Below are 55,494 nucleotides of genomic sequence, written 5' to 3'. Positions count from 1 at the left end.
TGCCCCAGGTCTGCATCTCTGCGTCTCCGGTAAGGGGGGTTCTAGTGTTACTTCCCAGAACCCGCAAGCAGATTTTTCACCTATTTTCATTTTTTTCTCGTTTTTCCTATTTTTATGTAAATTCAACGATTTAGCCTAATGTGATTGCGCTAGAATGGTGTTTTGCGCAGCTTTGTTGCGCCTCCCTTAGGTCAACTATTGGCACCCCATATCCACATCTGGTGTTATCCACAGATTTACCCACAACCCGGTCTCCGATTCAGGGCAAATCAGATGCTCTTCCCCGTCTATTCGCGTGAATCACTGTCAGGAATCGGGGAATCATCGATATGGTCGCTCTCATTCCGTGCTGTTCACATCCAACAGGCCTTTGAACACGATCGAGGCACAGACAAACTCCAACGATCTGCACCACCCCTACAACATCGGCACTTTGCGCGGTTGCCACAGACCGTAATGCCCCCAGCCCTATCACAGCACCGAACCCTACAAACACATGCCCACCGATCAAGTAGGCCAGCGACACGCTACCAGCTTGGTCAGCGGCTTTCCCCACCCCGCCTCTTGCGCATAACAATGCTTCCAAAAGACCAGCATGCCCAGCGCCAACTGCCGCATCGGCCCAGCCCCTACGATGCGCGGCGTTACAGACATCCCTACCCCCCAACAAATGGGCACGCTGCCAAAGCGCGCGTTGGGCTTAACAAGGACAAGTATTGTGTAACTGCATGGGATAGCCCTCCGGATACCGAAGGCCTATCGCGGGATGTTACTTCAGCAGTCGTTTATACCGCAGCGCAATCAAGCCGAGGATCACAGCCATATAGATGATCGGCTCGAACTGGATGCCTTTGACCAACCAGAGGTAATGTATCCCCCCCAGTATCACGGCCACATAGGTCAGCTTGTGCAGCTTGCGCCATGCAGCGGCACCCATCTTGCGAATAGACATATTGTTCGAGGTAATCGCCAAGGGCAGCAGCGCCACAAAACCCGCCATGCCAATGGTGATATAAGGACGCTTCCAGATATCCGCCCACATCTGCCCCCAGAGCAGGCTCATATCCAACACAACCCAGACCAGCAGATGCAGCGCCACATAGGTAAAGGCCAACAGACCAAAAGTGCGGCGGAATTTTAGCAGGTTCAGCCCGAGATACTGGCGCAGCGGTGTGATGCACAGCCCAATGATAAGCAATTGCAGAGCAATCTCGCCCAACTCATGCTCCAACGCCTTGATAGGCTCACGCCCAAGGCCGCCCGTCTGCGCGAGATACAGCAGCCACGGCACAGGCAATAGAGACAGTATATAGACAACCCAAGTCGGCACGCGGCGCGCAGCACCATTAATCTTGTCTACATAACCACTCATGCGCACGTCCCTACTGCCTTACAAACAAAAGGCCGGAGCATCTCACGCTCCGGCCTTCTCTCTATATACTACTCTTATATGTCTTTGCTCAGGTCCATACCCGCATACAGACTGCCGACCTCGGCCTCGTATCCGTTCATCATCAACGTGGGAATCCGCTTGGAGAACAACCCGCCGCCGATGACCCGCTCGGACGCTTGTGACCAGCGTGGGTGATTAACCTCTGGGTTCACATTACTATAGAACCCGTACTCACGCGCATTTGCCTTGTTCCAACTTGTGGGCGGCTGCTTGTCGGTCAGCGTGATCCGCACGACCGACTTGATGGATTTAAATCCGTATTTCCACGGCACCACCAGTCGCAGCGGGGCGCCATTCTGGTTGGGGATGTCTTTGCCGTAGATACCTGTCGCCATCATCGTCAACGGATGCACCGCCTCATCCAGCCGCAGACCCTCTACATAGGGCCAGTCCAGCACAGGGTACTTCACGCCCGGCATCTCGTCAGGACGCAGGGCCGTCTCGAAGGCCACGTATTTTGCACCCGATTGAACCCCCGCCATATCCAGCAGATCAGCCAGCTCAAACCCGTTCCACGGGATCACCATCGACCATGCCTCGACGCAGCGGAAGCGGTAGATGCGTTCCTCAATCGTCATGGCGGCCATAATATCGTCAAAGGCGTAGTCACCGGGTTTGTCTACCAGACCGTCAATCTTTATCGTCCAGGGCGCAGTGGTCAGCTGGTGCGCGTAACGGGCTGGATCATCCTTGCCTGTACCGAACTCGTAATAGTTGTTGTACTGGGTGATGTCGTCATAGCTGCTTGGCGTCAGCCCCTCGGCCGCCGCAACGCCGCCGCCTATGCTCGCCAGCCCCAAACCAGCAGCAGCACCGCCCATTAACTGACGACGGTTGAGGAATGTAGCTTCGTCCGTCACATCGGACTCTTTCAGCGTATTGGTCCAGCGCATGGCCATGGGGCAATCTCCTTGCTTGTTGCACTATACCTAAGCCTGCATCCCCCCGGCACCAAATCCTTTCAGGCTACATTTCATTCGGCACACCGGATTGTCAGCACACCGTAGCAATTGAGCGACGCAGCAAACCACTGCCACAGAGGCCTCGCCAACAAGGCAAGGCAGATGTCGAAATTGTCGCAGCTCGCAACCAATAATTGGCGATTTCTTGCCAATAAACCAATGCCTTGGCCGAATACCGCCACCAAATGCATGGTTAGTTCAACCGCCCATTGGGTCAAGAAAATATATCCCTCAAATTTTGTGAACCAAACCGTCAACGGCGCGTATCCCTTCCGATGTCACAAACGCATCACCAATGATAATCTAGGAGATCACCATGTTTCGTAAGACAATCCTCTCTCTGACAGCCGCCGCCGCTCTGACAACTTCCGCATTTGCCGCAGGCCACGCAAAAGACATCGTAGATACCGCAGCAGCCGCTGGTGACTTCGGCACACTGCTGGCCGCAGCCGAAGCCGCCGGTCTGGTCGACACACTGAAAAGCGAAGGCCCCTTCACAGTATTCGCCCCAACCGACGCAGCGTTCGCAGCATTGCCCGAAGGCACCGTCGCAGACCTGCTCAAGCCAGAGAACAAAGAGCAGCTGGCAGCCATCCTGACCTACCACGTGGTAGCAGGCAAAGTCATGTCCACCGACCTGACCGATGACATGGAAGCAGCCACCGTAAACGGCGATACTGTCATGATCGACCTCGACAATGGCGTAATGGTAGATGACGCGAACGTAACCGCCGCCGACATCGAAGCCACAAATGGCGTAATCCACGTCATCGACAAAGTGATCATGCCCGGTACCTAACTCTCCCCCAGAGTTTCAGGCATGAGGGAGCCCGCCAACAGTTTCAGTCGGCGGGCTTTCTTCTTTCAGGAATCAGTAAGTGAACCAGAACGGTGGCTCACTCAGCGGCATAACTTCTGCCAAGCTTCGCCAGCAGTGTCGCGACCTGCCTTTCGATCTCGCGCATGTCCCTTTGAAACAACTCTTCGGTATATTGAGGCTCCTCTTCATCACCCTCGACTGCCACAGGCTCTTCTGGTACATCGGCCACCTGCCTGCGCAGCTCTTGAATGATACGAATTGCATCGGCGTTATCTTTGCAGAAGGTGCCTGCTTGGGTTGCGACGCAGCTACCGATCCGTAAATCCTGCTTATGCTCTTTGTTCAGCACGTCATAGCGAACGTCATCTTCCTCTATCAGCCCTGCAAGGAAGTCGCGCGTATCCTGCAATCCCTGATCCTCGTCTGCGCGATACAGCACGTCAAAGTCAAAAATGGATGCCCGTTTCAGCCGCGCGGCCCGTACCAAAGCTCCGAAATGTTCAGTCTTCGCTCTCGGTGACATCTGCGCCACTTTGGCCAGCAATTCCTCATCGGATGGCGGCAGATAGCGGGTGTTTTTCAGACGGTCTTCCAACACATCAGACACAAAAAGATCTAGCGTATCAAACCCGCCGAAGGGAACTGGGACTACCATCGCCCGCAACAGATCCAGATCCATCTCAGCCAACTGGGCCTTAACCTCCTCAAGCGGCGCATTGGTCATCATATCCAGCGTCAGCTTGCCATCCCCCTCCAGTGTCGCCCTGAGGAAATACGCGCCGTTGCCGCCGTGGTTCTCCATGCGCTCAAGGTTAAATCCGTTCCAAGGCTCCAGCGTGACCCATTCGGTCTCCAGATAATCTGCAATCGCAAAGTCGGGATTGAGCAGGGTCCAGCGCCGCTTGGGGAACCGCGCCTTGATTGTTTTCTCATCCCCTCTGTCAAATCCGCGAAACAGCTTTTTACGGTAATATTGGGGCTGCACAAAAAGCCTGTAGTCGCCTTTTACAAACACCTCCGCATCATGCTTTCTGATGATAAATTTGCAGGTGTCGTATGGCACGGTCATACACTCAGCCAGATCAGGGCGCAGGGCGAAACCGTCCTCCTTTGTGTTGTACCGCAGCTGCCAGCCATCCGTGCCGACGCCCAAAGCACGAGACAGCTGTAGCGATAGCACTGCGCGTTCATTCAACACGATGGGTCGCGACAGATCGCTGTCCACACTCAGCTCGGGCAACACGACAGGCGTGCCCGCGATCTCTTTTACTTCTTTTCGGGGCGCAACATAGGCACCCTCGTTCATCATGGACTGGATGACGGCGACCATGCCCAGACCGATAATCGCGTTCACTAAGAACCCGCCCACCACGACGCCTACAATTATTTTCAGTACATTTCCGCGCATAGCGTCACCTCATTCCCAGAGGCGCTTCCGCCGCCCCCTGCCAGTGGTGTTGAATTTTCAACAAAACCTTGCGGTGAATGAGGCCAGAACACGGTATTATTCCGGACACGAAACGAAAAAGGCCGAAGCAAACGCTCCGGCCTTTCCTATCTTATCAATGCACCGTTTTAGTGCACCGTTGCCTCGTCAGGCTTGGGCTTGTTGCTCGGCGATATGCGGTCGCCGATGATCAAACCATCAGCGCCTGCACTCACAGGGATCGTATCCCCATCGTTCAAATCCCCCGCAAGCAGCATTTCCGCCAGCGGGTTTTGCAACGCTGACTGGATCACCCGCTTCAGTGGCCTTGCACCGAACACAGGGTCATACCCCTCATCCGCCAGCCATTTACGCGCGCTGTCATCCAGCGACAGATCAATCTTGCGCGCCGCCAGACGTTTCAGCAGGCGTGCCATCTGGATCGTGACGATACCGTCCATGTTTTCGCGGTTGAGGCGGTCAAAAATGATCGTCTCGTCCAGACGGTTCAGGAACTCGGGGCGGAAGTGCGCCCGCACCGCGTCCATCACATCACGTTTGGCCTGCGCCATGTCGCTGCCGTCAGGTGCATTGCTCAGTGCCTGCGCCCCAAGGTTGGAGGTAAGGATAATCAGCGTCTGCTTAAAATCCACCGTCCGGCCCTGCCCGTCGGTCAGCACACCATCGTCCAGCACCTGCAACAGCACGTTGAACACATCCGGATGCGCCTTCTCGACCTCGTCGAACAGCACCACCTGATAGGGGCGGCGGCGCACGGCCTCGGTCAACGCACCGCCCTCGTCATAGCCGACATAGCCGGGAGGCGCGCCGATCAGACGGGCAACCGCGTGCTTCTCCATGTACTCCGACATGTCGATCCGCACCATTGCGCTGTCATCATCAAACATGAACTCGGCCACCGCCTTGGTAAGCTCGGTTTTACCCACACCTGTCGGCCCAAGGAACAGGAAGCTCCCCAGCGGGCGGTCCTCGTCATTCAGACCCGCGCGTGAACGGCGCACAGCGTTGGCCACGGCCTTCACGGCGGCATCCTGCCCGATCACGCGGCCATGCAGCTGCTCTTCCATGCGCAGCAGCTTGTCACGCTCGCCTTCCAGCATCTTGCCTGCGGGGATACCCGTCCACCGCTCGACCACAGATGCGATCTGGTCGGGGCGCACGGCCTCTTCCACCATCATACCGTCATCGCGGCTTTCGGCCTCGACCAGCTGCCGTTCCAGATCGGGGATCACGCCATAAGACAGCTCACCAGCCTTGGCCAGATTGCCGTCCCGCTTGGCGATATCCAGATCGGCACGCGCGCGGTCAAGCTGCTCTTTGATGCCACGCGCACCTTCCAGCTTGTCACGCTCGGCCTGCCACGCTGCTGTCATTCCGGCACTGCGCTCCTGCAATTCCGCCAGATCCTTCTGCAACGTCTCCAGACGGTCCTTGCTGGCTTGGTCGTCTTCCAGCTTCAGCGCCTCTTCCTCGATCTGAAGCTGCAAGACCTGACGGTCCAGCGCATCCAGCTCTTCGGGCTTGCTGTCGACTTCCATACGCAGACGGCTTGCCGCCTCGTCCATCAGGTCGATTGCCTTGTCAGGCAGGAAACGGTCGGTGATATAGCGATGGCTCAACGTGGCCGCCGCCACCAAGGCGCTGTCGGTGATCCGCACACCATGGTGCAGCTCGTACTTCTCCTTGATGCCGCGCAGGATGCTGACCGTATCCTCTACAGTCGGCTCCAAAACCATCACCGGCTGGAACCGCCGCGCAAGGGCCGCGTCTTTCTCGACGTATTTGCGGTATTCGTCCAGCGTCGTCGCCCCAATGCAGTGCAATTCACCGCGCGCCAGCGCAGGCTTGATCAGATTGGCCGCGTCCATCGCGCCATCTGCCTTACCCGCACCCACCAGCGTGTGCATCTCGTCGATGAACAACACGATCTCGCCTGCGGCCTGTGTAACCTCGGTCAACACAGCCTTGAGACGCTCTTCAAACTCACCACGATACTTCGCGCCCGCGATCAATGCGCCCATGTCCAGCGCCAACAGCTTTTTGTTGCGCAGGCTTTCAGGCACATCACCGTTGACGATCCGCAAGGCGAGGCCTTCGGCAATTGCTGTCTTACCCACACCAGGCTCACCGATCAGAACGGGGTTGTTCTTGGTGCGGCGGGACAACACCTGCATGGCGCGACGAATTTCCTCATCGCGGCCGATGATCGGGTCAATCTTGCCCTCCTGCGCGCGCGCGGTCAGGTCTTGGGCGTATTTCTTCAACGCGTCATAACCGTCTTCGGCGCTGGCACTGTCTGCCGTACGCCCCTTGCGCAGATCATTCACAGCCGAGTTCAGCGACTGCGCGCTTACCTTGCCTGCCTCAAGTGCAGTCTTGGCGCCCGATTTGACCATGCACAGCGCCATCAAGATACGCTCTACAGGGACAAAGCTGTCTCCCGCTTTCTTGGCCAGGGCTTCTGCTTCGGCCAGTACCCGCGTGGTTGCACCGTCCAGATAAGTCTGTGCTGCATCACCTGTGACTTTGGGCATTTTACCCAATGCGATATCGACAGCCTGCTTGACCGCCGCAGCATCACCGCCGCTTGCGCTAATCAGGTTGGAGGCCAACCCTTCCTCGTCATCCAGTAATGCTTTTAGCAGATGCTCTGGCGCCAGCCGCTGGTGGCTTTCGCGTGTGGCGATCGTCTGCGCCGCTTGTACAAAGCCGCGCGACCGCTCCGTGAACTTGCTCAAGTCCATGGTATTCTCCTTTATATCAAAGCGTTCGCGTCTTCGGGGTACCCGCCCGGCGGCATACCTCTGTTGCGAACCTCACAATGATTATTTGGGGAGGGCAGCGCCCCCAATCAAGAGCCTGAAAGCATCAAATCCAGCAAAAAGATATCTGCTTTGGCCGAATTGTTTCACGCGATCACGGTCTGTTTTTCAAAAGCCAGCGAAATCCCGCCACACATAACCAATTGTTTTAAAGTGTATTTATAGTTTTTTACCATATTTTATGGCTGCGCGGGGAAACTAAGTCGCAAGTTAACAGTTAAATAAGCAATCGAAGTAACCATTTTGATTTTAGCGGTAAAACAAACCCTGCAAAAATAATGGGGTACATGAGGTGACGAGAATGACACAACAACTGAACACACAGCCCAAAGTCCAGATCAACGATGTGATCTACAATGCTGCCAGCCAATGCTTTGAGGCGCTGGTCATCGTAGATACGGGGTCACGCACAGCGAAATACCCCTGCGCCATCCAAGCGCCCATCACGATGGAGTTTGACGAAGCGGCCGCAGGTCTGACGACGCAAGCCTTGCGCCGCCACACACAGCGGTTTGGTCTTAAATCGCAGATGCGCAGCCATGCGCCTGCACCGCGCGCTGGCCGTCAGCGGTTTGATCCGCGCAAATGGCTGGCACAGCTTGGCTTCGGCTCTGCGCACAAGGCTGCCTGAAACCACGACATTCCCTTTTGCGCGCACCGCCACAGCATGCTCCTGTCCCTGCATGCCAAGGCCGCGCGCAAACACACAGACGTCTGCCTGCCTGCACTGTCTGTGATACTTGGTCCGGCTTGCCCCTGTGCAGCCGGACCTTTTTTCTGTACATCTCCCCCGTGCTGACATAGGGCCTCGGACGTTTGTCAATTCTTGCCCCGATGGAGAACGCCCCAATGACCGTAGCACATACCGATGACCGCCTGATCGTTGCCCTTGATGTCCCCAATGCCATTGCAGGGTTAGAGATGGCCGAGCGGATCGGTGATGCGGTCGGTTTTTACAAGATCGGTCTAGGCATGCTGACAGGCGGCGGTCTGGCACTGGCCAACGAGCTTAAACAAGAGCACGGCAAACGCATCTTTCTGGATATGAAGCTGTTCGATATCGGTGCCACCGTTGAGGCCGCAGTGCGCGGCCTTGCTCAATTCGATCTGGATTTTCTCACAGTACACGGCGATCCCCATGTTGTCCGCGCAGCCAAAGAAGGGGCTGCAGGCAGTGATATGAAAATTCTCGGCGTCACCATCCTGACTTCGCTGGACCGCAGCGATCTGGACGCCAGCCTGATCCGCGCAGGCGATGTGCCTGATCTGGTGGTCGAACGCGCCATACATGCGTTCGAGGCAGGCGCAGACGGCGTTATCGCCTCCCCGCAAGAGGCCGCCATGATCCGCGCACAGCCCGAGGCCGCAGGCAAGCTGATCGTCACTCCCGGTGTGCGCCCCGCAGGGGCCGATCTGGGTGATCAAATGAGGGTCACGACGCCCGCACAAGCCATCCGGAACGGCGCAAATCACGTGGTGGTAGGACGCCCGATCCACCGTGCGGACGATCCCGCAGCAGCCGCACGCGCAGTATTGGCCGAAATCAACGGCGTGGCCGCAACAACCTAACCGTGTGCTAATTCAGACACAGGCGGCGATTTTGCCGCAAAAGTCAGGTATCCCTGACTATGTGAAAGACCGTTTTCGTGCTACCTTATTGATGGTGATACTCCCCGACGAACTGGATCTTCCTGATGTTCGTCACCTTCCCCCCGCTAAAAGCAGCGGGGGGGTTTTTGAAAATTTATCAAACAATATCAGATATTTCCGCTCTGCGTCTGTTTCCAGATCGACAGCCGCTCCTGAAATACCGGCACCGCCTTGGGGTGGTGCAGGAACCGGTCTTCTTCCATCAATGTCCATCCCTGCCCCTCATCGCCGAACGCGACATCTTGCATGAACTGCTGTGGTAGCTGCGCCACATAAAACCACTTGGCTGCCACTCCCTCATAAAACTTCGCCCCCCACACGACATTGCCTTCGGGTACTATCAGCCCCAGTTCTTCGCGGCACTCCCGCAAGGCGCAGACCAGAGGGGTTTCGCCCCCCTCGCGCCCGCCCCCTGGCAGATCCCAATGATCGGCAAAGATCAGACCAGGTGTCGCATCGCGCAGGATCACTGCCAGTCGCGCACCAAGATACAGCGCCAGCTTTGCCCCCTCAAAGGGTTGTCCGTCATAGGGTGTGATGTCGAATTGCATGGGATTCTCCGTGCGGCGGGTCTATGGTCGGGCATCCTTCAACAGATCACAATCCCCGCCATGCCCGCACTCTGCCGCGATTGCTTACACCAATTCGACGATACCCGCCGTTGCCCCGCCTGCGGCAGCCCGCGCGTGACGCGGCACCCCGAGCTATGGGATCTGAGTATTGCGCATATGGATTGTGATGCGTTTTACGCTTCTGTCGAAAAACGTGACGACCCGACACTAGACGGAAAACCCGTTATCATCGGCGGCGGGCGGCGCGGTGTTGTCTCGACAGCGTGCTACGTCGCGCGCATCCGCGGTGTCCGCTCGGCCATGCCCATGTTTCAGGCGCTCAAGCTGTGCCCCGAGGCCGTCGTCATCCGTCCGCGCATGGAGGAATACGTCAAAGCCTCCCGCGCCATCCGCGAGATGATGGAGGAACTGACACCCGCAATCGAGCCACTGTCGCTGGACGAGGCCTTCCTTGATATGAGCGGCACCACCAAACTGCACGGCGCGCCGCCCGCTGTCATGCTGGCGCGGTTGGTGCGGCGCATGAAGACAGAGCTTGGCCTGACAGGCTCTATCGGGCTAAGCCACAACAAATTTCTGGCCAAGGTTGCCTCGGATCTCGACAAACCCCACGGATTTTCGGTCATCGGACAGGCCGAGACAATGGATTTTCTGCGCGACAAACCCGTGCGCATGATCTGGGGCGTGGGCGCTGCGGCCCAGGCCTCGTTGGACAAGGCGGGCATCCGCACCTTCTCGGACCTGCTGCGATGGGAACAACGGGACCTGATTGCGCGCTTTGGCGGCATGGGCGAGCGGTTGTACCATCTGGCGCGAGGGCAAGACCGCAGGCGCGTCTCGGCTCATGCGCCTATGAAATCCATCTCGAACGAGACAACCTTTGGCGAGGACACGTCTGACCCCGATCTGCTGGACGGCCATATCTGGCGGATGGCCGAGAAAGTCGCTGACCGCGCAAAGGCAAAAAACCTTGCAGGGCGGGTCGTAACCCTGAAACTCAAACGTGCAGACCATACGCTGCTGTCGCGCAGGGTCGCACTCAGCGATCCGACACAATTGGCTGATCGCATCTACCGTACGGCGCGTGGTTTATTCGATCAGGTCGGCGCACAGGGACCATACCGCCTGTTGGGCTGTGGCATATCCGACCTCAGCGATGGGACAGGAGCAGACAAGCTGGGCGACCTGCTGGACCCCGATGCCGCACGCCGTTCGGAGGCCGAGCGCGCCACGGATGCGATCCGCGACCGCTTCGGTGCCCGCGCCATTGTCAAAGGACGCACATTGCGGTGAGCAGGTATGGGGCCAGCCCCATCATCCCCAAAGGGATGATTCCCCGGAGGATTTAAGGCCAAGAAAAATAGGCGCCTCGTCTGATGATGCTATTCAGCAGCCAGCGGAATGCGGCTTTGACCGATCAGCGCCACTTCTTTGATGACTTCGCGCAGTGCCTTCTGAACAGCCTCGAAGTCCCCATTCGGGCGGATCAACTGTTCGTTCATATAAAGCGAGCGGTCGATTTCGACCTGCACCGCATGCTGGCCGATCTTCGGCTTGCCGTAGGCTTGCGTGATATAAGCCCCAGCAAAAGGCGAATTACGGGTAACGATGAACCCCGCATCACCAAAAGCTGCCTCGATCCTGTCGACCACATCACCGCTGGCAGCCGCGCCGAAACGGTCCCCCAGCACAACATCGGGCCTGCGGACGCCTGCGCGTGCGACACCGTCCATCGCCTCATGTGGCATTGAATGGCAATCGATCAGAACCGTTTGGCCGTGGCGCGTGTGTGCAGTGTCCAGCAAGGCTTGCAGGCGGTCATGGTACGGCTCCCAATATTGGGAAATACGTTCTTGGGCCTCATGCAGGGTCATCTTACCGCGGTATATTGCGCGGCCATTGGCCACCACGCGAGGAATCACGCCAAGGCCCGATGCCACACGCGGATTATGCCCCACGCGCCGCACCCCTTCGATCAAGGCAGGGTCCAACTCGTCCCGAGCGCGGTTCAGATCAACGTAGGCGCGCGGCGCACCCGCTTTTATGAACGCAGCGCCGTACTGTGGCGCACATTCAAACAGCTCATCCACAAAGGCATCTTCGGACGAGCGGATCGCGTGTTCGTTCAAAACCGTTTTGCGCATGAACGACCAGGTATAGTCCCGCCCCGAATGGGGGGATGCAAAAACAACGCATGAAGATGCAGTTGCAGGCAGAGATACATCGAAGGCGGCAGCGGGCATAAACGTCTCCTTGGTCAGAAAAGACATAGCGCAGTTTATAACAAAGCCAAAAGCCCTTGATCACGCAGCCGACTCCTTTTATAGCACGCGGACGGCGCGGTGTATTCGCGCCCCATTTTTGTTTGGGGCAAGGTCACTTCGTTCATATAAGTGGGTGATTAGCTCAGCGGTAGAGCACTTCGTTGACATCGAAGGGGTCACTGGTTCGATCCCAGTATCGCCCACCATGTATTCACTGGCGCATTTGTGCAACAAATGTGTCGCCCGTAACCCGGCGCTGGCCCGCGCCCAGACAACTGGAAGGAAGAATTCGATGAAAGTTCGCAATTCGCTCCGCTCGCTGAAGAACCGGCACCGTGATTGCCGCGTCGTGCGCCGCAAAGGCCGCGTTTACGTGATCAACAAAACACAAAAGCGTTTCAAAGCCCGTCAGGGTTAATTCGCTTTGACACAGATTTGAAAGAGGCTGCTTCCCCGTGATGCAGCCTCTTTTCTGTTGTGCCGTTGGCTTTGTAGAAATCAGGACGGTGCTCAGGACGGGGCAACGGCAATCCGACCGCGCGTCTCTAACCTGCTGACCGGTGGCACCAGTTGACCGCGCAAAGGAAGCCGCAGCGCCAACTCTCCTACCGACGAATTCGTCAAATCGATCAAATGTCCCCTCTTGGTTCGCAAACCTTTCACCTCAAAGGTCAGCAGTTCGGGCATCTCTATGATTCTCGTCTGTCCGGCACGGCCAAACATGGTATCCGCGCCTTGCCATGTCACACCTGCGGCAAACCGCACCCGAAACGTACCCGGTGGCACCAACACACGAAAAAACCGGCCCCCTACAATAAATGCAGCCAGCACATCGGCCCCCGTTTGCGGATCCGACAGTAACAGCACATAGTCCTCGCCAATGGTGGTTTTGACTTGCAGTGGAAAGACCGCAGGCAGGCCTGTTCTATTCCACATCAGGCCTTGCCGTGGTTTGTCATCGTCCCAAGGGACGGTTTGCGCCATTAACAGCACCGGCGCCAGAAAAAGACTTACCAATGCGCCGCAGCACCACAGTTTAAATCTGGCATATCCCATTCGCCTTCTCCCGCTATTCACGTTGTCAGACTATACAAGCCAGTCAGCGTAACCAGCCTTCACAAACAATTGGGCCGTGCGCACTGGTACTTGTCCCTGTCAACGCGCAGTATATCTGCAACAGACACCACATGACAAAGGACACCGCCATGACCGAGTACACTCCGCCCAAAGTATGGACATGGGAGGCCGAAAGCGGCGGCAAGTTCGCCTCTATTAACCGCCCCATCGCAGGTCCGACACATGACAAAGAGCTAGAGATCGGCAAGCACCCGTTCCAACTCTATTCCCTCGCAACGCCAAACGGCGTCAAAGTGACCATCATGCTCGAAGAGCTGCTGGCCGCAGGACACAAGGGTGCTGAATATGACGCCTGGCTGGTCAACATCGGTGAAGGTGTGCAATTCGGCTCTGGCTTTGTCGACGTGAACCCCAACTCCAAAATCCCCGCACTGATGGATCATTCCACCACGCCGCCCCAGCGCGTCTTCGAGAGCGGTGCAATCCTGCTCTACCTCGCCGAAAAATTCGGTGCCTTCACGCCCAAAGACCCCGCACAGCGCACCGAAATGATGAGCTGGCTGTTCTGGCAGATGGGCTCGGCCCCGTATCTGGGTGGCGGCTTCGGCCATTTTTACGCCTATGCCCCTGAAAAGTTCCAATATCCCATCGACCGCTTCACGATGGAGACCAAACGCCAGCTTGACGTAATGGACCGCCACCTTGCCGATAACGAATGGTTTGCAGGCGAATACTCCATCGCCGACATCGCGATTTGGTCATGGTACGGCCAGTTGGTGCTCGGCCGCCTCTATTCGGCGGCAGAATTCCTTGACGTGGCCTCTTACAAGAATGTCATGCGCTGGGCTGAAACAATTGATGCACGCCCTGCCGTCACCCGCGGTCGCATGGTCAACCGCGCCTTTGGCGATGATCTGTCCATGCAACTGCATGAGCGGCACGATGCCAGCGACTTTGACACCAAAACCCAAGACAAAGTTGCAAAATAGCACCAGAAAAGGCGCGCGCACCGACGATTGGTGCGCGCGTCCCGCTTCTTTATTTTTCCAATAAACTCAATCCCACAGGGGCGAAATGCACTGCCGCCCGCGCACAAACTCTTACTGCCGCTTCACCTGACGACAAATCAAAATCACCGGCAGCAACCCCATCGCTACAATCACAAGACTAGGCACCGCCGCCCCTTCCAACCGCTCGTCACTGGCCAAGCGGTAAGCCTGCACCGCGAGCGTGTCAAAATTGAAGGGCCGCATGATTAATGTGGCCGGCAGCTCTTTCATCACATCCACAAACACGATCAGCAAAGCCGTCAGCAGGCTTGGCGTCAGGATCGGCAGATGCACACGCCGCAGCGTGCCCACAGGCCCCTGTCCCAACGATCGTGAGGCCGCGTCCATGTTCACATGCACCATGGCCTGCCCGCCTTCATACGCCCCGAGGGCAGCCGCGAGAAACCGCACCATATAAGCAATCACCAACAGCCAGATACTCCCCGTGATCAGCAGACCGGTCGAGATATCAAATGTCGCCCGCATCCACGCATCCAGCGCATTGTCGAACGCCGCAAACGGCACAAGCAAACCGACAGCGATCACACCACCTGGCACCGCATACCCCAGCCGCGCGACATAGGCCGCCCCGCTTGATCGGCGGCCCCCGTCCAGCCGCTGATAGAAACCCACGCTGATCGCCGCCAGTACAGTCACCACCGCCGCAACCGATGCAAGCGTAGCCGAGTTCTGAATGAACCCCAGATAGCGCGCACTCAGCAGGTTCTGCTCCGACCCCAGACCCATCGAGAACAACACACCAATCGGCAGCAGCGCGCCGAACACAACAGGCACTGCACACAGCGCCGTGGCGAAAACACCGCGCCACCCGCTCAACGTCAGCGGCGGTGCCGCATTCGCCCGCCGTGCTGGATCGTGATACCGCGCGTCACCCCTTTGCAACCGCTCCAGCATCGCCAGCAACAAGGCAAAGCTGAGCAAACACAGGGCCAGTTGCGCCGCACCCACACGGTCAAACAACGAAAACCAACTGGTGTAGATGCCTGTCGCAAAGGTCTGCACCCCGAAATACGCAACAGTGCCGAAATCGGCAATCGTCTCCATCACCGCCAGCAGCACCCCCCCCGCGATCGCGGGACGCGCCAGTGGCAGGCTTATCTTGAAAAACGCAGCCCACGGGGATGACCCCAGCGCGCGGGCAGCCAGAAATGTTGTGCCGCTTTGCTGCAGGAATGCCGCGCGCGACAGCAGGTACACATAGGGGTAAAGCACCAGCACCAGCATCGCCGCAGCACCGCCAAGCGATCTGATTTCGGGAAACCAATAGTCACGTGGCCCCCACCCCGTCAGATCCCGCAGTGTCGCTTGCACGATCCCGGGGTGATCCAGCACATGTGTATAGGCATAGGCCAACACGTAGGCCGGAAAAGCCAGAGGAAGCACCAGCGCAATTTCGAAAAATCGCACTCCCGGAAAGCGGGTCATCGTCACCAGCCACGCAGCACCGACGCCTACGCAAAACGTCCCCGTCGCAACCAGCACAACCAGTGTCAGCGTGGTGCGCGCATAATCACCCAGAACGGTATCGGCCAGATGCCGAACCGTCTCCACGCCGCCCGACATTGCTGCCAGCAACACCGCCAGCATAGGCAATGCACAGGTGGCCGCGACCAGAACAGCAAACCACGACAATGCACGCGCACTGTCACGCTTGGTCTTTTTCACAGGTGTTGCAACATCAGCCATACGCCTATGTCGACCATTTTAGTCAGAAAGAAAAGCACCCCATCGCTACAACTCGCGACGATCTGTCAAACGCGTCAATCGTAGGTGCGCTGGTCCTCGATAACCAAGCCGTCTTTGGGCAAACTGTCAGGCGCGACAACCTCGATTTTACCTTTCAGCTTCAGCAACTGGGCTACTGATTGCGCATAGGCATCCGCATCAGGGGCGGCGCTTTCGATTTGTACGGTCATTACATCCTGTTCGTTCTCGCGTGTGGCAATGACACGCGCACGGGTGACTTCCGCGTGGTGCGCTACCAGTTGTGCTACCTGCTCCGGTCGTACAAACATGCCCTTGATCTTGGTTGTTTGATCCGCGCGGCCCATCCAGCCTTTGATGCGCATGTTGCTGCGCCCGCAAGGCGACTCGCCAGCCAGCACAGCACTCAGATCCCCTGTCGCAAATCGGATCAGCGGATAGTCGGGGTTCAGCGTGGTCACGATAACCTCGCCCACCTCACCCTCTGGCACGGGATCGCCAGTACCGGGCGTGACGATTTCCACGATAACACCTTCGTCTACGATCAGCCCTTCGGCAGCAGGTGATTCATAAGCGATATTGCCCAGATCAGCAGTGGCATAGCATTGTAGACAGGTGATGCCGCGCGCGGCATACCATTCGCGCAGCGATGGGAACAACGCACCGCCCCCTACCACGGCGCGGGTAATGCCCAGCGTTACGCCCATCTCGTCCGCCTTCTCAAGAATGACCTTGAGGTAGTCGGGCGTGCCAGCATACGCCGTGGTGCCAATATCGCGCGCTGCCATGACTTGCAGTTCCGTCTGGCCCGTGCCCGCAGGCAGCACTGTGGCCCCCACGGCCCGCGCACCGCTCTCGAATATCATGCCCGCTGGCGTCAGGTGGTAGCCAAAACAGTTGTGAACAATGTCACCGGCCTCGATGCCGACCGCATGCAAAAACCGCCCCATACGCCACCAGTCAGGGTCCGTCGACGAAGGCTCGTAAATCGGGCCAGGCGATTGAAACACATGGCTGAACCCGGTCGCAGGCTTGGTGGTAAAACCGCCAAAAGGTGCGGCCTGCGCCTGCGCGCGACCCAGATCGGATTTGCGCAAGACGGGCAATGTGGCCAGCGCCTCCCGCGTGGTAATCTGCGCACTGTCCACCTGCGCCAGTGTTTCCGCGTAACCGGCCAGTGCTTGCGCCCGTGCAATCTGTGCAGGCAGTGCTGCGGCCAGATCATCAGCCCGCACGTCAGCACTGCGGGTTTCCAACGCATCGAAATAGGTCATCTTGCTCATCCTGATAGCTTGTCTGCTGCCCTGCGCCATCGCACAGGTCGGGCTTCGTTCTGCCTTAGCTCAGCCAGCGTTTGCGGCGGCGATAGCTGCGCACATCACGAAAGCTTTTGCGCCCTTCGTCCGACATGCCCAGATAGAATTCTTTGACGTCCTGATTTTCGCGCAGATCAGCGGCGGGGCCATCCATCACCACGCGGCCACTCTCCAGAATGTAGCCGTAGTGGGCAAACCGCAGCGCCACATTGGTGTTCTGCTCGGCCAACAAAAAGGTCACGCCCTCTTTTTCGTTGATTGTCTTGACGATGCTGAAAATCTGCTCGACCAGCTGCGGGGCCAACCCCATTGACGGCTCGTCCAGCAAGATCGTCTCGGGGCGGCTCATCAGGGCGCGGCCAACGGCTGTCATTTGCTGTTCACCGCCAGAAGTATAGCCCGCTTGGGACTTGCGCCGCTCGCGCAGACGCGGAAAATAGTCATACACCATTTCCAGATCAGCAGCGATCGCACCCTTGCCGTCGGCGCGCGTATAGGCACCGGTCAGCAGGTTTTCCTCAACGGTCAGGTGCTCGAAACAGTGGCGCCCCTCCATTACCTGCACAACACCCTTTTTCACCGTCTCGGCAGGGTCTTGGGCCGCAATCGACTGGCCACGATACTTGATCGAGCCTTTGGTCACTTCGCCCCGCTCCGAGGCCAACAGACCACTGATCGCCTTAAGCGTGGTCGTCTTGCCAGCGCCATTGCCACCCAACAGGGCCGTAATCCCCCCTTTGGGCACATTCAGGCTCACGCCTTTGAGTACGAGGATCACGTGGTTGTAGATCACTTCGATGTTGTTCACTTCGAGCAGGTTTTCGACCTGCACCTCGGCGGTGTTCGCATCCAACATGTGCCTGATACCCTTCTTGAATTCTTGAGGTTTCTGGCCGCCACCAATGCAGCGGCCAGAGGGGAAGCGGCTTACTTACAGCCGGCTTCGATGTTGTTTTCCGCAGCATAGGCAGCAGAGTCTTCTTCGATCAGCGCGCCAATAACTTCCATGTCGGAAGGCCCGAAGTCCGAAATCAGGCTCCATGTCTTGGAGGAAGCGTCCCACTGGGTCACACCAACCAGACCGTCACCACCGTGGTTCTGGCACGATACTTTGAACGCAGGACCAAAGTTCGGCAGACCAAGTGCTGCCATCTTCTCTTCGGTAATTTCCAACGCTTCCATACCGTCACGCATCTGCGCGGGGTTGATGTCGGCAACGCCGTGGATTTCCTGCGCGGTTTTCACAGCTTCCGCTGCCAGCATCGCCGCATAGAGACCACGGTTATAGAGAACTGTGCCGATCTGATCGCCAGCGCCAGCCGCATCGCCCTTGTCCACAACATGCGTCTTGATGTCGTCAAATACTGGGAAATCGTTGCCCACACCGTGGAACGTCAACGCTTTGTAGCCGTTGGCCGAATCGCCTGCCGCCAGAACGTCATTTTCGGAACCGGACCACCAGATGCCGATGAAGTTTTCCATCGGGAAACGGATGTTCGCGGCTTCCTGAATGGCAACCTGGTTCATAACGCCCCAGCCGTACATGATCACATAATCAGGCTTGTCACGGCGGATTTGCAGCCACTGTGATTTCTGCTCCTGACCAGGGTGGTCAACTGGCACTTCCTTGAACTCGAAACCATGCTTGGCCGACAGCTCTTGCAGTGTGCGGATCGGCTCTTTGCCGTAGGCAGAGTTGTGGTAAACCAGAGCAACTTTTTTGCCCTTCAGATCGCCACCGTTTTCGGCCAGCAAATAGTTGATCGCACCGGACGCACCGTTCCAGTAGTTCGCAGGATAGTTGAACGTGTGGCTGAACACTTCGCCATTTGCCGCAGACGTACGGCCATAGCCCATCGTGTGCATCGGGATGCCGTCTGCCGTGGTTTTCGGGATCAGCTGGTATGTGATACCTGTGGACAGCGGTTGATACACAAGGCTGCCTTCGCCTTTGGTTGCTTCATAGCACTCAACACCCTTTTCGGTGTTATAGCCTGTCTCGCATTCCAGAACGCGCGTCATCACGCCACCAATACCGCCATCACGCGCGTTGAGCATGGTGAAATAATCGGCATAGCCATCCGCAAACGGGATACCACCCGCAGCATATGGACCTGTGCGATAGCTCAGCGACGGGAACACAAGATCCGCCATTACGGGGCTTGCTGCCATCAGGGCCGCGACGGCCATTGTACCTAGTTTATATTTCATCGGTGTTTCCTCCCTTGGATATTATCCGATTGGTCTTCATGGGCAGATTATTCTACCTCTGGTATCAGCAGCCCCCCGTCAGTGCGGGAAAGGCCACAATCTCAATTTCTCTTTCGCCACACGCCACAGCTGGTTGATGCCGTGCGGCTCTGCGATCAGGAATACGATAATCAACAGGCCGACAATCACCAGCTGCAAATGTGCCACGATGTCAGTGGGCCATCCCAGCCAGTCCACCCCGATCACTTTCAACGCGACAGGCAACAACACCAGAAACGCCGCCCCCGCAAAAGAGCCAAAGATGCTGCCCAAACCACCGATGATGATCATGAACAAAACAAGGAATGACTTCTGGATGCCGAATGCTTCGCCCACTTCGACCGCGCCAAGATAGACAGAGAAAAACAGCGCCCCCGAGATACCGATAAAGAACGACGACACCATGAAGGCTGTCAGCTTGGCACGCAGCGGGTTCACCCCGATGATCTCGGCGGCGATATCCATATCGCGGATCGCCATCCATTTGCGCCCCGCCGATCCGCGCGTCAGATTCCGCGCCACATAGGCACAGACAATCGTAAAGAACAGACAGAACACATAGGCCGCCCAAGGCGCTACCGAAGGCCCGGTAATCAACACGCCGAACAGGTCCCGCTCGGGCGCGCTGATCTGGCCCGAGGCCGAGTAGTTGTAGAACCACGATACACGGTTAAACAGCCACACAAGAAAGAACTGCGCCGCCAGTGTCGCCACCGCCAGATAGAACCCCTTGATCCGAAGGCTCGGCAGACCGAACAAAACCCCCACAATGGCCGTCATGACGCCGCCCATAATGACGCTTAGAAAGATATTGAATTCCGGCAGCCGGAACAGCAATTCGCCGCCCCACCAGATATCGACGCCTGTCATGAACTTGTAACAGCTATAGGCCCCCACAGCCATAAAACCACCAGTCCCCAGCGATACCTGCCCGCAATATCCAACCAGAATATTCAGCCCCAGTGCTGCAATCGAATAGATCAGGAAAGGCAACAGCAGCGAGTTCACCCAATAGTCGTTGAGTGAAAACGGAACCACAACGATGGCTATGAACAGCACCAGATAATAGCGGTAGCGATCAAACTTGATCGGAAACGTCTGCTGATCCTCGGCGTAGGTCGTACTAAAATCGCCTGCTTCACGGTAGAACATTCAAATTTCCTCACTATTCGACTGGCGCAATTCACTTCGTAAATCGCCCATGTAAATTCCGATCCGCCGCAGGCAGAACAGTATGGCTCCCAGCGCCATCGCCAACAAACCAAAAGCAAAAGTGGCCAAGACCGCCAATATCTGGGCGAAAGCATCCACATCACCCGACGGGACCGCCTCTACTGTCTGGCCATCTTGGTAGGTGTAGACATACGGCGTTACCGAAGACGGGATGAATGGCGCAAGGATCGCGGCAAAGCACAACGATAGCCCCACTCCGATCAACGCCCACTGGATCACCGCCAGCAGCATATCAGGATTTAACATGCGCATGTGTCCCTAAACCCGCTCAATGATCTTCTCCCCGAACAATCCCTGCGGACGGAACACCAGAAACACCAGTGCCAGCATGTAGGCAAACCAGTTTTCGGTCGCCCCCCCAAGGAAGGGTGCCCCAATCAGGAATTCAAACAGCTTCTCACCCACGCCAATAATCAGACCACCAACAATAGCGCCCGGAATGGACGTGAACCCGCCCAACATCAGCACCGGCAAAGCCTTCAATGCGATCAGCGACAGCGAGAACTGCACGCCCGATTTCGCCCCCCACATGATACCAGCGACCAAGGCCACAAACCCCGCCAGCGACCACACCAAAATCCAGATGAAATTGAGCGATACGCCAACAGACAATGCCGCCTGATGGTCATCCGCTACGGCCCGCATCGCGCGGCCCTGCTTGGTGTACTGCGCAAAGATCACCAGTCCCGCCACCAGCAAAGCAGCGATCAGGCTGGCCACAATATCCAGATTGTCGATGAAGAAACCATAACCGAGCGCATTGAACGTCGTCTCGTCGATCCAGGTGTTCATGCCCTGCGGCAGACACGCGCCTTCGGCCGCACAGACGTTCAGCGCCTTCAGTTCTGAACCCCACATCAGGTCCGCAACACCTTCCAGAAAATATGCCAGACCGATCGTCGCCATAAACAGAATGATCGGCTCCTGTCCCACCAGATGCCGGAACACAAACCGCTGCACGGCCCATGCCAGCACGATCATCACAACAACCGTCAGCGCAATCGCCACAAACGAATGGACGTCCCAACCGAAATAATGAATGTCCGTCCCGAAAATCGCGTTGATCAGGTGCGAAAACGGCACCTGACCATTCTGGATGCCCACCAGCGTCATCGCCGCAAACAGCGCCATAACCCCTTGGGCATAGTTGAAAATGCCGGACGCCTTGTAGATCAGTACAAAACCGAGAGCCACGAGCGCATAAAGCACCCCCGCCATCAGGCCGTTGGCGAACACTTCAATGGTAAAGGCCAGTTGTTCATTCATTGGCTTGGTCCCTCTGCGAGTAGATTGCGGGTGTGTTCACGTTCAGGCTGATCCGAAACAGACAGACGCGTCAGCCCTGTCTCGCCCAAATTCCAGTTCAAAGTAATTTCTGTCACGCGGCCCGCATCATTGCGCGACGCAAGAAATACTGCCGCATAAGCCCGCGGCATGTCTTTGGTTGAAACAGGTTCAAAATCGCTTGTCGCAACAAAGGTCTCACCCTCTGCCATTCGCCACGCACGATAGGCTGTAGCGATCTCATAATATGACATGCCCGTTATCAACATCTCGCACGTCGGCTGCGCGTCAGCATAAACCACAACAACATTGTCATGCGCCGTCTTGCGGTAGCCCAGAACATCCGTCCGCAACACATTAGACCGGAAGACCCCCTGTGCGCTTTGCGGCAGCGGCAGCAGGTCTGCCCTCTCGAACCCGTCAGGATCGGCAAAAAACGCCGCACAGTGAGTGTTATACACTCCACAAATCTGCGCCATCTCCGGCGCAGGCTGCGAACAAATCCCGACAGCATAGGCTGGCAGCGGCATCGCAAATAGCACCGCCGCGCACCATGACCGCAGGCCAGTCTGTTTGCGCTGCACCAAATCAATCATGCGCAACGCCCAGATAGGCATCAATCACTTCTTGATTGTTACGCACTTCATGCGGCGTGCCATCACCAATCTTTTTGCCATAGTCCATCACAACCACACGGTCGCTCAGATCCATCACAACGCCCATATCATGCTCGATCAGCGCAATTGTGGTGCCAAATTCATCGTTCACATCAAGGATAAAGCGGCTCATATCCTCTTTCTCCTCCACGTTCATCCCCGCCATCGGCTCGTCCAACAGCAAAAGCGACGGCTCGGCCGCCAGCGCACGCGCCAACTCCACCCGCTTCTTCAAACCATACGGCAGCCGCGCCACGGGCGTTTTGCGAATTGCCTGAATTTCTAGAAAGTCGATGATCTTCTCGGCCACTTCACGGTTCTCGACCTCTTCACGCTCCGCCGCACCACGCCAGATCATCTGGGAAAGCATGCCCGTCTTCATATGGGTCAATCGACCGGTCATCACGTTGTCCAAAACGCTCATCCCCTCGAACAGAGCAATGTTCTGGAACGTCCGGGCGATCCCCTGCTGGGCCACCTGAAACGGCTTCACAGGCGGACGCGGCGCACCACGGTACCAGACCTCGCCCTCCTGCGGCACATAGAACCCCGATATTACGTTCAACATAGAGGACTTGCCCGCGCCGTTCGGCCCGATAATCGCACGAATTTCGCCCTCGCGGATATCAAACGAAATATCCTTGATTGCTTCCACACCGCCAAACCGCAGCGTGATGTTCTTCATTTCCATCACAACAGGACCAATCGTGCGTCCATCCTCGGTGACGTAACTCTCGACCGTGTCTTTCACGCACCCAACCCCGTCTTCATTTTTCCAATTAAACTCGATCCTGCACCCAGCACCTGCGCATCACCGCCGTTCATCGTGAAACGGGATGGTGGGCGGGGCGTCGGCGCAGCCGCGCGTCGCACACTCATTCCGCTGCCATCTTCTGGGCCACAGGCACCACAGCAGCCGCGCGCACTTCCAGTGTCGCCTTGATGCTGCCCTTGCGCCCGTCTTCATAGGTCACTTCGGTTTCCGTACTCACCTGCTCGGACCCGTCATAAAGCGCCGTGATGATGTCATGATATTTCTCTTCAATGATCCGGCGACGCACCTTGCGCGTGCGGGTCAGCTCACCATCATCCGCGTCCAGCTCTTTGTGCAGCACAACAAAGCGATGCACCTGACAGCTCGACAGCATTTCATCCCCCGCAACCGAGCGGTTTACGTCTTCCACATGCTCCTGGATTTGCTGCATGACCTGAGGATGCCGCGCCAGTTCCTGATAGCTGGCATAGCCGATGTTGTTGCGCTCGGCCCAGTTGCCCACTGCTGTCAGGTCGATGTTGATAAAGGCAGTACATTCTTCCTTGCCGTTACCAAACACCACTGTCTCCAGTATATTTGGAAAGAACTTGAGCTTGTTTTCAACGTACTTCGGCGCAAACAGGGCACCATCAGCCATTTTGCCCACGTCTTTGGCACGGTCGATGATCCGCAAATGCCCCGTGTCAGGCTCTACAAATCCCGCGTCACCCGTGGCCACCCAGCCCTCTGCGTCTTTGGTATCCGCCGTGCTTTCGGCGTTTTTGTAGTATTCCACAAACACCCCGGGCGAGCGGTAGAAAACCTCGCCATTGTCAGCAATCTTCAACTCCACACCGGGGCAGGTTACACCCACGGTATCGCTGCGCACCTCGCCGTCAGGCTGGGCCGTGATAAACACTGTCGCTTCCGTCTGCCCGTACAACTGTTTGAGGTTAATTCCGAGGCTGCGGTAAAAATCGAAAATCTCGGGGCCGATCGCCTCACCAGCGGTATAGCCCACGCGCACACGGCTAAAGCCCAGCGTGTTCTTCAGCGGACCATAGATGAACAATTCACCCAAGCGGTACTTGAGACGATCCACAAAGCCGACGTCCTTGCCGTCCAGAATGTCAGGCCCGACTTTGCGCGCCACAGCCATGTAATAGTCAAACAGCTTTTTCTTGAACCTGCTTGCGTCCTCCATGCGGATCATGACGTTGGTCAACTGCGTCTCGAACACCCGTGGCGGGGCAAAATAATAGGTCGGGCCGATTTCGCGCAGATCAACATGCATCGTGTCCGCGCTCTCGGGGCAATTCGTGCAAAAACCGGTCCAGAGCGCCTGACCCACCGAGAAAATGAAATCCCCAACCCATGCCATCGGCAGATAGGCCAGAATATCATCATCCGCGCGCAGATTGTCGAACTCCGAAGACGACTTGGCCGTCTCGATGATATTGCGGTTGCTCAGCACAACACCCTTGGGCTTGCCCGTGGTACCAGAGGTATACAGCATGACGCCGGTGCTGTCGTAATTCAGTTTGGCCTGACGGGCTTCCAACTCAGCGATCAGCTTGTCGCGTTTCTTGCGGCCCGTCTCCTGAACAGTGCTGTACTGGTCCAAAAACGCGTGATCGTATTTACGCAATCCGCGCGGGTCCAAATAGATCATCCGCTCGAAATCAGGCAACTGGTCCTGCACTTCGAGGATTTTGTCTACCTGCTCCTGATCCCCCACAATGGCAAAACGCGCGCCGCAATGGCTCATCACATAAGCCATCTCTTCGGCGTTGGCGTCTTGGTACAACGGCACAGGCACGGCGCCACACATCTCGGCCGCCATCATCGCCCAATACAGATACGGACGGTTGCGCCCGATGATCGAGACGAAATCCCCTTCTTTCAGGCCCAGCTCCAACATGCCCAGCGCCAGCGCCTCAACCTCGTCGCGCGTCTGGCTCCATGTCCAGCTCTGCCAGATGCCATATTCTTTTTCGCGATATGCAGGCTTGTCCGCAAACTGCTTTGCATTGCGGTGCAACAGTGCTGGAACAGATGCGGGTTGCCCCGCGGGGCATTCAATCAAAGCCAAAGTGTATCCTCCCAAGTCCCGTCCTTGCCGACGGGCAGATCGCGTTTGCACGATTCAGTCTGTTGCCAAGAATGGCAGGGATACATGGCACGTCAACAATTTCATAAAGTTTTCTCAATCCTTACGAATTGTAACAGCGCCACTTCCACCTTTGACACGCATCGCTACGGGTGCAAACTGCACCTCATGCAGCACGCAGACGATCAAACCACAGCAATGACCATGGCAGGGCTCAACCTCATTGCCCAAGCCCTGTCTATTTATGACAGCGATCTGCGCCTTGCCGTGTGCAACGCCCCGTTCCAGACCATGTTCGATCTGCCAGATGCGCTCGTCACACCCGGTGCTACTTTCCACGATACAATCACCCATCTCGCCACCCTCGGCGAATACGGCGAGGTCACGGATGTCCCCGCTTTCGTGGCCGAACGCATGGCACAGGCCCGCGCGTTCAAACCGCATTATATGGAGCGGACACGGGCCAATGGCCGCACCATCAGCGTCGAAGGCTCTCCCCTGCCCGATGGGGGCTGGGTCACCGTCTATACCGATATCTCCGCGACCAAATCGCAAGAGGCCCTGCTGCGCGCCCGCTCGGACGCGCTGAGCGATCAGGTATTGGCGCACACCGAAAAGCTGGCACAGACCAACCGCGAACGCGCCGCCATGATAACCACGCTGGAACAAACCAAACGCCAGCTCACCGCCTCCGAGGCCCGCGCACGCCTTACCACTGAAATGTTGCCCGCCCATATCGCCCATGTGGACGCAACAGGTCACTATACCTACTCCAATCAACGCCTCGGCACGATCATCCCGCACCGCCCCTCCGATATTCTGGGCCGCCCGATACGCGATGTCCTCGGCGCCGATACGTTCGACAAAATAAAAACCGCTCTGGCCACAGCTTATGACGGCACAGCCTCGGTGCAGGAATTCACCGATGAAGGCAGCGCGCGCCGTATCCGTACCGCCTTTACCCCCGATCGCACGGGCGGCGTTTATATTCTGTCCATGGACGTGACCGAAGAAACCCAGACACGCGCCGCCCTGCAACAGGTCAGCCGCCGCGCACTTGCCGCGCAAATCACGTCTGGCCTTGCGCATGATTTCTCCAACCTGCTGACAATCATCCTTGGCCTGCAATCCCGCCTCGACCGACTGTCAGGCCTCCCGCCCACGGCTGCCCCTCTTATTGAGGGCACACTCGCAGCCGCACGGCGCGGCGGTGCGCTGCTGAACTCCATCGCACATATCACCGATCCACGCAGCCTTCGGCCCGTCGCAACAGACATCCACAAAGTCATGCAAGATCTGGCCACTCTGGCGGAACCGACCCTGCCCGCAGCGATGAAGCTGACCCTCGATATCGCCCCGACAGGCACAATCCTTCTGGATCAGGGCATGCTCCAAGACAGTCTTCTGAATCTCATCCTCAACGCACGCGACGCTATGGGCACCCACGGCGAGATCGTCTTGGCCGTGCGCCCCGTACATGACACATGGATCGAATTTCAAGTCAGCGATACAGGCGGCGGATTCTCTACCGTAGCATTGCAGGACGCGCTCAACCCGTTCTTTACAACCAAAGGGTCCGAAGGTTCGGGCCTCGGGCTGTCGATGGTCTATGACATGACGCAACTCGCAGGCGGCGATCTGAAACTAGCCAATACCGCGCAAGGTGCCCAAGTCACGCTCAGACTGCCCTACCGCGCCGCCGTACCCGCCACCACAGGCCTCGCTATGCTGGTGGAAGACCGCGATGATCTGCGCGCGCTTATGCGCGACATCCTCATGACCCTCGGCCATTCCGTGATTGAGGCCGCGTCTGTAGATGAGGCAACTGCCCTATTGGCTGACCTGCCCGACATCGCGCTGATCCTCAGCGATATCCAGCTAGAGGGCGAAGCCACAGGCACAGATCTGGCCCGCCGACTGGACGGAACAGCCCCGCCCATTATTCTGATGACATCCCTGCCCGCCGATGCCCCCCTGTTTCTAGAAGCGCAAAAACACGCACCTGTTCTGCGCAAACCCTTCACCAGTGATGATCTTGCCGCCCTAGTCACGCCGCAAAGAGGGGCCGCCTGATGAACAAGCCACTTATAAGCATACTCGACGACGAGCCCGAGATCAGGACCCTCCTGTCGGACGTCCTGCAAGAAGCAGGGTTTGACACCCAGAGCTTTGGCCGCGCCTCGGCGTTTGAGGCTGCACTGGCAAAACGCACACCAGATGTCTGCCTTGTCGATCTGTCCCTGCCCGACACCGATGGTCTGACCCTCGTGCATCGCCTCGCGCTCGAACAAGGTGCTGTGGTGATTATCATCTCGGGCCGCGCACAGGTACAGGACCGCGTGACAGGGTTGGAATTGGGGGCCGACGACTACATCAGCAAACCCTTTGATCCTGCCGAAGTGGTCGCGCGCATCCGCGCCCGCTTGCGCGGCGCACGCCCAGCCACACGGGCCAGCAATACAGCGCAATTCAACGGCTGGATCGCCCATTTTGACCGCTATGTGCTGGAGGACGCCACAGGCACCGAGACCCCTTTCAGCCACGCCGAGGGCGAAGTGCTTCGCCTCTTTCTCGACGCACCCAAACGCCTGATCAGCCGCTCACAGATGCAAGAAACCCTTGGCGGTGCTGCCTCCGAAAGTTTTGACCGCGCAATGGATGTCCGCATCTCACGCCTGCGCACAAAACTTCGCGAAGACCCCAAAAACCCGCAATTGATCAAAACGATCTACGGCGCAGGATACATCTTTCTGGGTGACGTCAACTGGGTCTGACCCTCACACCCGGCAAAGCCCTGCATGAAGTCCAACGGAGAGTTGCCACTCCCGACAAATTCTCGGAAGCTCTCCTCACTCCACAGCGCTTGCGAGAAGATGCAGCGCCTCCGCGGGAAATGCTCGGAGAACATGTTAGCCGCCAAACCGCACGAACCTTTGGCAGTTCACCTGTACGCCAGAGGGTGTACAGCCGGTGTACCAAAGTCACCCCCCAAGTTCTGGCATCATCCCCGACACAGCCCCCGCCAAAACCCGCAGCCCCGTAACCAGATCATCCTCGGCTGTATCTTCTTCAAATGCGTGGCTGATCCCCCCGATGGAGGGGACAAACAGCATCGCCACAGGCATCAGCCGCGCCACATTCGTGGCATCATGCAACGCACCCGATGGCATCACGCGCCAACGCTCCGGCACCACCTGCTGCGCACTGTTCTCCAGTGCACCCCGCAGCCGCGCATCCATCGCTACAGGCTCCAATCCCAGCAACTGACCGAATGAAACCTCCATGCCACGCGCCTGCGCCACCTCCTGCGCCAACGCGCGAATGATCCGCTCCATGCGGTCCAGCCGTTCGGCATCCCCATCCCGCCACTGCATGGAAAACACGGCCCGCCCCGGCACGATGGACGAAGCGTTCGGATGCAAACTTACATGCCCGATCGTCCATACGGTCGAGGGCGTGACAACATTCGCAAACCGCTCCCCAAGCGCTTGATTAAAGGCCGAAACTGCCTGAAACGCATCACGACGGATATGCATCGGCGTGGTGCCGGCATGGTTTTGTTGCCCGTCAAAAGTAATTTTCATGTCGCGGATACCAACGATGTCAGACACCACACCAATCCGTTCGTCGGCTTGATCCAAAACAGGGCCCTGCTCGATATGCATCTCGATGAAGCCGGTGAATTGCGCGGGGTCTATCTCGCCTGTCGACGCCATTACACGCCGCGCGTCAGCCAGCGTCACCCCGTCATGATCACACAACAAGTCCGCCTCAGCCAAACTCAAATGCCCCGACCACACGGCACTGCCCGTGGTCACGCCAAAGCGTCCCTCTTCATCCTGAAAAGACACGACTGACACGGCAGGCCCCCCAACGTTTCGGCTCGCTCGCGCGACCTCCAATGCTGCAACCACGCCCAACGCACCATCCAGCCACCCTCCTTCGGGCTGGCTGTCGCTGTGTGATCCCAACAAGATCGACGGCCCGTCAGCCAATCCAAACAGATTGCCCATTGAATCGGTTTCTACACGCAGACCTGCCGCCTGCATCCGCTCCGCCAACCAACGACGTGCTGCAACATCCGCCTCGGAATACGCAGGGCGCACAACACCCTTGCCAACACCGGAAGCCCCAAATGACTGCAGCCTGTGCAAATCAGCCAAAAATCGCCCAGCATCAATATTCACACGCAGTCTTTATCTCTCTTGGCTATAAATCCTCTGGGGAGTTTGAGGGGCAAAGCCCCTCATCAGCAAAATAAAGTAGAACGCGCGTCAGCGCCCCGTTTCTTCATTCTGCCGCCACGGCAGCTTTCGCCGCTTCAACTTTTACCGCCGAGAACTTGAATTCAGGGATTTTTCCATAGGGATCGACGGCCGGATTGGTCAGAATATTTGCTGCCGCTTCGACATAGGCGAAGGGCAAAAACACCATATCAGGCGATACCGCACGATCCATCCGTGCCATGATCTCGATGCTACCCCGCTTGGTGGTCAGGCGCACAAACTCACCCGGCTCGACCCCCAGCTTGCGCAGTGTAGACGGATGAAGCGAGCAGTTCGCCTCAGGCTCAAGCCCGTCCAACACAGTGGCACGGCGCGTCATGGAACCTGTATGCCAATGCTCCAACTGACGACCTGTGGTCAGGATCATCGGGTATTCTGCATCAGGTGTGTCGTCGGGCGCAATGATGCTGGCCGGCGTGAATCTGGCACGACCGTCCGCACGGGGAAAGCCGTCGGTAAACACAATCGCCTGCCCGGGGTCTTCAGGGCTCAGCGACGGGTAGGTTACTGCGTTCTGGCTCTCCAAGCGGTCCCATGTAATGTTGTCGAGGGACTTCATGTTTAGCTTCATTTCGGCAAAAACATCCGCGGGCGAGGCATAGTTCCAATCCAGCCCCAACCGCTTGGCCAGTTCAACTTCGATCCACCAATCCTCGCGCGCGTCACCGGGAGGCGTCACAGCCTGACGGCCCATTTGCACCTGACGGTTGGTGTTCGTGACAGTCCCCGACTTCTCGGCAAAGGCACTTGCAGGCAGGATTACATCTGCAAAATTCGCCGTTTCAGTGATAAAGATATCTTGCACCACCAAGTGCTCTAGCTTGCCCAACGCGTCGCGCGCATGCTCTACATCCGGGTCCGACATAGCAGGGTTTTCACCAAGGATATACATCCCTTTGATGTCGCCAGCATGCACCGCATCCAGAATTTCGGTCACAGTCAGGCCCTTCTCGGCACTGAAATCGCCGCTCTCCCATACATCGGTAAAGGCCGAGCGCACACCATCGTCCGTTACTGACTGGTAGTCAGGCAAGAACATCGGGATCAGCCCCGCGTCAGAGGCACCTTGCACATTGTTTTGACCGCGCAGCGGGTGCAGGCCCGCACCAGGGCGGCCCACTTGGCCTGTCATAAGTGCAAGACTGATCAGGCAACGCGCATTGTCTGTACCGTGGATATGCTGGCTTACGCCCATACCCCAGAAAATCATCGCGGCATTCGCCCCTGCAAACGTCCGTGCAACATCACGGATCATCTCGGCGTCGATACCACAAATCTCGGCCATCTTTTCGGGGGTAAAGTCCTGAAGATGGGCCTTCTCGGCTTCCCAATTCTCGGTGTAGGCTTCGATATACTGCTTGTCGTACAGCTCCTCCTCAACGATCACATGCATGATCGCGTTGAGCATTGAGACATCCGTGCCAGGGCGGAATTGCAGCATATGCGAGGAGTGACGTTTCAGCGCCTGTCCGCGCGGGTCCATGACGATCAGCTTGCCACCACGCTTGGTGAACTGCTTGAAATAGGTCGCCGCAACAGGGTGGTTTTCAATCGGGTTGGCCCCGATCACAATTGCCACATCGGCGTTTTCGATTTCGTTGAAAGTAGCTGAAACCGCACCCGACCCCACATTCTCCAGCAGGGCAGAGACAGAGGAGGCATGGCACAAACGCGTACAGTGATCGACGTTATTGTGGCCAAATCCCTGACGGATGATTTTCTGGAACAGATAGGCTTCTTCGTTGGTACATTTGGCAGAGCCAAAGCCCGCGACACCCTTGCCGCCAATGCCTTTAAGCCCGTTCGCTGCTGCATCCAGCGCCTCGTCCCACGTGGCCTCGCGGAATACTTCCAGATAATTGCCCGGATCTACGTTTAACCCCTTGGCGGGGGCATCCTCACGGCGGATCAACGGTTTTGTCAGGCGGTGATTGTGGTGGATATAGTCAAAGCCAAAGCGACCCTTGACGCACAGACGCCCCTCGTTCGCGGGACCGTTGATGCCGTCTACGTATTTGACCTTGTCGTCCTTTATCTTCAGCGAGATTTGGCAACCCACACCACAGAAGGGGCAGATGCTCTCGACTTCGCGGTCGAAGTCAGCGCTGTCACCAACTTGGTTCTCGTCCACGACCGAGGCAGGCATCAGCGCGCCAGTGGGGCAGGCCTGCAGACATTCACCGCAGGCGACACAGGTGCTGTCGCCCATCGGATCGGCCATATCGAAGGTCGGATAAGCGCCCGCGCCGCGCCCCGACATACCGATCACATCGTTCACCTGCACTTCGCGGCAGGCCCGCACGCACAGACCACACGAGATACAGGCATCAAGGTTCACGCTCATCGCGACATGGCTGTCGTCCAGCAAGGGAATACGGCCCTCTTCGAGCTTTGGGAAACGGCTGTCCTCAACCCCGTTCAGCGCGGCCATATCCCACATATGGCTGGATTTATCATGCGCAATTTCCTGATCCGGCATATCGGCCATCAACAGTTCGACCACCATCTTGCGCGCATTCTCTGCGCGGGCGTTATTGGTGGTGACAACCATGCCTTCGGCTGGTTCTCGAATGCACGAGGCCGCCAGCGTTCGCTCGCCCTCAATTTCAACCATGCAAGCGCGGCAGTTGCCGTCAGGGCGATAGCCGGGCGCAGGTTTGTGGCACAGATGGGGGATTTTCAGACCACGGCCATTGGCCACTTCCCAAATTGTCAGGCCGGCGTCCGCCTCTACGGTTTCACCATCTAGGGTGAATGTGACTTTATCCGTCATAACGGGCCTCCTCCATGCGCTTTGCCTGTTTCTAGACGTGGCCGCCCCATATCGAAAGGCTGTTCCCGACACGCCACCTCGCATTTCCGCCATGCACCCGCCCGCAGGTTTCCGATAGACCTCTTTCGCTGCTCTCTTCGCACGTCTATCAATGGCACCAACAATCAGGAGCGTTCATGTCCACCATCACCCTCATCCGCCACGGCCAAGCCAATTCAACCGCCAAGGACGAGGTGAGCTATGACAAGCTCAGCAATTTGGGCCACCAACAAGCCGCTTGGCTAGGCGACCATTTGCGCGCATCAGGGGCGCACCACACGCGTCTTTATACCGGCACATTGCAGCGCCACATCGAGACGGCCGAAGGCATGGCCACTGATCTGGAACCTGTCCGCGATGCACGTCTGAACGAGCTTGAGTATTTCACCCTTGCACACCTGCTAGAGCAACAGCATGGCATCCCGTTCCCCACCGAGCAGCCACATTTCATTGATCACCTTCCCACCGTTTTCCAACACTGGAAGGACGACAAGCTGGATGGCGCCCCTGAAACCTATGCGCAGTTTCAAACCCGCATCAGCGACGCTCTGAGAGAGATTGCCGAAGGCACCGGCCCCGCACTGGTTGTTACCTCTGGTGGGCTGATCGCCCATATTTTCGGTCAGCAGATGGAGCTGAGCGTGGCCGCCACAGCCCGCACAGCAATCGCGATTTTTCACACTTCGCTGCACCAGTTGCACCCGATTGGCGGGCATTTATCGCCTGTCCTGTTCAATGCCACGCCCCATCTGGACGTGCCCGCCCGCAGCCTGTCCAAAACCAACATCTAGAGGATTCACCGATGAAGCTATTCTACGCCAATGGGACCATCTCCATCGCGCCCGCCCTTGCATTGATAGAAGCAGGCCTGCCCCATTCCCTCGCCCGCATCGACTTTGCTACTGCCGAGCAGACCAAGCCCGAATACCTCGCCCTCAACCCAAAAGGGCGCGTGCCTGCGCTGGTGCTGGACGATGGAAGCGTGCTGACAGAAACGGGCGCGCTGCTAGACTATATCGCGGCCCTTGCACCCAACGCAGGCCTGATCCCGTCGGCACCTGACGATGCAGCCCATATGCGCAGTGTGATGTACTATCTCGCCTCAACCATGCATGTGGCCCATGCCCATAAAATGCGCGGCAGCCGCTGGGCTGACAGCGCCGAGAGCCACGCCGACATGACGGCGAAAGTACCCCAAACCATGACGGCCTGCGCAAGCTACGTCGAGACGGAGTGTTTGCGCGGCGATTATATTTGCGGCGATCAATTTACAATCGCAGACCCCTACCTGTTTGTCGTGTGCAACTGGCTGGCGGATGATGGTGTCACCCTGTCGGACTTCCCCGCGACCACCGCGTATCTTGCCCGCATGGAGAGCCGCGACAGCGTCAAAAAAATCCGTGCAGACGGTATGTTGTAAGCCTGCCTCACGCCTGCGGCGCGGCAACGCGTACGCCCCCTACTGCAGACGACAACGGCCACAGCGTGGCGTAGCCTAAAAATTGAAATGCCGCCCCAAGGGCGGCACGTCAGGATCAATTTTGGCGCTTTATCTTAGGCGAAGATGCGGAAATAGAGCCAGTCTGGCAGAAACTGGCTGCCACGGAACAGCATCGAAAAGGCAAAGGGGAAACTCTTTTTGAATTTGTCGGTGTTCATATGTTCGAACACCTCCCTTGCGGCATCCTCGGGCTCCATGATGAAAGGCATCTTGAAGTCATTTTTGTCCGTCAGTTGCGTTTTGATAAAGCCGGGGTTCACCACCTGCACCTTTACGCTGCTATTGCGCAGATCGGCATACATACACTCGGCCAGCGACATGGTCGCCGCCTTCGATGCCGTATACCCGATAGAGCGCGGCAGACCGCGAAAGCCCGTCAGGCTGGATGTAATCACGATATGCCCGTCGTCTTTGGCCACCATCACCGGCACGACCTCGCCCATGACGCGCATCAAACCGGTAAAGTTGATATCGGCCATGGCATTGGCCTGCTCCGCGTTCCAGTCTTTGGCACCAAAAGGCCAATATACCCCCGCCAAATGCACGACACCGTCAATCTCGCCCACAGCCTTTGCGGCCTCCGAAACGCTTTGCGCATCCGAGACGTCAACGCTCACCACGCGCGCCTTACCGGGCAGGCTTTCTGCCAATGCGCGCAGCTTGTCTTCGGATCGGGCAGACAAGATCACTTCGGCACCTGCACTGCTCAGCTTGTGAGCCAACGCAGCCCCCAATCCGTCGCTTGCCCCTACCAACCAGTATTTCTTGCCTTGCCACTGTGTCATTCCGTGTCCTTTTTGCGAATGGTCGCCACCAATTCAGCGACCCTGAAACCAAACTTGCGAAACTGGCTTCGGTTCACGATGGTGCCGTTTTTTGTCAAATACATACAATCAAACGCATTCAGCGTGTAGCCGCCTGCGTCTTCGGGCAGCTTGATGGGGTAATTGAACAGGACTGCGTTGCCCGCAACTTCGCCACGCCCCTTGCCTGGCACATCCTCTGCCAGCGCATCAAATCCGCCGCTTCCATCCAGCTCGATCCGCCATTCGCGGTCCTGCGTGGAGCCGTCGTTATAGCGGAACTGCTCTTTCATGGTACAGACGTGGCCTTCCCAGCTGATGTCGAAATCCGCCTCGAAAGTGCTGGTCACGCGGCCCAGCGGGCCAAAGATCACGCCGTCGCAAGACATCTGGCCATCCAGATGGGCGCGCATGTCGAATTGCGGATGTTCCTCCACATAATCATCAGCAGACTGGCCAGAGAAATCAGCAAATCGCCGCCGCAGCACCAAAACCAGAATGACCAGCACTGCCCCGAGGCCAAAGAAAAACACTGCATCGCTCATCCTGCATCCCTATCCAGTTTTGTGCGCCACAACAATAATATCGCGGCAAGTTTCAAGACACATGGCACACCCGCATAAAGCAGCCGCAACAAATCAATGGCTTCTTGCGGTGCAGGTTCGGGCGTTCCGCTGACGTAGCCGGCACTTTCTAGTAAAGGAAGTAGGATCGCTGCTGCCAATGCCAAGGTGAATTTTGATACAAATGACCACAATCCAAAGCCTTCGGCAGCAGAAGGAGCAATTTTTGCCATTCGCGTGGCAAAAAGCGCAGGCAGCAGGGTCAGATCTGCGCCCATGGCTGCACCCGAGGCGATGCAGACAACCGCAAACAACCACTGATCCCCCGTGCCCAAAAACAGCGCGCCGCCAAATGCAACGATCGCCAGCACCATTGCTGCCAGCAAAACAGGTTTGGTGCCATACCGTTCGGCCAGCACACCCCAGACAGGCGCTGTACCTGCCGCAGACAGAAAGAAAAGAAGCAGCAGCGGCCCTTCAAATCCGGGCGCGCCCAGCGCACTTTCGACATAAAACAGGAACAAGGTAGAGCTAACAGCGACAGGGGCGGCGTTCAGAAGGGCGATCAACAACAGACGCCGTGCCAAAGGATCGCCCAGCACAGTGCCAAAGCCCGTGCTAGGAGGTACATCCACCGACACCCACTCGCCCCGCATTGCAAGTGCGGCTGCAACAGCCAGCACCGCAAAACCTACCGCAAATCCTGCGAACGGTGCATCCATCATCGCGCCCAACGCAACTGGCGCCACGGAGGCGACACAGACCCCCAACAGCGCACCTGTCTCGCGCCAACGGGCGAGACGCAGATGGCCCTGCCCCGCCATGCGGTCTGCTTTGGCGACACCCTGAGCGTAAAAACAGATGGTCAAGAAACTGAAGGCGGAAAACACAAGCGTCAGCATGATCGCAAACCAGACAACAGGCTGCGTCAGCGGCGGAACAGCGAACAGCCCGATCATCGCAATCGCGATTACTGCACATCCCATGCCCACTGCCGTGCCACGTTGATTGCGCAATCGCTCGGACAAACGGCCCAGCAGAGGGTCCTGCACCACATCCAGCAACCGCAGTCCAAACAAAACCGCGCCAAGTGCTGTCAGCGAAACACCATACTCGTCGACATAAAACTTGGGTGCATGAATATAGATCGGAAGGCCTGCACAGGCCAACAGCGCCGCGAACAATGCATAAGCGGGCAAGCGTTTGGTGGCAGTGGCGCTCACCCTTTTGAGACTTCGTCTTGCGGCGGCTCGGGTTGGGAACGGAACAGGGCACCTTTGATCCACAGTTTGAGTGCCTGCCAGTGGATCAGCGCCAACACCCGTCGCGCGCCGAGTGGACGGCGCAGCATACTGCGCATTATGCCTGCATTGCCCAGCGGCATCCGCCGTCCCGTCAGCGTGGCAATCAAGCCTCCTGTGGCACGCCCATAGTCGATCCAGATGCCAATCCGCGCATCGGTAATGTCAAAACGAAAGGTGTAATCCCCCTCGACCGGCTGGAAGGGCGAGACATGCATCATCTTGGTTGCATGCAACTGATCCGTACGCAAAATCTCGCGCTGGTCGGGATGGTGGCACAAGTAGCTGTGGCGGTCGCCATAGGTGTTGGTCACTTCGGAGATCACGGCGGTCAACGCACCATCGTCGCGGCGGCAAAGCCAAAAGCTTACGGGGTTGAAAACATGTCCCAATACGCGGGGTTGGGCCAACAGCTCTATCCGCGTGATCCCTTTGATCTGGTACTGCTCCAGCACGTCACGCACCCATAGGGCGCCGCGCCCCTTTCCAGGTGCGCCGCCGTGATCGCTGTCATGTAGCGAGGTCAGGCCGCGACCGTTGCGCGCAAACAGACGGGGCGTCTGTAGCTCAACTGCTTCGGCATCGCAGATCACATAATCCACCGAATAGCGAAACGCATTCTCTACCTTGCCCTTGCGGCCATGATAGGTCTGCCCGACGATATGATCGACGGTGGCGTTCATTCAGCAGCCAGTGCAGCAGTATGGCGGTCTTTCAGCGCTTTGGCCACGTCGACCGCGCTTGCCAGTCCATCCTCATGGAAACCATGCCGCATCCACGCGCCGCAGAACCATGTGTGGTTTTGGCCGTTCATTTCGCGCACGCGGTCCTGTGCGGCCAATGCAGGCAGGTCGTACACAGGATGGCGCAGCGTGACCTGATCATAGATCAACTCTTCGCGGATTGTTCGTTTGGTGTTGAGGGTCACAAAATGCGGGTCATTTTCGGGGATGGGCTGCAGGGAATTCATCCAGTAGGTCAGATCAATACGGTCTGATTTGGCTTTTGCATCCTCGGTGTAGACCCATGACGCCCATGTCGCGCGCCGCTTTGGCATGATCGCTGTATCGGCATGCAGCACAATATCGTTGGGCTGATAGGCGATTGCGCCCAGTGCGTCACGCTCGCCCTCATTGGCGTCGGTCAGCATGGCAAGACTGTCGTCCGAATGTGTGGCCATAACCACCTCGTCAAACCGCTCCCATTCGCCACCAACCGTCTTGATCTCGACCCCCACGGCATCGCGGCGCACCCCTTGAATCGCTGCATTGAGGCGGATATCGACACCCCCTTTGCGCATCGCAGCCTCGATCCGCTCAACGTACGAGATCGAGCCGCCCTGCACGGTGTACCACTGATGTTGACCCGAATAGCCCAGCAGCGCGTGATTCTCGAAAAACTGGATGAGCGCATGGGCAGGAAAATCCATGATCTTTTCGGTGGGTGTAGACCAGATCGCACCAGAGAGCGGCAGCAGGTAATAGTCGCGAAAATAATCACCCGTCCCCAGCTTGGCCAGAAACGCACCGAGGCTGAGGCTTTTGTCTTGCGCCAAGGTCAGCGCGTGTTTGTTGAACTTTACCACATCGCGCAGCATTCCGATGAAACGGGGGTTCACCAGATTGCGGCGTTGCGCGAACATCGCGTTGAGGCTGGTCAGCGCATATTCCAGCCGCCCGCCGTCAATCGAGGCACCAAAGCTCATGTTAGAGGCAACGACAGGCACATCGAGTGCGGCAAACAGCGCCGCCAGATGCGGGTAGTTGGCATAGTTAAAAACAATAAAGCCCGTATCCACAGGCTGATCGCCATTTTTGCCCGCCATTACCGTACGGGCATGCCCGCCCAACCGGTGCCCGGCCTCGAAAAGCGTCACATGGTTGTCAGGGGCCAGCATGTGCGCAGCGCCCATGCCCGATATACCCGCGCCGATCACCGCGATGCGGCGACGGCCAGTTTGGTTTGTGGATGGGGAAGATACGGGCGCTTCGAAAGTCATGGGGAAGCTGTTTCCTGTCTTAAGTGCAATCTTGGGGTATACGGGCCAGAGCATGGATTGGATGTAAATGAATTTTTAGTATGTTTATTGATCCAAGAAGCACATTGCGCCGTATCTGATGCATGATAAACTCTGTCCAGACCCTATCGCGCAGAACGTCTCAAGGCTTTGACCTTTCGGCGCCCACAGCTTTGGCGGGGCCATCATATGTTTCAAGGCACCCGCACGTGGACGAAAACGCCGAAAAATCAAAGATCTGGGTCGACGAAATGATCCGTGTTCGCGATCACAGCGACCGCGACGCCTTTGCCGCGCTATTCGCGCATTTCGCACCGCGCATCAAAGGCTACCTCATTAAGTCAGGCGCGGACGCAGCACTCGCTGAAGAATGCGCACAGGACGTTATGACCACGCTTTGGCGCAAGTCTGCACAGTTTGACCCTACGCGCGCCTCTGTCGCGACGTGGATATTCACCATAGCGCGTAATCGCCGCATCGACATGCTGCGCCGTGATCGCCGGCCCGAACCAGAAGAACTGCCATGGGGCCCCGAGCCTGAACCCGAACAATCGCAAGTAATCGAGATGCAGCAAGAAAGCGCGCGTCTTGTCGAGGCCATCGCACAGCTGCCCAAAAACCAACGAAGTCTGATCGAACAAGCCTATTTTGGCGATCTGACCCAAGCCGAAATTTCGAAACTCACCGGTCTGCCCCTTGGCACGATCAAATCCCGTATTCGCCTCGCGCTGGACCGCCTGCGCCACGCAATGAAATAGAACCCATGACACAGAAAACCCACACGCAGCAGTCTGCTATCAAACATCACCTGGATGAGGTCACTCTGATTGCCTACTCGGCCGGTACATTGCCCGAAGCGTTCAACCTGATCGTCGCCACCCACGTGTCGCTTTGCGATACATGCCGCGCCGCGGCGCAAGCCTATGATGCAGTTGGTGGCGCACTGCTGGATACGGATGAAACATCGGCCCTGTCGGAACAAAGCCTTGCACAGGTCATGGCGCGGCTGGACGCACCAGCATCACCTGCACCCAGCAAACGCATTGCCAGCGATGTGCCTGCGCCCCTGCGCGATTACATTGGGGACAGTCTTGAAGGCGTACGCTGGCGCGGGCTGGGGATGGGGGTCAAGCAGGCCATTCTGCCCACTTCGAAGGGTGCGTCAGCACGATTGCTGCATATCCCTGCAGGTGCAGCAATGCCCGATCATAGCCACAATGGCACCGAGATGACGCTGGTTCTCAAAGGCGCGTTTCAAGATGACGATGGCTATTTTGCGCGCGGTGATATTGAAATTGCAGACAGCGACGTGCAGCATATCCCCGTCGCGGACATCCACGAAGACTGCATATGTCTTGCCGTGACGGATGCACCTTTGCGCTTCTCTGGTCTACTGCCGCGCATATGGCAGAAATTTGCCCGCATCTGACGCACCTTGTCCGGCAGCTGTCGGAATTCTAGCCGTGGGTTGCCAGCAGCGCATCATAGACGGGCAGCCCGCGTGTGATCAGCATTTGGTATGTTGCGACATCAATATTCGCACCACAAACAATGATGCCGGTTTTCAGCCCCGATAACCGCGCACGCAGCGGCCCCAGTGCAGCAGCCAGCGCCGCCCCCGCCGCAGGCTCAACGGCCAGTTTCGCCTCTTGCTGAAAGGCAACCATGCCCGCACAGATCATATCGTCATCCAGCAACACGACCTCGTCGACATAGGCCGCACAAAGCGCGTGACCCAGAGGCAGTGTCATTGGCGCGCCGAGGCTATCGGCCACTGTGTTGACCCCGTCCAGCGTGACAGGACCACCACCCGCCAGCGATTTCTGCATCCCCGCAGCGCCCATCGGTTCAACCCCGTATACTTTGCACGCAGGGTTGATCTGTTTGACCGCAGCAGCGACACCGCTGATCAAGCCACCCCCGCCGATGGAGACGATGACCGCGTCCAGATCATCAGCATCCTGCATCAATTCAAGCCCGACACCGGCCGTGCCCAGCGATGTAAGCGGCCCTTCGAAAGGGTGAATGAAATGGCGGCCCTCTTCGGCCATCAGACGCTCGGCCTCGGCGAATGTGTCCGGACCCGGTGCTTTGATAACCACCTCGGCACCCTGCGCCTTAGCAAGGGCGATGCGGAAGGGGTTGGCATTTGACTGAATCACCACTTTGGCCGAGGCACCGACTTTGCGCGCGGCCCAAGCAGCGGCAATGGCGTGGTTGCCAGCACTTGCCGCCGTAATACCCCGCGTCAGTTGTGCTTGGTCCAGCCCTCGCGCCACGGACAGCGCGCCGCGTGCCTTGAACGTGCCTGTGTGCTGAAAGCACTCCAGCTTGAGCACCGCTTGGCCACCGCCCAGCATGTCGGAGACAACACCGCTGTCCAGCGTGAGGCAAGGCGTGCGCCGGACATCCCGCGCCAGCGTGTCGGTGTTGGCGTGAATGGCTTCCAGCGAAATGTCGGAAGTGTCAGGTGCGGCGTGGGTCATGAGTTAGCTGGTCCTTTGACAGCGGCAAGAGGGGTGGGTTCATCCTCTGCGTCCAGTTCTTCGAAGTCAAAATTATCCAGCTTCGCCGCCCGTTTGCCCGCACGCTCGGCCGCTGTGCCGATCCCGTCCAGATCTTCGCGCGCTTGGCGGAAATGGGTATCGAGTTTCCCTACCCGCTGCACCACCAGTTCCACATCGCGGTGAAGCAGGCGCAGGGTTTTGCGGATTTCGCCCGCTTGTTCGCGCATCCGTGCATCTTTGAGGATTGCGCGCATGGTGTGCAGCGTGGCCATGCAGGTGGTGGGCGATACGATCCAGACACGCGCATCAAACCCTTCGCGCACCAGTTCGGGAAAATTTGCGTGCAGTTCGGCATAGACAGCCTCGGAGGGCAGGAACATCAGCGCGCCATCAGCAGTCTCGCCATCCAGAATGTACTTTTCCGAGATATCGCGGATGTGTTTGCGCACGGATGTCCGCATGTTCGCCACGGCTGATTTGAGCTCCCAATCAGTGCCCGCACGGTGAAGCGCCTCATAGGCTTCCAGCGGGAATTTGGCATCGATCACGATCGGGCCAGGGGGATTGGGCAAGTGGATCAGACAATCGGCGCGGCGTCCGTTACTCAGCGTTTTTTGCATCGAATAGCTGTCTTTTGGGAGGGCTTTTGACACAATATCGTTCAGCTGGATTTCACCGAAGGCCCCGCGCGTCTGCTTGTTGCTCAGTATATCCTGAAGCGACAGAACGTCGCCTGACAGTTTGGTGATGTTGTCTTGGGCGCGGTCAATCGCACGCAGGCGCTCTTGCAGCTGCGTCAGGCTGGTGGTTGTCCGCTGGGCCGAGCCATGCAGGCTTGCGTTCGTGCGCTCCTGCATCTGGGCCAATTGCTGCTGCATCTGCAGTTGCACTGTTCCCAACCGCGCCTCAAGGCTCTGGATCAGTTGGGTTTGTGCATGCGCTTGGGTATCGGAGACGGTTTGCAGATTACCCCGCAACTGGTCCTGACCGCGCCCCAGATGGTGCAGCTGCTGCACCAAAGGTGCCGGCACCCGCGTGGGCCGCAACAGCATCACTACCAGCAGCACGACAATCAGCATCAAGGCAATCAAGGCAGCACCAGCCACGAGAACCACAGGATCGTTCAGATCAAACTCAACCCCCGCCAGCTGGATCATGTGCGGCCGAACAGCCGTTCGATATCGGTGAGTTTCAGCTCGACATACGTGGGACGGCCATGGTTGCACTGGCCTGAGTGGGGTGTGGCCTCCATCTCGCGCAGCAGGGCGTTCATTTCCTCGGCGCGCATCCAGCGGCCCGAGCGGATAGAGCCGTGACAGGCAACGCGGCTCAGGATCGCCTCTATGCGGGCTTGGACCAGCAGGCTCTCTCCCTCGCCCTCCAGCTCGTCCAGAATATCGCGGATCATTGCCTCGGCGTTGACTTCGCCCAGAATTGCGGGGGTTTCGCGCACGGCGATGGCATCGCCGCCGAACGGCTCGATCCCCAATCCAAATCGGGCCAACGGCTCGGCTACGGAGAGGATCCGTGCGCGATCCGACGGCGAAAGTGCGATAATCTCGGGGATCAGCAGCGCCTGCGCAGGAACGCCGTTCTCGGCCATCTGGCGCTTGAGCTTTTCATAGACCAACCGCTCATGAGCGGCGTGTTGATCCACGATCACCATGCCTGTGGCTGTTTGGGCGATTATGTAATTCTCGTGCACCTGACCCCGTGCGGTGCCAAGGGGGTACTCGACAGGCTCCTCGCTGCCCTGCGGGCGCTCCTCGTCCGAACGCTCCACCCTGCCCCACGGGCCGCGCATTTCGGCGAAGCCTTCGGGCGCTTGGGCCTGATAGGCCGCGTGACGTGCGCCATGTGTCGGACGGTCCATCTGGTAGACGCGCGGAGAATCGCCTGTAGGCTCTGGGCGCATCGCACCCAGTGTGGCATCGGCCACCGTAGTTGAGGCACGGTGGCCGGCGTCGGCCAGCGCATGCCGCAGCGCCGATACAATCAGCCCGCGCACCACACCCGGCTCGCGAAAGCGGACCTCGGATTTGGCGGGATGCACATTCACGTCCACAAGATTGGGATCACAATCCACAAAGAGCGCAGCGGCCGGATGCCTGTCACGGCTCAGGAAATCGGAGTACGCGCCGCGCAACGCGCCAATGAGCATCTTGTCTTTCACCGGACGGCCATTAACGAAAAGGTACTGTGCCACCGAACTGCCGCGCGAATAGGTCGGCAGGGCGGCAAACCCCGTCAGATGAAACCCTTCGCGCTGCGCATCTATCGCCAATGCGTTTTCGGCAAACTCGCGCCCCAAGACCTGCCGCAAGCGCCCGTGCAGCGCCTCAAAGAGATCGCCCTGCTCGGCTTCGGCGCGAAAGACATCCCGCCCCGGCCCGTCGCCAGAGACATCGCGCAGCACAAAACGGACGAAAGGCTCGGCCATGGCGAGACGTTTGATCACATCACCAATCGCCTGCGCCTCGGCGCGGTCAGTGCGCAGAAATTTCAACCGCGCGGGCGTAGCATAAAAAAGATCGCGCAAAGTCACGACTGTCCCAGCGCTCAGCCCTGCGGGTTTGACGGGCGCATGTTTACCGCCTGTCACGCTGATCTCGGCACCGTCATGGCCCTGCGCACGGCTCGTGATCGTCAATCGCCCCACCGCCCCCAGCGACGGCAAGGCTTCACCACGAAACCCGAAGGAGTGGATGTTGAGCAGATCGGTGCCATCAATTTTGGAGGTCGCGTGACGCGAGAGCGCCAGTGGCAAATCAGCGCCGGCAATACCGCAGCCATCATCAGTGACACGGATCATTGTCTTGCCGCCATCAGCATATTCAACAGTGATGCGCTGCGCCCCCGCATCAATCGCGTTCTCGACCAGCTCCTTAACCGCAGATGCAGGCCGCTCGACCACTTCGCCAGCGGCAATGCGGTTGATCGCCGTTTCATCCAACTGGCGGATGACGGGCTGTGAAGTGCTTATGTTGGGGTCAATCTGCGCCATGCCGCAACACCTAGCATAGGATCACGCGATTCTGAAACCCGCAGTGCTGGTGCTACCCTTGCTTATTTCCACTAGATTGGACGTATGCAAACAGGCAGTCCGGCACCCCAAAACACAGTCGGGCCGGACATTTCTGTCCAGCCCGCCGCTCGCCCGACGCCATTGAGACGTCTTTTCTTATTTTTATGTCAGCTGGGTATTATTAACCGCTGGCCTACCTGGATCTTGTCGGGCGATTGTAACGTGTCTCGGTTGGCATCCAGAATGCGTTTGAACGCACCGGGTTTGCCATAAAATTGTAGCGCAATAAACGCGAGGCTGTCGCCGCGCTGCACGGTGTAGATGCGCTTGCCGCCAACATCTTCTGTTCGCACGGTGGAGGCGGCAAAAATCTTGCGCGACATGTCCCGCGCCGCTTTCACGCCATCCTCTGTGCCGTTTCGGGCCAGTGAATTTTGCACGAGGCTGAACATCATTGTATCAAGATCTACCCCGCCTTCGGAATTGCGGAACGAGCGTGGCAATTCAATCTGACCCTCAGAGGCGGCTTGCAGCAACAGCCTGCCCACACCGTCATCAGACAAATCGGTGTTGATTGTATCCAGCCTGACGCGCTTGACGCCATCAATCTCCTTGGTCTCGATGGTGTAGAGACCTGCCAGCACTCCCTCTTGCAACATCCGCAGTTTGTTCGCGTTCAATATCGACTGAGCGTTGGCAATTTTCTGCGCGAGCGTCAAAGGCGCAGGTGCCTCCTCCACGGGGGCTGGTTCGGGTTGCTCCATCGGGGCAACGACTTCTGTAATGTTCTCGGGGGCAGTCTCCACCGGTGCAATGTCTGTAAAATCAGCTACAGCTGTCCGCGTCACGACTTCGCTCTCGGTGGCCGCGATAATCGGATCTTGTGCAAGGACCGCCATCGGCTGGCTGTCCTGCGATGCCATAGAGAATGTGGGTGTTACATCGTCAGGCGCGTTTGCCTGTTGAATATTACCACTCCACAACAGTGCGGTTGTCACACCCAGCATAAATGTCAAAACCACGATCAGGCTTACAGCGATCGCCATCGCGTTACGCTGGAAAAACCCTGGCTCGGGCGGCGGTGCTGCCATCAGACCTTTGGGCGCAAACGGAGTGGCAACGGGATCAGCTTTAACACTGGCCTCTTTTACACTGGCCTCGGGCGGCTGGGGTGCGGGCTTTATTTCTACCCGCTTGCGTGGTGCGACTGCCGCCTCGGCGGGCTCTATCTCGGGTTGCTGGGTCGGCTGAGCCACCTGTGGCTCTGCGGGTTCATACGCATCATTAGACACCTCTGCCACGACAGGGGTGGGTGAAAAAGAAATCTTGGGGGAACCATTACTCATTTCACTACTCCTCAATCGTGAGCGCCAAAACAGACCAAACCTGCATGCCACCACGATAGTAGCTCATCAGTTCGGGGGGATAGCCGGCCTCCAACAAATAGGAGATCAGCACACCCGCATCATTCTGCGAGGGGCCATTGTCATAAATCATCAGTCTTTGGGCGTCAGAAAAATTGTAAACGTCTTCAAACACGCGCACGCCCAGCGCCATCAAAATCTGGTCTCGAAATTTGTTGTCTTGCGCCAGCGTCGCAAAGGGCAAGCTGACAGATCCGGGGATATAGCCCAACGCGCGGTCTTCTGGCATCCGCGCGTCCAGCAGCAGACCTTCGTTTTTGCCCACAGCGTTGACCAAGAAGTTCAATACCTGCGGCTCAATTACCGTCTCGATACCGACGGCCGCCTGAAATGGTGCGATGCAGTGCGGGTCACAAGAGGGCGGAACCGCCGAGAAGCGCGCGGCATAGTCTGCGGCCTGAGCAGAATTTTGACTGATAGAAATTTGCGAACCATTGAAAATGAACGAGGCTTGTCCCTTGGCCGTCTGATCCTGAGCGTTCAAAACAGTTGTATGCGCAGCAATGGCCGCCACAAAGAGCGCCGTTCGTCCAATCATCTCGCCCCCCAGGCCAAAACCACCAGATATAGCAGCAGATGCTACAAAAATGGCGCTTCAAAGATTATTCACCAGATATAGGCCGAAGGCGAATCCCTCGTCAAAGTAAAAACGAATCATTAACCATAAATGCGGCGAATCAGACGCGAATGTTGCGAATCGGTTTGGTTTGGCACCCGTCTCTGCACTTTTTCGCGCAAATTCACGCGCCAAATTGCCCCTGCGGCACCTACACCCTTATCTTGCCAATCGGCCCACCCCCATGCGACCCTGTGAGGGCGTTTATCAAAAGGTGCTTTTATGTCCGCCTCCACCCTGTCTGCTACCGCGCCTGCCACCAATCATTTGCCCCAAATCACCGAGCCGCGGAATGCGGGTATGCCACTTGATTTGAACTGGGTTCTGGGTGCGCAGGCAAACACCTCCGCGATAGAGCGGCGGGCTACTTCGCTGCCTGCGCGACGGTCGGTAAAAAAGGCACATCAGGCCGCATGGCTGCTGCGTGCTGTCACCTGCATAGATCTGACGACCCTGTCGGGCGACGACACTGCACGCCGTGTCGGGCGTCTGTGCGCCAAGGCGCGCCAACCGATCGCTGCTGCAACACTGGACGTTTTGGGAATGAGGCCGATCACCGTGGGCGCAGTTTGTGTCTACCACGAGATGATTACCCCTGCCGTTACCGCGTTGCACGGCAGCGGTATTCCGGTTGCGGCTGTCTCCACCGGTTTTCCCGCTGGCCTGTCTCCTCTGCCGCTGCGCATCGCCGAGATTGAACAGAGCGTGGCCGCAGGCGCAGCCGAGATCGACATTGTCATCTCGCGCCGTCATGTGCTGGAGGGGAACTGGCAAGCCCTCTATGACGAGATGCGGGCGTTTCGTGCAGCATGCGGCGAAGCTCATGTCAAAGCGATCCTTGCCACAGGCGAATTGGGCAGCCTGCGCAATGTGGCACGTGCCAGCCTTGTGTGCATGATGGCGGGTGCCGACTTCATTAAAACGTCGACAGGCAAGGAAAGCGTAAATGCGACCCTGCCTGTCACCCTCGTGATGGTGCGCGCAATCCGCGACTATTATGACCGTACAGGATACCGCGTGGGCTATAAACCCGCTGGCGGCATATCCAAGGCGAAAGACGCGATCACCTATCTCGCGCTGATAAAGGAAGAGCTGGGCGATCGTTGGTTGCAGCCCGACCTCTTCCGTTTTGGCGCGTCATCCCTGCTGAACGATATTGAGCGGCAGCTAGAGCATTACGTGACAGGCAGCTACTCTGCTGCTTACCGCCACCCGACATCTTGAACCCAGAGGCGCAGCACATGACCGTATCCGAAATATTTGAAACCATGGACTATGGCACCGCCCCTGAATCCGCCGCCGAAGCCTTGGCGTGGATCGTTGATCAAGGCGGGCGCTTTGGCCACTTCATCAACGGTCGCATGACCGATCCCGCCGATGTATTCGAGAGCCGCAACCCCGCAACGGGCGAGGTGCTGGCCCATATCAGCCAAGGCACACAGTCAGACGTAGATGCCGCCGTAAAGGCCGCCCGCGCCGCACAGCCCAAATGGGACTCCGCAGGCGGCGCCGCACGTGCCCGTGTTCTCTATGCGCTTGCGCGTCTTTTGCAAAAACACAGCCGTCTGTTCGCAGTTCTGGAATCCCTCGATAACGGCAAACCGATCCGTGAAGCGCGCGACATTGATATCCCGCTGGCCCAGCGGCATTTTTATTACCACGCAGGCATGGCACAGCTCATGGAGGCCGAACTGCCAGATGCCGCAGCCCTTGGCGTTTGCGGCCAGATCATTCCGTGGAACTTCCCCCTGCTGATGCTCGCGTGGAAAGTTGCCCCTGCCTTGGCCATGGGCAATGCAGTTGTTCTGAAACCCGCCGAATATACCTCTCTCACCGCACTGCTCTTTGCCGATATCTGCACACAGGCAGGCGTGCCAAAGGGCGTGGTCAACATCGTCACAGGTGACGGTGCAGTTGGCGAAATGATCGTGAACGCAGATGTCGACAAAATTGCCTTCACAGGCTCCACCGCCGTGGGCCGCCGCATCCGCGAAGCAACTGCAGGCAGTGGCCGCGCGCTTACGCTGGAGCTGGGCGGTAAATCCCCCTACATCGTGTTCGACGATGCCGATCTCGACTCCGCTGTCGAAGGGTTGGTTGACGCGATCTGGTTCAATCAGGGGCAGGTCTGCTGCGCGGGCTCGCGCCTGCTGGTCCATGAGCCGGTGGCAGATCTGTTTCATGCAAAACTGCGCGCGCGGATGGACAAGCTGCGCATCGGGTCCCCCTTGGACAAGAGCATCGACGTGGGCGCTATCGTAGATTCCAAACAACTGGCGGCGATCACCGCAATGGTTGCGGCGAACAACGCTGGCACGACCCATGTCGCCGCATGTGAAATCCCCACAGAGGGGAGTTTTTATCCCCCTACCCTCATCACCGACCTGCACCCTGCCGATACACTGATGCAGGAGGAAATCTTTGGTCCCGTTCTCGTCTCGACCACCTTCCGCACCCCCGCAGAGGCGGTGAGCATCGCCAACAACACCCGCTACGGTCTTGCTGCGACGATCTGGAGCGAGAACGTAAACCTCGCATTGGATATCGCGCCCAAGCTGGCAACAGGCATTGTCTGGATCAATGGAACCAACATGATGGATGCAGCTGCAGGGTTCGGCGGAGTCCGCGAAAGCGGTTTCGGACGCGAAGGCGGGTGGGAGGGGCTGAGCGCCTACACCAAACCAAAGACCAAATCAAAATCCGTGAAATCTGTTAAAGCCCTTCAAGGCAGCGGCGCTCCGTCCGACGGGATTGACCGGACGGCCAAACTCTACATCGGAGGCAAGCAAGCGCGGCCCGACAGCGGTTACTCCACAGCCGTTTGGGGCAAGAACGGCGATTTGTTAGGGCATGTGCCAAATGCTGCCCGCAAGGACCTGCGCAATGCGGTCGAAGCCGCCCATGCCGCAAAGGCATGGAGCAACACGACAGGCCATCTGCGCGCGCAAATCCTCTATTATATTGGTGAAAACCTATCAGCGCGCGCGGATGAGTTCGCCACCCGTATTGATGCTATGAAAGGCGGCAAATCGGGTACAAAGGAAGTCGAGGCAGCAGTCCAGACCCTATTCACCTGTGCGGCTTGGGCCGACAAATACGATGGCCAAATCCACGGTATTCCAATCCGTGGCGTGGCCCTCGCGATGAAAGAGCCTGTCGGCGTGATCGGCGCACTCTGTGCCGCGGATGCTCCACTGGCCGGACTGGTCAGCGTCATGGCTCCTGCAATCGCCATGGGCAACCGCGTGATCCTGTCTGCATCAGACGCCTACCCGCTTGCGGCGACGGACTTTGTCCAGGTTCTGGAAACGTCCGATGTCCCGGCGGGTGTGGTGAACATCCTGACCGGCCCCCACAATGACATGGCCGAACCGATGGCGCGCCATATGGATATCAACGCTGTGTGGAGCTTTGGCGATCCGGCCCACGATGCCATCATCGAAGGCGCATCGGCGAGCAATCTCAAACGCACATGGGTGCAAAACGGGCAGGCCCGCGATTGGCACAAGCCAGACACTAAGGCGTTCCTGATGCACGCCACCCAGATCAAAAACGTCTGGGTCCCCTACGGGGAGTGACCCCTGCTTCATTTTTCCAATAAACTCATCATCTGAACCCCTCTTGAGGGGTTCAGATCAGCAACAGATCATTCGGTCACAAGCCCCTCAGGCTTGCCCACCACTACAAAATGCAGCCCCTCGGGGTCCAAAAGTTCAGCGGCGACGCGCTGCACGTCTTCCAACGTGACCTGCTCTACCCGCGCGTTGCGGGTGTTGACGTAGTCAGGCGTCAGCCCGATCATCTGCATCCCCACCAGAATGCCGGCAATCGTGCTATTGCCGTCAAACCGCAACGGGTAGGCACCTGTAAGATAGGTCTTCGCGTTCTGCAATTCTTCTGCACTGACGCCTTGAGTGGCCGCGCGGTCCCACTGCTCGCGGATAACCGCGATCGCCTCTGCAATACGGTCGTTGGACGAGCTGACCTGCCCCATATAAGCATTCGCCAGATCGCGGGAATAAAGGTAGGAATAGACACCATACGTCAGGCCGCGCTTTTCACGGACTTCCTGCATAAGGCGGCTTTCGAACGAGCCACCACCAAGAATCTGATTGAGCAGAACAGCAGCAAAGTAGTCATCATCACTAATCGCGATACCTCTGTGCCCGAACAGCGCCACCGATTGTGGCGTGTCGAATTCGACAACCGTAATCCCACCATCAATCTGCGGTTCGACCTGCGGCGGCAGGGTCGGACCTGACGGCGGCAACTCACCCAGCAGTGCGTCCACCAATGCGCCCAACTGTTCAGGCGTTATGTCACCCACCGCACCAACCAGCACATTGTCACGGGCCAGCACATTGCGGTGCGCTTCCAGCAGGTCGTCCCGTGTCAGGGCCGTAACGCTTTCGACAGTGCCTTCCTCGGCGGTGCCGTAGGGATGTGCGCCATACGCCATTTCGGCAAATGTTTTACCTGCAATATCGTTCGGGTCTTTGGCCGCAAACGACAAACCCGAAATCACCTGCGCGCGCACCCGTTCGATATCGGCATCGTCAAAACGCGGGTTCTGGATTGCATCGCGCAGCAAGGCCACAGAAGCATCAAAATTCTCGGTCAGAAAGCGCGCTGAAATGGTGACACTCTCGGAGTTGGAGCTGAAACCGAAGCTGGTCGCAAGCGCCTCGGTTGCGCGGGCAAAACCACGGGCATCCAAATTCCCTGAACCCTCTTCCAGCAAGCCAGTCATCAGATTAACCGCACCGCGCTTACCCTCCACATCCAGCGATGTGCCGCCAATAAAGGCCAATTCAAGGGCTACAAACGGCAGCGAGTGTTCCTCAACCAGCCACGCGCTGGTCCCACCGGGCGATGTAACGGACTGGATGTCGACTTCGGCCTGCGCAGGCAGGGCCAGAAAGGTGCCTACGAACAGGGCAGTTGCAAAACGGATCATTGTGTCTCTCCTTGCGGGCGCATCAACCAGCCTGTCACGGACGCTTCGCGGCGTAGCAGGGTTGCCGCCTGCATGATGTCTTCGGCGGTAACAGCGTCCAAAATGGCAGGCCATGCCTCTACATCGTCCACTGTCAGACCAGAGGTCAACGCGCGGCCATACCGGTTGGCGATGCTGTCTACATTGTCTTGCGCATAAATCTCCGAGGCGCGGATTTGCAGCTTGATACGCTCGAGCTGTTCAGGGTCGACCCCTTCTTCCAGAAAATCGGCCAAGGCTTTGTCCAGCGCCGCTTCGCCTTCCTCAAGGCTTACACCTTCAGACGGCACAATGATCATGCGGAACGTCGTGTCATCCAGCGAAACACCAGAGTACCACGCGGTGGTGTAGCTGGTTACCTGAGTGTCAAACTGCAGCTTTTCGGCCAAAAACGATGTAGCCCCGCCGCCCAGAATTTCGGCGAGAAACGTAAGTGCTGCCGCAGTTTCCTGCGCGCCACTGTCCCGCTCGGGCACGAGATAGCTGCGCGAAATATAGGGCTGCGCCACACGCGCATCGCGAAAGATCACCCGCCGCTCGGCATTCTGGCGCGGCTCTTCTGTGCGGAGGCGTTCGGGCAGATCAGGGTTACGCGGGATCGGGCCATAGTGCCGCTCCGCCAGTGCGCGGACCTCCTCGGGGGTTACATCGCCTGACACAACCAGCACGGTATTGTTCGGTGAGTAATACAGCTCATAAAAACTGAGCGCATCCTCAAGGTCGAGTTCCTCCATCTCGTGCATCCAGCCGATGATCGGGGTGCCGTAGCGGTGGTTGAGGTATTGTGCCGCGTTGATTTGCTCGCCGAACAGGGCTTGGGGGTTGTTCTCGGTGCGCTGGTTGCGCTCCTCGATAATCACGTCGCGTTCGGTCTCGATGTTCTCGGGGGTCAGGCGAATGTTCTTCATCCTGTCCGCCTCCATCGTCATCATCAGTTCCAGACGGTCTGCCGCGATACGCTGGAAATAGGCCGTGTAATCATAACTGGTAAAGGCATTGTCGCGCCCGCCATTTGCCGCCACGGTCTTGGACAGTTCTCCCGCTTCGAGTTTATCTGTCGCCTTGAACAGCAGATGTTCAAGGAAATGCGCCACACCTGACGAGCCCTTGGGCTCGTCCGCCGATCCGGCGCGATACCAAAGCATGTGTTGCACCACAGGCGCACGGTGATCCTCGACGACAACCACCTGCATCCCGTTATCCAGCATGAAGTCAGTGACCTTGCCACTGGTTTCAGCCATCGCGGCGGCAGGAAGCAGCATCGCAGACAGCACTGCGGATCGGGCGTATCGAAGCATCACTCGGGTCCTTTTCGGTAAATCAAATCGGGCGCACGCAATATAGATACGCCCGCAGTGCAGCGGTTCAAGCAGCGCGCGGCATTATCACACAGATGTAATATTGGATCAGTTTGCAGGCGGAGCAGAGGGTGTCCGCGCCCCAGCATTGCGCCAGCGGTTCTGTTCGGCCCGGGCGTCCAGCGCCTCACGCTTGTACGCCTGATTATAGCGATCCACCGGCACGATACGGTATTGGGTAAAGCGCGCCTTACGCTTGCGGAAAGCCGCGTCACGCTCTGCCAGATCAGCGCGGATATTAGGCACTACGCCCAAACGGCTGGCGTGTTGAACCAAGGCACCGTCGCGCGCAGGGACGGGCCCGTTGGGATCACCCGCCTGTCCACCAAAGGCAGCGGTGCCTTCAGCCAGCGCCGAGCGGTCCGCACGGTTCGCACCACCCGGTGTCGGGGTTGGCAATTCGCGGTAGTTGGCAGGCTCTTGCAATGCGCCCACGGGTTTGATCCCGAACTCATCAGGACCCTTGGAGGTGCTCTGCAAATCGCGCAGGCCCACATTGGCACATCCCGCGACCAGCACGGGCAGTACAAACAAGATAGCAAGTTTACGCATCATGGCCTCCAGACCGCTCGCCCCTCAATATCGCAGGCGGGGCGGCATTGTCACCCGACTTTTTTCGTACGCGGCTTGCGTGGCTTTTTCGCGCTGCCGCTGTCACTATCATCGGTGAAAAAGATCAGGCCCAGCGCGCCTGCAAAAATGAATATATCCGCAATGTTGAACACAAACGGGTTGTTGATACCGCAACAGGACATGTTCAGAAAATCAAGAACATAGCCATAAATCAGACGGTCCAGCACATTTGCCAGCGCCCCCCCGATCAGCAGGCCCGCGCTGATCTGCGCAATGCGGGTCAGCGCGTTTTTGCGCGCCCAAAGCACCACAGCCACACAAATCACCACGGCCAGCGCGATCAAAACCCAGCGGCTTGTGTCAGATCCGTCCCCGAACAGGCCAAAATTGATACCGCGATTTTCACCATATCGGAAATTAATAAGCGGCGGCAGCACGTCAATGCTGCGGATGCGGGCAAGCTCCATCATGTGGATCACCACATATTTGCTGATCTGGTCGATAGCAAAGGCTGCAAAGCCCGCCCAAAAGATCATCCGCATAAACCCGATTTCCTCATTAATGCCGGAAGTGGCGCATTCCGGTGAACACCATCGCAAGGCCAGCCTCATCCGCCGCTGCGATAACCTCGTCGTCGCGCATGGAACCGCCCGGCTGGATCAGCGCGGTGGCCCCTGCCTCAGCGGCGGTCACCAGACCGTCAGCAAAGGGAAAGAACGCATCAGACGCCACAACCGAGCCTTGGGTAAGCGGCGCAGGCAGGCCCATCGCCTCTGCCATATCTACGGCTTTTCGTGCAGCGATGCGCGTGCTGTCAACACGGCTCATCTGGCCGGCACCCACGCCCACGGTTGCGCCATCTTTCACGTAAATGATTGCGTTGGACTTAACGTGCTTGGCGACAGTCCAGGCAAACAGCATGTCTTTCATCTCCTGCTCGGAGGGCTGACGCTTTGTCACGACCTTAAGGTCATCCATGCTGATGCGGCCCACATCGCGGTCCTGCACCAGCCAGCCACCCGACACCTGACGCGGCGCAAGGCGCGCAGCGGTCGGATCGGCCAAGCCACCCGTTGTCAGCAGGCGCAAATTCTTCTTGGCAGCAAAAATTTTGATCGCCTCGGCGTCCGCATCGGGCGCAATCACGACTTCGGTGAAAATGCCAGTGATCGCCTCGGCTGTTAGTGCGTCCAGTGTCTGGTTCAGCGCGATGATCCCGCCAAATGCGCTGGTGCGATCACAATCGAAGGCGCGGGCATAGGCCTCGGCCATAGTCTCGCCCGTGGCCACACCACAGGGATTTGCGTGTTTGATAATCGCCACAGCGGGGCCGTTTGCAGGATCAAACTCCGACACCAGCTCAAATGCGGCATCGGTATCGTTAATGTTGTTGTACGACAATTCCTTGCCTTGATGCTGCCTGGCTGTAGCAACGCCTGCGCGGCTGGACCCGTCAGTGTAGAATGCCGCCGACTGGTGCGGGTTTTCGCCATACCGCAAAGTCTGGGTCAGTGTCCCGCCAAAGGTGCGGCGGCGCGGCGTGCCGCCCACAGCATCAGCCATCCATGTGCTGACGGCCGTGTCATAGGCCGCCGTGCGCGCATAGGCTGTCTGCGCCAAACGCTGGCGCATTGCATAGGTGGTCTGGCCATTGTTCGCCTCCAGCTCGGCAATATATGGCGCGTAATCCTCAACATCGACGATCACACTGACAAAGCCGTGGTTCTTGGCGGCAGAACGGATCATCGCAGGTCCGCCGATGTCGATATTCTCGATCACCTCTGCGTATTGCGCACCTTTGGCCACAGTTTCCTCGAACGGATAGAGGTTTACCACCACCAAATCGATCTCTCCGATGCCGTGTTCCTCCATCGAGGCAACGTGGCCTGCGTCATCGCGCAGCGCGAGCAAACCGCCATGCACCACAGGGTGCAGCGTCTTGACGCGCCCATCCATCATTTCGGGAAAGCCTGTGGCTTCGGCCACGTCTTTTACATCCAACCCCGCCTCGCGCAGTGCCTTTGCCGTGCCACCGGTGGACAACAGCTCAACACCGGCTGCCGCCAATGCCTGCCCGAACGAAACCAGTCCGGTTTTGTCGGATACAGAAAGAAGGGCGCGTTTTACGGGGTGCAGATCAGCCATGGCAGGGCTCCTATGGGTTAGTCATCCTCAAGGTACGGGTCATCCCGTTCCAAATCACGCACGCCAATCGCAGTTTCCTGCGCTTTGGACAAGGACCAGCGCACCCGAGTGGCGGGATTTATC

General features: G+C 57.9%; 50 protein-coding genes and 1 tRNA gene (1 of these 51 cut by a window edge). 15 read left to right on the top strand and 36 right to left on the bottom strand.

Annotation, left to right across the window (positions count from 1 at the left end; translation table 11 throughout):
- Window positions 1-507: 507 nt before the first annotated feature.
- The 3 genes from Q0903_RS08045 to msrP all read right to left on the bottom strand — a co-directional run bounded on the left by Q0903_RS08045 (window position 508) and on the right by msrP (window position 2,352).
- Window positions 508-654, bottom strand: a complete 147-nt coding sequence (locus Q0903_RS08045; protein ID WP_299414426.1) for a hypothetical protein — start codon at window positions 652-654, stop codon at window positions 508-510.
- A gap of 115 nt (window positions 655-769) precedes the next feature.
- Window positions 770-1,372 (bottom strand): protein-methionine-sulfoxide reductase heme-binding subunit MsrQ, encoded by a 603-nt coding sequence (gene msrQ / locus Q0903_RS08040; RefSeq protein ID WP_299027557.1) that lies wholly within the window; start codon window positions 1,370-1,372, stop codon window positions 770-772.
- 74 nt (window positions 1,373-1,446) lie between these two features.
- Window positions 1,447-2,352 carry a protein-methionine-sulfoxide reductase catalytic subunit MsrP gene (msrP, locus tag Q0903_RS08035; RefSeq protein ID WP_299027554.1) on the bottom strand — a complete coding sequence of 302 codons (906 nt, stop codon included), beginning with the start codon at window positions 2,350-2,352 and terminating at the stop codon, window positions 1,447-1,449.
- Window positions 2,353-2,731: 379 nt separating this feature from the next.
- Between msrP and Q0903_RS08030 the strand changes: the two genes are divergently transcribed.
- Entirely contained in the window at window positions 2,732-3,214 is a 483-nt protein-coding gene (locus Q0903_RS08030; RefSeq protein WP_299027551.1) for a fasciclin domain-containing protein, read from the top strand.
- 97 nt (window positions 3,215-3,311) lie between these two features.
- Here Q0903_RS08030 and Q0903_RS08025 read toward each other — a convergent pair whose 3' ends face one another.
- Window positions 3,312-4,643, bottom strand: coding sequence for a hypothetical protein (locus Q0903_RS08025; protein WP_299414422.1), 1,332 nt, complete (start codon window positions 4,641-4,643; stop codon window positions 3,312-3,314).
- Between the two features lie 167 nt (window positions 4,644-4,810).
- Window positions 4,811-7,426 (bottom strand): ATP-dependent chaperone ClpB, encoded by a 2,616-nt coding sequence (clpB, locus tag Q0903_RS08020; RefSeq protein ID WP_299414419.1) that lies wholly within the window; start codon window positions 7,424-7,426, stop codon window positions 4,811-4,813.
- Between the two features lie 379 nt (window positions 7,427-7,805).
- Between clpB and Q0903_RS08015 the strand changes: the two genes are divergently transcribed.
- Together Q0903_RS08015 and pyrF are read left to right on the top strand one after the other, a co-directional pair.
- A complete protein-coding gene (locus Q0903_RS08015; RefSeq protein WP_299027543.1) occupies window positions 7,806-8,135 on the top strand; it encodes an orotidine 5-phosphate decarboxylase in 330 nt (109 codons plus the stop codon).
- A 218-nt stretch (window positions 8,136-8,353) separates the two neighbouring features.
- Window positions 8,354-9,073 (top strand): orotidine-5'-phosphate decarboxylase, encoded by a 720-nt coding sequence (gene pyrF / locus Q0903_RS08010; RefSeq protein WP_299414416.1) that lies wholly within the window; start codon window positions 8,354-8,356, stop codon window positions 9,071-9,073.
- 188 nt (window positions 9,074-9,261) lie between these two features.
- Here the strand turns inward: pyrF and Q0903_RS08005 are convergent, their stop codons facing one another.
- A complete protein-coding gene (locus Q0903_RS08005; protein ID WP_299414413.1) occupies window positions 9,262-9,705 on the bottom strand; it encodes an NUDIX hydrolase in 444 nt (147 codons plus the stop codon).
- 60 nt (window positions 9,706-9,765) lie between these two features.
- Here Q0903_RS08005 and Q0903_RS08000 point away from each other — a divergent pair, with 60 nt between their 5' ends.
- A complete protein-coding gene (locus Q0903_RS08000) occupies window positions 9,766-11,019 on the top strand; it encodes a DNA polymerase IV (RefSeq protein WP_299027766.1) in 1,254 nt (417 codons plus the stop codon).
- An 89-nt stretch (window positions 11,020-11,108) separates the two neighbouring features.
- Here Q0903_RS08000 and Q0903_RS07995 read toward each other — a convergent pair whose 3' ends face one another.
- Entirely contained in the window at window positions 11,109-11,969 is an 861-nt protein-coding gene (locus Q0903_RS07995; protein ID WP_299027534.1) for an N-formylglutamate amidohydrolase, read from the bottom strand.
- 152 nt (window positions 11,970-12,121) lie between these two features.
- Here Q0903_RS07995 and Q0903_RS07990 point away from each other — a divergent pair.
- Both Q0903_RS07990 and ykgO read left to right on the top strand, forming a co-directional pair.
- Window positions 12,122-12,196, top strand: a tRNA-Val gene (locus tag Q0903_RS07990).
- A gap of 86 nt (window positions 12,197-12,282) precedes the next feature.
- Window positions 12,283-12,408 carry a type B 50S ribosomal protein L36 gene (gene ykgO, locus Q0903_RS07985; RefSeq protein WP_025058716.1) on the top strand — a complete coding sequence of 42 codons (126 nt, stop codon included), beginning with the start codon at window positions 12,283-12,285 and terminating at the stop codon, window positions 12,406-12,408.
- Between the two features lie 92 nt (window positions 12,409-12,500).
- Here ykgO and Q0903_RS07980 read toward each other — a convergent pair whose 3' ends face one another.
- A complete protein-coding gene (locus Q0903_RS07980) occupies window positions 12,501-13,046 on the bottom strand; it encodes a hypothetical protein (protein ID WP_299414409.1) in 546 nt (181 codons plus the stop codon).
- A gap of 149 nt (window positions 13,047-13,195) precedes the next feature.
- On the opposite strand from Q0903_RS07980, the gene yghU reads away from it, so the two are divergent.
- A complete protein-coding gene (gene yghU, locus Q0903_RS07975; RefSeq protein WP_299414407.1) occupies window positions 13,196-14,056 on the top strand; it encodes a glutathione-dependent disulfide-bond oxidoreductase in 861 nt (286 codons plus the stop codon).
- A gap of 111 nt (window positions 14,057-14,167) precedes the next feature.
- On the opposite strand, the gene Q0903_RS07970 is transcribed toward yghU, so the two are convergent.
- The 10 genes from Q0903_RS07970 to Q0903_RS07925 form a co-directional block, all read right to left on the bottom strand.
- Window positions 14,168-15,823, bottom strand: a complete 1,656-nt coding sequence (locus Q0903_RS07970; RefSeq protein ID WP_299414405.1) for an iron ABC transporter permease — start codon at window positions 15,821-15,823, stop codon at window positions 14,168-14,170.
- A gap of 74 nt (window positions 15,824-15,897) precedes the next feature.
- On the bottom strand, window positions 15,898-17,115 hold the full coding sequence (locus tag Q0903_RS07965; protein ID WP_299414402.1) for an AMP-binding protein: 1,218 nt from the start codon (window positions 17,113-17,115) through the stop codon (window positions 15,898-15,900).
- A gap of 64 nt (window positions 17,116-17,179) precedes the next feature.
- Window positions 17,180-18,013, bottom strand: coding sequence for an ABC transporter ATP-binding protein (locus tag Q0903_RS07960; protein ID WP_299027520.1), 834 nt, complete (start codon window positions 18,011-18,013; stop codon window positions 17,180-17,182).
- A 71-nt stretch (window positions 18,014-18,084) separates the two neighbouring features.
- A complete protein-coding gene (locus Q0903_RS07955; protein ID WP_299414397.1) occupies window positions 18,085-19,368 on the bottom strand; it encodes an ABC transporter substrate-binding protein in 1,284 nt (427 codons plus the stop codon).
- 78 nt (window positions 19,369-19,446) lie between these two features.
- Complete coding sequence (locus tag Q0903_RS07950) at window positions 19,447-20,559, bottom strand: branched-chain amino acid ABC transporter permease (RefSeq protein ID WP_299027514.1); 1,113 nt, start codon at window positions 20,557-20,559, stop codon at window positions 19,447-19,449.
- Window positions 20,560-20,886 carry a hypothetical protein gene (locus Q0903_RS07945; protein WP_299027511.1) on the bottom strand — a complete coding sequence of 109 codons (327 nt, stop codon included), beginning with the start codon at window positions 20,884-20,886 and terminating at the stop codon, window positions 20,560-20,562.
- A gap of 12 nt (window positions 20,887-20,898) precedes the next feature.
- Entirely contained in the window at window positions 20,899-21,906 is a 1,008-nt protein-coding gene (locus Q0903_RS07940) for a branched-chain amino acid ABC transporter permease (protein WP_299027508.1), read from the bottom strand.
- The gene (locus tag Q0903_RS07935; protein WP_299414393.1) at window positions 21,903-22,520 is read right to left on the bottom strand and encodes a hypothetical protein; all 618 of its coding nucleotides are present in this window, start codon (window positions 22,518-22,520) and stop codon (window positions 21,903-21,905) included. Before Q0903_RS07935 ends, Q0903_RS07940 begins: the two co-directional genes overlap by 4 nt.
- Window positions 22,513-23,331: an ABC transporter ATP-binding protein gene (locus Q0903_RS07930; protein ID WP_299027502.1), complete on the bottom strand. Its 819-nt coding sequence runs from the start codon at window positions 23,329-23,331 to the stop codon at window positions 22,513-22,515. The genes Q0903_RS07935 and Q0903_RS07930 overlap by 8 nt, the downstream gene beginning before the upstream one ends.
- Before the next feature lie 124 nt (window positions 23,332-23,455).
- On the bottom strand, window positions 23,456-25,426 hold the full coding sequence (locus Q0903_RS07925; protein ID WP_299414390.1) for an AMP-binding protein: 1,971 nt from the start codon (window positions 25,424-25,426) through the stop codon (window positions 23,456-23,458).
- Window positions 25,427-25,612: 186 nt separating this feature from the next.
- On the opposite strand from Q0903_RS07925, the gene Q0903_RS07920 reads away from it, so the two are divergent.
- Both Q0903_RS07920 and Q0903_RS07915 read left to right on the top strand, forming a co-directional pair.
- Window positions 25,613-27,517: a PAS-domain containing protein gene (locus tag Q0903_RS07920; RefSeq protein WP_299414387.1), complete on the top strand. Its 1,905-nt coding sequence runs from the start codon at window positions 25,613-25,615 to the stop codon at window positions 27,515-27,517.
- Window positions 27,517-28,218, top strand: a complete 702-nt coding sequence (locus tag Q0903_RS07915; RefSeq protein WP_299027495.1) for a response regulator transcription factor — start codon at window positions 27,517-27,519, stop codon at window positions 28,216-28,218. The genes Q0903_RS07920 and Q0903_RS07915 overlap by 1 nt, the downstream gene beginning before the upstream one ends.
- A gap of 207 nt (window positions 28,219-28,425) precedes the next feature.
- On the opposite strand, the gene Q0903_RS07910 is transcribed toward Q0903_RS07915, so the two are convergent.
- Together Q0903_RS07910 and fdhF are read right to left on the bottom strand one after the other, a co-directional pair.
- Entirely contained in the window at window positions 28,426-29,631 is a 1,206-nt protein-coding gene (locus tag Q0903_RS07910; RefSeq protein ID WP_299414383.1) for a hydantoinase/carbamoylase family amidase, read from the bottom strand.
- Window positions 29,632-29,734: 103 nt separating this feature from the next.
- Window positions 29,735-32,503 (bottom strand): formate dehydrogenase subunit alpha, encoded by a 2,769-nt coding sequence (fdhF, locus tag Q0903_RS07905; RefSeq protein WP_299414380.1) that lies wholly within the window; start codon window positions 32,501-32,503, stop codon window positions 29,735-29,737.
- A gap of 176 nt (window positions 32,504-32,679) precedes the next feature.
- Here fdhF and Q0903_RS07900 point away from each other — a divergent pair, with 176 nt between their 5' ends.
- Together Q0903_RS07900 and Q0903_RS07895 are read left to right on the top strand one after the other, a co-directional pair.
- On the top strand, window positions 32,680-33,333 hold the full coding sequence (locus Q0903_RS07900; protein WP_299027487.1) for a histidine phosphatase family protein: 654 nt from the start codon (window positions 32,680-32,682) through the stop codon (window positions 33,331-33,333).
- An 11-nt stretch (window positions 33,334-33,344) separates the two neighbouring features.
- Window positions 33,345-33,962, top strand: a complete 618-nt coding sequence (locus tag Q0903_RS07895) for a glutathione S-transferase family protein (protein WP_299414377.1) — start codon at window positions 33,345-33,347, stop codon at window positions 33,960-33,962.
- A gap of 134 nt (window positions 33,963-34,096) precedes the next feature.
- On the opposite strand, the gene Q0903_RS07890 is transcribed toward Q0903_RS07895, so the two are convergent.
- From Q0903_RS07890 to Q0903_RS07870, 5 genes are read right to left on the bottom strand one after another with little or no spacing between them, the layout of a single operon-like run.
- Window positions 34,097-34,828: an SDR family NAD(P)-dependent oxidoreductase gene (locus Q0903_RS07890; protein WP_299414374.1), complete on the bottom strand. Its 732-nt coding sequence runs from the start codon at window positions 34,826-34,828 to the stop codon at window positions 34,097-34,099.
- Window positions 34,825-35,391 carry a DUF3833 family protein gene (locus Q0903_RS07885; RefSeq protein ID WP_299027478.1) on the bottom strand — a complete coding sequence of 189 codons (567 nt, stop codon included), beginning with the start codon at window positions 35,389-35,391 and terminating at the stop codon, window positions 34,825-34,827. Before Q0903_RS07885 ends, Q0903_RS07890 begins: the two co-directional genes overlap by 4 nt.
- Complete coding sequence (locus Q0903_RS07880; RefSeq protein WP_299414372.1) at window positions 35,388-36,632, bottom strand: MFS transporter; 1,245 nt, start codon at window positions 36,630-36,632, stop codon at window positions 35,388-35,390. Before Q0903_RS07880 ends, Q0903_RS07885 begins: the two co-directional genes overlap by 4 nt.
- The gene (locus Q0903_RS07875; protein ID WP_299027472.1) at window positions 36,629-37,393 is read right to left on the bottom strand and encodes a DUF1365 domain-containing protein; all 765 of its coding nucleotides are present in this window, start codon (window positions 37,391-37,393) and stop codon (window positions 36,629-36,631) included. The genes Q0903_RS07880 and Q0903_RS07875 overlap by 4 nt, the downstream gene beginning before the upstream one ends.
- The gene (locus tag Q0903_RS07870) at window positions 37,390-38,709 is read right to left on the bottom strand and encodes an FAD-dependent oxidoreductase (protein WP_299414369.1); all 1,320 of its coding nucleotides are present in this window, start codon (window positions 38,707-38,709) and stop codon (window positions 37,390-37,392) included. Before Q0903_RS07870 ends, Q0903_RS07875 begins: the two co-directional genes overlap by 4 nt.
- A 269-nt stretch (window positions 38,710-38,978) precedes the next feature.
- Between Q0903_RS07870 and Q0903_RS07865 the strand changes: the two genes are divergently transcribed.
- A complete protein-coding gene (locus Q0903_RS07865) occupies window positions 38,979-39,485 on the top strand; it encodes a sigma-70 family RNA polymerase sigma factor (protein ID WP_299027759.1) in 507 nt (168 codons plus the stop codon).
- Between the two features lie 5 nt (window positions 39,486-39,490).
- Complete coding sequence (locus Q0903_RS07860) at window positions 39,491-40,156, top strand: ChrR family anti-sigma-E factor (protein ID WP_299414366.1); 666 nt, start codon at window positions 39,491-39,493, stop codon at window positions 40,154-40,156.
- Window positions 40,157-40,184: 28 nt separating this feature from the next.
- Here the strand turns inward: Q0903_RS07860 and Q0903_RS07855 are convergent, their stop codons facing one another.
- The 5 genes from Q0903_RS07855 to Q0903_RS07835 all read right to left on the bottom strand — a co-directional run bounded on the left by Q0903_RS07855 (window position 40,185) and on the right by Q0903_RS07835 (window position 46,221).
- Complete coding sequence (locus Q0903_RS07855; protein ID WP_299414363.1) at window positions 40,185-41,213, bottom strand: pyridoxal-phosphate dependent enzyme; 1,029 nt, start codon at window positions 41,211-41,213, stop codon at window positions 40,185-40,187.
- Window positions 41,210-42,391, bottom strand: a complete 1,182-nt coding sequence (rmuC, locus tag Q0903_RS07850) for a DNA recombination protein RmuC (protein ID WP_299027461.1) — start codon at window positions 42,389-42,391, stop codon at window positions 41,210-41,212. Before rmuC ends, Q0903_RS07855 begins: the two co-directional genes overlap by 4 nt.
- Window positions 42,388-44,238, bottom strand: a complete 1,851-nt coding sequence (mutL, locus tag Q0903_RS07845) for a DNA mismatch repair endonuclease MutL (protein WP_299414361.1) — start codon at window positions 44,236-44,238, stop codon at window positions 42,388-42,390. The genes rmuC and mutL overlap by 4 nt, the downstream gene beginning before the upstream one ends.
- A gap of 188 nt (window positions 44,239-44,426) precedes the next feature.
- Window positions 44,427-45,605 carry a LysM peptidoglycan-binding domain-containing protein gene (locus Q0903_RS07840; RefSeq protein ID WP_299414359.1) on the bottom strand — a complete coding sequence of 393 codons (1,179 nt, stop codon included), beginning with the start codon at window positions 45,603-45,605 and terminating at the stop codon, window positions 44,427-44,429.
- A 4-nt stretch (window positions 45,606-45,609) separates the two neighbouring features.
- The gene (locus tag Q0903_RS07835; RefSeq protein WP_299414356.1) at window positions 45,610-46,221 is read right to left on the bottom strand and encodes a rhodanese-like domain-containing protein; all 612 of its coding nucleotides are present in this window, start codon (window positions 46,219-46,221) and stop codon (window positions 45,610-45,612) included.
- A gap of 300 nt (window positions 46,222-46,521) precedes the next feature.
- On the opposite strand from Q0903_RS07835, the gene deoC reads away from it, so the two are divergent.
- Together deoC and Q0903_RS07825 are read left to right on the top strand one after the other, a co-directional pair.
- Window positions 46,522-47,523, top strand: a complete 1,002-nt coding sequence (gene deoC / locus Q0903_RS07830) for a deoxyribose-phosphate aldolase (protein ID WP_299414353.1) — start codon at window positions 46,522-46,524, stop codon at window positions 47,521-47,523.
- Between the two features lie 17 nt (window positions 47,524-47,540).
- The gene (locus Q0903_RS07825) at window positions 47,541-49,877 is read left to right on the top strand and encodes an aldehyde dehydrogenase family protein (RefSeq protein ID WP_299414351.1); all 2,337 of its coding nucleotides are present in this window, start codon (window positions 47,541-47,543) and stop codon (window positions 49,875-49,877) included.
- A 68-nt stretch (window positions 49,878-49,945) separates the two neighbouring features.
- On the opposite strand, the gene Q0903_RS07820 is transcribed toward Q0903_RS07825, so the two are convergent.
- From Q0903_RS07820 to Q0903_RS07795, 6 genes are all read right to left on the bottom strand, one after another.
- Window positions 49,946-51,256: a pitrilysin family protein gene (locus Q0903_RS07820; RefSeq protein WP_299414348.1), complete on the bottom strand. Its 1,311-nt coding sequence runs from the start codon at window positions 51,254-51,256 to the stop codon at window positions 49,946-49,948.
- Complete coding sequence (locus tag Q0903_RS07815; protein WP_299027440.1) at window positions 51,253-52,593, bottom strand: pitrilysin family protein; 1,341 nt, start codon at window positions 52,591-52,593, stop codon at window positions 51,253-51,255. Before Q0903_RS07815 ends, Q0903_RS07820 begins: the two co-directional genes overlap by 4 nt.
- A gap of 108 nt (window positions 52,594-52,701) precedes the next feature.
- Complete coding sequence (locus tag Q0903_RS07810; RefSeq protein ID WP_299027437.1) at window positions 52,702-53,205, bottom strand: DUF3035 domain-containing protein; 504 nt, start codon at window positions 53,203-53,205, stop codon at window positions 52,702-52,704.
- 50 nt (window positions 53,206-53,255) lie between these two features.
- Window positions 53,256-53,768: a signal peptidase II gene (gene lspA, locus Q0903_RS07805; protein WP_299027435.1), complete on the bottom strand. Its 513-nt coding sequence runs from the start codon at window positions 53,766-53,768 to the stop codon at window positions 53,256-53,258.
- 16 nt (window positions 53,769-53,784) lie between these two features.
- Window positions 53,785-55,371 (bottom strand): bifunctional phosphoribosylaminoimidazolecarboxamide formyltransferase/IMP cyclohydrolase, encoded by a 1,587-nt coding sequence (purH, locus tag Q0903_RS07800; protein ID WP_299414344.1) that lies wholly within the window; start codon window positions 55,369-55,371, stop codon window positions 53,785-53,787.
- A 17-nt stretch (window positions 55,372-55,388) separates the two neighbouring features.
- On the bottom strand, window positions 55,389-55,494 hold the final stretch of the coding sequence (locus tag Q0903_RS07795; RefSeq protein WP_299414341.1) for a heparinase II/III family protein. The gene runs 1,649 nt beyond the window's last position; 106 of the gene's 1,755 nt are visible here — the last part of the coding sequence; its start codon lies beyond the right edge, outside the window; it ends in the stop codon at window positions 55,389-55,391.

Origin of the sequence: uncultured Sulfitobacter sp., assembly GCF_947502895.1 — a bacterium.
Classification (GTDB): domain Bacteria; phylum Pseudomonadota; class Alphaproteobacteria; order Rhodobacterales; family Rhodobacteraceae; genus Sulfitobacter.
Note: the sequence above shows the minus strand (reverse complement) of the source record. Positions and strands in the feature narration are given on the sequence as shown.

What these genes read in the sequence shown, in the direction of transcription:
- Q0903_RS08045 (WP_299414426.1), bottom strand. Translation starts at nt 654, where the DNA reads ATGTCTGTAACGCCGCGCATCGTAGGGGCTGGGCCGATGCGGCAGTTG.
- msrQ (WP_299027557.1), bottom strand. Translation starts at nt 1,372, where the DNA reads ATGAGTGGTTATGTAGACAAGATTAATGGTGCTGCGCGCCGCGTGCCG.
- msrP (WP_299027554.1), bottom strand. Translation starts at nt 2,352, where the DNA reads ATGGCCATGCGCTGGACCAATACGCTGAAAGAGTCCGATGTGACGGAC.
- Q0903_RS08030 (WP_299027551.1), top strand. Translation starts at nt 2,732, where the DNA reads ATGTTTCGTAAGACAATCCTCTCTCTGACAGCCGCCGCCGCTCTGACA.
- Q0903_RS08025 (WP_299414422.1), bottom strand. Translation starts at nt 4,643, where the DNA reads ATGCGCGGAAATGTACTGAAAATAATTGTAGGCGTCGTGGTGGGCGGG.
- clpB (WP_299414419.1), bottom strand. Translation starts at nt 7,426, where the DNA reads ATGGACTTGAGCAAGTTCACGGAGCGGTCGCGCGGCTTTGTACAAGCG.
- Q0903_RS08015 (WP_299027543.1), top strand. Translation starts at nt 7,806, where the DNA reads ATGACACAACAACTGAACACACAGCCCAAAGTCCAGATCAACGATGTG.
- pyrF (WP_299414416.1), top strand. Translation starts at nt 8,354, where the DNA reads ATGACCGTAGCACATACCGATGACCGCCTGATCGTTGCCCTTGATGTC.
- Q0903_RS08005 (WP_299414413.1), bottom strand. Translation starts at nt 9,705, where the DNA reads ATGCAATTCGACATCACACCCTATGACGGACAACCCTTTGAGGGGGCA.
- Q0903_RS08000 (WP_299027766.1), top strand. Translation starts at nt 9,766, where the DNA reads ATGCCCGCACTCTGCCGCGATTGCTTACACCAATTCGACGATACCCGC.
- Q0903_RS07995 (WP_299027534.1), bottom strand. Translation starts at nt 11,969, where the DNA reads ATGCCCGCTGCCGCCTTCGATGTATCTCTGCCTGCAACTGCATCTTCA.
- ykgO (WP_025058716.1), top strand. Translation starts at nt 12,283, where the DNA reads ATGAAAGTTCGCAATTCGCTCCGCTCGCTGAAGAACCGGCACCGTGAT.
- Q0903_RS07980 (WP_299414409.1), bottom strand. Translation starts at nt 13,046, where the DNA reads ATGGGATATGCCAGATTTAAACTGTGGTGCTGCGGCGCATTGGTAAGT.
- yghU (WP_299414407.1), top strand. Translation starts at nt 13,196, where the DNA reads ATGACCGAGTACACTCCGCCCAAAGTATGGACATGGGAGGCCGAAAGC.
- Q0903_RS07970 (WP_299414405.1), bottom strand. Translation starts at nt 15,823, where the DNA reads ATGGCTGATGTTGCAACACCTGTGAAAAAGACCAAGCGTGACAGTGCG.
- Q0903_RS07965 (WP_299414402.1), bottom strand. Translation starts at nt 17,115, where the DNA reads ATGACCTATTTCGATGCGTTGGAAACCCGCAGTGCTGACGTGCGGGCT.
- Q0903_RS07960 (WP_299027520.1), bottom strand. Translation starts at nt 18,013, where the DNA reads ATGTTGGATGCGAACACCGCCGAGGTGCAGGTCGAAAACCTGCTCGAA.
- Q0903_RS07955 (WP_299414397.1), bottom strand. Translation starts at nt 19,368, where the DNA reads ATGAAATATAAACTAGGTACAATGGCCGTCGCGGCCCTGATGGCAGCA.
- Q0903_RS07950 (WP_299027514.1), bottom strand. Translation starts at nt 20,559, where the DNA reads ATGTTCTACCGTGAAGCAGGCGATTTTAGTACGACCTACGCCGAGGAT.
- Q0903_RS07945 (WP_299027511.1), bottom strand. Translation starts at nt 20,886, where the DNA reads ATGTTAAATCCTGATATGCTGCTGGCGGTGATCCAGTGGGCGTTGATC.
- Q0903_RS07940 (WP_299027508.1), bottom strand. Translation starts at nt 21,906, where the DNA reads ATGAATGAACAACTGGCCTTTACCATTGAAGTGTTCGCCAACGGCCTG.
- Q0903_RS07935 (WP_299414393.1), bottom strand. Translation starts at nt 22,520, where the DNA reads ATGATTGATTTGGTGCAGCGCAAACAGACTGGCCTGCGGTCATGGTGC.
- Q0903_RS07920 (WP_299414387.1), top strand. Translation starts at nt 25,613, where the DNA reads ATGCAGCACGCAGACGATCAAACCACAGCAATGACCATGGCAGGGCTC.
- Q0903_RS07915 (WP_299027495.1), top strand. Translation starts at nt 27,517, where the DNA reads ATGAACAAGCCACTTATAAGCATACTCGACGACGAGCCCGAGATCAGG.
- fdhF (WP_299414380.1), bottom strand. Translation starts at nt 32,503, where the DNA reads ATGACGGATAAAGTCACATTCACCCTAGATGGTGAAACCGTAGAGGCG.
- Q0903_RS07900 (WP_299027487.1), top strand. Translation starts at nt 32,680, where the DNA reads ATGTCCACCATCACCCTCATCCGCCACGGCCAAGCCAATTCAACCGCC.
- Q0903_RS07895 (WP_299414377.1), top strand. Translation starts at nt 33,345, where the DNA reads ATGAAGCTATTCTACGCCAATGGGACCATCTCCATCGCGCCCGCCCTT.
- Q0903_RS07890 (WP_299414374.1), bottom strand. Translation starts at nt 34,828, where the DNA reads ATGACACAGTGGCAAGGCAAGAAATACTGGTTGGTAGGGGCAAGCGAC.
- Q0903_RS07885 (WP_299027478.1), bottom strand. Translation starts at nt 35,391, where the DNA reads ATGAGCGATGCAGTGTTTTTCTTTGGCCTCGGGGCAGTGCTGGTCATT.
- Q0903_RS07875 (WP_299027472.1), bottom strand. Translation starts at nt 37,393, where the DNA reads ATGAACGCCACCGTCGATCATATCGTCGGGCAGACCTATCATGGCCGC.
- Q0903_RS07870 (WP_299414369.1), bottom strand. Translation starts at nt 38,709, where the DNA reads ATGACTTTCGAAGCGCCCGTATCTTCCCCATCCACAAACCAAACTGGC.
- Q0903_RS07865 (WP_299027759.1), top strand. Translation starts at nt 38,979, where the DNA reads ATGATCCGTGTTCGCGATCACAGCGACCGCGACGCCTTTGCCGCGCTA.
- Q0903_RS07860 (WP_299414366.1), top strand. Translation starts at nt 39,491, where the DNA reads ATGACACAGAAAACCCACACGCAGCAGTCTGCTATCAAACATCACCTG.
- Q0903_RS07855 (WP_299414363.1), bottom strand. Translation starts at nt 41,213, where the DNA reads ATGACCCACGCCGCACCTGACACTTCCGACATTTCGCTGGAAGCCATT.
- rmuC (WP_299027461.1), bottom strand. Translation starts at nt 42,391, where the DNA reads ATGATCCAGCTGGCGGGGGTTGAGTTTGATCTGAACGATCCTGTGGTT.
- mutL (WP_299414361.1), bottom strand. Translation starts at nt 44,238, where the DNA reads ATGGCGCAGATTGACCCCAACATAAGCACTTCACAGCCCGTCATCCGC.
- Q0903_RS07840 (WP_299414359.1), bottom strand. Translation starts at nt 45,605, where the DNA reads ATGAGTAATGGTTCCCCCAAGATTTCTTTTTCACCCACCCCTGTCGTG.
- Q0903_RS07835 (WP_299414356.1), bottom strand. Translation starts at nt 46,221, where the DNA reads ATGATTGGACGAACGGCGCTCTTTGTGGCGGCCATTGCTGCGCATACA.
- deoC (WP_299414353.1), top strand. Translation starts at nt 46,522, where the DNA reads ATGTCCGCCTCCACCCTGTCTGCTACCGCGCCTGCCACCAATCATTTG.
- Q0903_RS07825 (WP_299414351.1), top strand. Translation starts at nt 47,541, where the DNA reads ATGACCGTATCCGAAATATTTGAAACCATGGACTATGGCACCGCCCCT.
- Q0903_RS07820 (WP_299414348.1), bottom strand. Translation starts at nt 51,256, where the DNA reads ATGATCCGTTTTGCAACTGCCCTGTTCGTAGGCACCTTTCTGGCCCTG.
- Q0903_RS07815 (WP_299027440.1), bottom strand. Translation starts at nt 52,593, where the DNA reads ATGCTTCGATACGCCCGATCCGCAGTGCTGTCTGCGATGCTGCTTCCT.
- Q0903_RS07810 (WP_299027437.1), bottom strand. Translation starts at nt 53,205, where the DNA reads ATGCGTAAACTTGCTATCTTGTTTGTACTGCCCGTGCTGGTCGCGGGA.
- lspA (WP_299027435.1), bottom strand. Translation starts at nt 53,768, where the DNA reads ATGCGGATGATCTTTTGGGCGGGCTTTGCAGCCTTTGCTATCGACCAG.
- purH (WP_299414344.1), bottom strand. Translation starts at nt 55,371, where the DNA reads ATGGCTGATCTGCACCCCGTAAAACGCGCCCTTCTTTCTGTATCCGAC.